Origin of the sequence: Bordetella genomosp. 2 (assembly GCF_002261345.1) — a bacterium.
Taxonomy (GTDB): domain Bacteria; phylum Pseudomonadota; class Gammaproteobacteria; order Burkholderiales; family Burkholderiaceae_B; genus Bordetella_A.
Map to the genome: position 1 here is coordinate 389487 of NZ_NEVT01000007.1, position 54993 is coordinate 444479.

Annotated in this window: 52 protein-coding genes and 2 pseudogenes (2 of these 54 running past the window's edge); 19 read left to right on the top strand and 35 right to left on the bottom strand. The window is 70.3% G+C overall.

The window, feature by feature from the left end; all coding sequences use genetic code 11:
• The 5 genes from pdeM to CAL24_RS18625 all read right to left on the bottom strand — a co-directional run.
• Window positions 1-234: the start of a ligase-associated DNA damage response endonuclease PdeM gene (gene pdeM, locus CAL24_RS18605; RefSeq protein WP_094807535.1), read on the bottom strand. 429 nt of this gene lie to the left of the window's left edge; 234 of the gene's 663 nt are visible here — the first part of the coding sequence; its start codon is at window positions 232-234; its stop codon lies beyond the left edge, outside the window.
• Window positions 218-2674, bottom strand: coding sequence for a ligase-associated DNA damage response DEXH box helicase (locus CAL24_RS18610; RefSeq protein WP_094807536.1), 2457 nt, complete (start codon window positions 2672-2674; stop codon window positions 218-220). The genes pdeM and CAL24_RS18610 overlap by 17 nt, the downstream gene beginning before the upstream one ends.
• Window positions 2671-4275 carry an ATP-dependent DNA ligase gene (locus CAL24_RS18615; RefSeq protein ID WP_094807582.1) on the bottom strand — a complete coding sequence of 535 codons (1605 nt, stop codon included), beginning with the start codon at window positions 4273-4275 and terminating at the stop codon, window positions 2671-2673. Before CAL24_RS18615 ends, CAL24_RS18610 begins: the two co-directional genes overlap by 4 nt.
• 114 nt (window positions 4276-4389) lie before the next feature.
• On the bottom strand, window positions 4390-5394 hold the full coding sequence (locus CAL24_RS18620) for a ligase-associated DNA damage response exonuclease (RefSeq protein ID WP_094807537.1): 1005 nt from the start codon (window positions 5392-5394) through the stop codon (window positions 4390-4392).
• 50 nt (window positions 5395-5444) lie between these two features.
• Window positions 5445-6368, bottom strand: coding sequence for a LysR family transcriptional regulator (locus tag CAL24_RS18625; protein ID WP_028352527.1), 924 nt, complete (start codon window positions 6366-6368; stop codon window positions 5445-5447).
• A gap of 139 nt (window positions 6369-6507) precedes the next feature.
• Here CAL24_RS18625 and CAL24_RS24360 point away from each other — a divergent pair.
• The 5 genes and pseudogenes from CAL24_RS24360 to CAL24_RS18645 form a co-directional block, all read left to right on the top strand.
• A pseudogene (locus CAL24_RS24360) lies at window positions 6508-7389 on the top strand (hydroxymethylglutaryl-CoA lyase); the annotation flags it as partial.
• A 162-nt stretch (window positions 7390-7551) separates the two neighbouring features.
• Window positions 7552-8730, top strand: a complete 1179-nt coding sequence (locus tag CAL24_RS24365; protein WP_432759299.1) for a CaiB/BaiF CoA transferase family protein — start codon at window positions 7552-7554, stop codon at window positions 8728-8730.
• 49 nt (window positions 8731-8779) lie between these two features.
• Complete coding sequence (locus tag CAL24_RS18635) at window positions 8780-9769, top strand: tripartite tricarboxylate transporter substrate binding protein (protein WP_094807539.1); 990 nt, start codon at window positions 8780-8782, stop codon at window positions 9767-9769.
• Window positions 9770-9953: 184 nt separating this feature from the next.
• Window positions 9954-10775 carry a DMT family transporter gene (locus tag CAL24_RS18640; protein WP_094807540.1) on the top strand — a complete coding sequence of 274 codons (822 nt, stop codon included), beginning with the start codon at window positions 9954-9956 and terminating at the stop codon, window positions 10773-10775.
• Between the two features lie 115 nt (window positions 10776-10890).
• Window positions 10891-12042, top strand: coding sequence for a metallophosphoesterase (locus CAL24_RS18645; protein WP_170947122.1), 1152 nt, complete (start codon window positions 10891-10893; stop codon window positions 12040-12042).
• On the opposite strand, the gene CAL24_RS18650 is transcribed toward CAL24_RS18645, so the two are convergent.
• The 4 genes from CAL24_RS18650 to CAL24_RS18665 form a co-directional block, all read right to left on the bottom strand.
• The gene (locus tag CAL24_RS18650) at window positions 12014-12943 is read right to left on the bottom strand and encodes a DMT family transporter (protein ID WP_051439217.1); all 930 of its coding nucleotides are present in this window, start codon (window positions 12941-12943) and stop codon (window positions 12014-12016) included. The genes CAL24_RS18645 and CAL24_RS18650 overlap by 29 nt on opposite strands.
• Before the next feature lie 164 nt (window positions 12944-13107).
• Complete coding sequence (locus tag CAL24_RS18655) at window positions 13108-13827, bottom strand: class II aldolase/adducin family protein (RefSeq protein WP_051439218.1); 720 nt, start codon at window positions 13825-13827, stop codon at window positions 13108-13110.
• A 39-nt stretch (window positions 13828-13866) separates the two neighbouring features.
• A complete protein-coding gene (locus CAL24_RS18660) occupies window positions 13867-14856 on the bottom strand; it encodes a tripartite tricarboxylate transporter substrate binding protein (RefSeq protein ID WP_094807541.1) in 990 nt (329 codons plus the stop codon).
• Window positions 14857-14977: 121 nt separating this feature from the next.
• Window positions 14978-15883, bottom strand: a complete 906-nt coding sequence (locus CAL24_RS18665; RefSeq protein ID WP_094807542.1) for an AraC family transcriptional regulator — start codon at window positions 15881-15883, stop codon at window positions 14978-14980.
• A gap of 138 nt (window positions 15884-16021) precedes the next feature.
• Here CAL24_RS18665 and CAL24_RS18670 point away from each other — a divergent pair, with 138 nt between their 5' ends.
• Complete coding sequence (locus CAL24_RS18670) at window positions 16022-16777, top strand: SDR family NAD(P)-dependent oxidoreductase (RefSeq protein WP_028352535.1); 756 nt, start codon at window positions 16022-16024, stop codon at window positions 16775-16777.
• Window positions 16778-16824: 47 nt separating this feature from the next.
• Here CAL24_RS18670 and CAL24_RS18675 read toward each other — a convergent pair whose 3' ends face one another.
• Both CAL24_RS18675 and CAL24_RS18680 read right to left on the bottom strand, forming a co-directional pair.
• Window positions 16825-18051 carry an MFS transporter gene (locus tag CAL24_RS18675; RefSeq protein WP_028352536.1) on the bottom strand — a complete coding sequence of 409 codons (1227 nt, stop codon included), beginning with the start codon at window positions 18049-18051 and terminating at the stop codon, window positions 16825-16827.
• A 178-nt stretch (window positions 18052-18229) separates the two neighbouring features.
• Window positions 18230-19750, bottom strand: coding sequence for a PLP-dependent aminotransferase family protein (locus tag CAL24_RS18680; protein WP_331280859.1), 1521 nt, complete (start codon window positions 19748-19750; stop codon window positions 18230-18232).
• A gap of 86 nt (window positions 19751-19836) precedes the next feature.
• Here CAL24_RS18680 and CAL24_RS18685 point away from each other — a divergent pair, with 86 nt between their 5' ends.
• From CAL24_RS18685 to CAL24_RS18705, 5 genes are all read left to right on the top strand, one after another.
• Window positions 19837-20481 (top strand): FMN-binding negative transcriptional regulator, encoded by a 645-nt coding sequence (locus CAL24_RS18685; protein WP_094807543.1) that lies wholly within the window; start codon window positions 19837-19839, stop codon window positions 20479-20481.
• A gap of 69 nt (window positions 20482-20550) precedes the next feature.
• Window positions 20551-21096 carry an AAA family ATPase gene (locus CAL24_RS18690; protein WP_249278579.1) on the top strand — a complete coding sequence of 182 codons (546 nt, stop codon included), beginning with the start codon at window positions 20551-20553 and terminating at the stop codon, window positions 21094-21096.
• 188 nt (window positions 21097-21284) lie between these two features.
• Complete coding sequence (groES, locus tag CAL24_RS18695) at window positions 21285-21572, top strand: co-chaperone GroES (protein ID WP_012250823.1); 288 nt, start codon at window positions 21285-21287, stop codon at window positions 21570-21572.
• A 31-nt stretch (window positions 21573-21603) separates the two neighbouring features.
• The gene (gene groL, locus CAL24_RS18700; RefSeq protein ID WP_028352540.1) at window positions 21604-23244 is read left to right on the top strand and encodes a chaperonin GroEL; all 1641 of its coding nucleotides are present in this window, start codon (window positions 21604-21606) and stop codon (window positions 23242-23244) included.
• A gap of 323 nt (window positions 23245-23567) precedes the next feature.
• Window positions 23568-24476, top strand: coding sequence for a YihY/virulence factor BrkB family protein (locus CAL24_RS18705; protein ID WP_028352541.1), 909 nt, complete (start codon window positions 23568-23570; stop codon window positions 24474-24476).
• Here the strand turns inward: CAL24_RS18705 and CAL24_RS18710 are convergent.
• From CAL24_RS18710 to CAL24_RS18750, 10 genes and pseudogenes are all read right to left on the bottom strand, one after another.
• Complete coding sequence (locus tag CAL24_RS18710) at window positions 24449-25219, bottom strand: SDR family NAD(P)-dependent oxidoreductase (RefSeq protein ID WP_028352542.1); 771 nt, start codon at window positions 25217-25219, stop codon at window positions 24449-24451. The genes CAL24_RS18705 and CAL24_RS18710 overlap by 28 nt on opposite strands.
• A gap of 1 nt (window position 25220) precedes the next feature.
• A complete protein-coding gene (locus tag CAL24_RS18715; RefSeq protein WP_028352543.1) occupies window positions 25221-25919 on the bottom strand; it encodes an ABC transporter ATP-binding protein in 699 nt (232 codons plus the stop codon).
• 15 nt (window positions 25920-25934) lie between these two features.
• Window positions 25935-26165, bottom strand: coding sequence for a hypothetical protein (locus CAL24_RS24530; protein WP_432759300.1), 231 nt, complete (start codon window positions 26163-26165; stop codon window positions 25935-25937).
• Window positions 26166-26171: 6 nt separating this feature from the next.
• Window positions 26172-26618: pseudogene (locus tag CAL24_RS24535) on the bottom strand (ATP-binding cassette domain-containing protein); the annotation flags it as partial.
• A 92-nt stretch (window positions 26619-26710) separates the two neighbouring features.
• Complete coding sequence (locus tag CAL24_RS18725; RefSeq protein ID WP_051439222.1) at window positions 26711-27706, bottom strand: branched-chain amino acid ABC transporter permease; 996 nt, start codon at window positions 27704-27706, stop codon at window positions 26711-26713.
• A 19-nt stretch (window positions 27707-27725) separates the two neighbouring features.
• On the bottom strand, window positions 27726-28646 hold the full coding sequence (locus tag CAL24_RS18730) for a branched-chain amino acid ABC transporter permease (RefSeq protein ID WP_094807545.1): 921 nt from the start codon (window positions 28644-28646) through the stop codon (window positions 27726-27728).
• Window positions 28647-28672: 26 nt separating this feature from the next.
• Window positions 28673-29848: an ABC transporter substrate-binding protein gene (locus CAL24_RS18735; protein WP_094807546.1), complete on the bottom strand. Its 1176-nt coding sequence runs from the start codon at window positions 29846-29848 to the stop codon at window positions 28673-28675.
• A 62-nt stretch (window positions 29849-29910) separates the two neighbouring features.
• The gene (locus CAL24_RS18740; RefSeq protein ID WP_094807547.1) at window positions 29911-31365 is read right to left on the bottom strand and encodes a 2-hydroxymuconic semialdehyde dehydrogenase; all 1455 of its coding nucleotides are present in this window, start codon (window positions 31363-31365) and stop codon (window positions 29911-29913) included.
• Between the two features lie 7 nt (window positions 31366-31372).
• Entirely contained in the window at window positions 31373-32086 is a 714-nt protein-coding gene (locus CAL24_RS18745; protein WP_094807548.1) for a class II aldolase/adducin family protein, read from the bottom strand.
• Window positions 32083-32946: a VOC family protein gene (locus CAL24_RS18750; protein ID WP_094807549.1), complete on the bottom strand. Its 864-nt coding sequence runs from the start codon at window positions 32944-32946 to the stop codon at window positions 32083-32085. The genes CAL24_RS18745 and CAL24_RS18750 overlap by 4 nt, the downstream gene beginning before the upstream one ends.
• Before the next feature lie 133 nt (window positions 32947-33079).
• Between CAL24_RS18750 and CAL24_RS18755 the strand changes: the two genes are divergently transcribed.
• The 5 genes from CAL24_RS18755 to CAL24_RS18775 all read left to right on the top strand — a co-directional run bounded on the left by CAL24_RS18755 (window position 33080) and on the right by CAL24_RS18775 (window position 37089).
• Window positions 33080-33814 (top strand): GntR family transcriptional regulator, encoded by a 735-nt coding sequence (locus CAL24_RS18755; RefSeq protein WP_028352550.1) that lies wholly within the window; start codon window positions 33080-33082, stop codon window positions 33812-33814.
• Window positions 33815-33864: 50 nt separating this feature from the next.
• Window positions 33865-34293 carry a RidA family protein gene (locus tag CAL24_RS18760; RefSeq protein WP_094807550.1) on the top strand — a complete coding sequence of 143 codons (429 nt, stop codon included), beginning with the start codon at window positions 33865-33867 and terminating at the stop codon, window positions 34291-34293.
• A 48-nt stretch (window positions 34294-34341) separates the two neighbouring features.
• A complete protein-coding gene (locus CAL24_RS18765) occupies window positions 34342-34875 on the top strand; it encodes a 3-hydroxyanthranilate 3,4-dioxygenase (protein ID WP_028352552.1) in 534 nt (177 codons plus the stop codon).
• A complete protein-coding gene (locus CAL24_RS18770; RefSeq protein ID WP_094807551.1) occupies window positions 34872-35867 on the top strand; it encodes an amidohydrolase family protein in 996 nt (331 codons plus the stop codon). Before CAL24_RS18765 ends, CAL24_RS18770 begins: the two co-directional genes overlap by 4 nt.
• A gap of 169 nt (window positions 35868-36036) precedes the next feature.
• Window positions 36037-37089, top strand: a complete 1053-nt coding sequence (locus CAL24_RS18775; RefSeq protein WP_094807552.1) for a DUF481 domain-containing protein — start codon at window positions 36037-36039, stop codon at window positions 37087-37089.
• A gap of 1 nt (window position 37090) precedes the next feature.
• On the opposite strand, the gene CAL24_RS18780 is transcribed toward CAL24_RS18775, so the two are convergent.
• From CAL24_RS18780 to CAL24_RS18845, 14 genes are all read right to left on the bottom strand, one after another.
• On the bottom strand, window positions 37091-39298 hold the full coding sequence (locus CAL24_RS18780; RefSeq protein ID WP_094807553.1) for a xanthine dehydrogenase family protein molybdopterin-binding subunit: 2208 nt from the start codon (window positions 39296-39298) through the stop codon (window positions 37091-37093).
• Between the two features lie 13 nt (window positions 39299-39311).
• Window positions 39312-40310, bottom strand: coding sequence for an FAD binding domain-containing protein (locus CAL24_RS18785; RefSeq protein ID WP_094807554.1), 999 nt, complete (start codon window positions 40308-40310; stop codon window positions 39312-39314).
• Window positions 40311-40314: 4 nt separating this feature from the next.
• Window positions 40315-40827, bottom strand: a complete 513-nt coding sequence (locus CAL24_RS18790) for a (2Fe-2S)-binding protein (protein ID WP_094807555.1) — start codon at window positions 40825-40827, stop codon at window positions 40315-40317.
• A 71-nt stretch (window positions 40828-40898) separates the two neighbouring features.
• Complete coding sequence (locus tag CAL24_RS18795) at window positions 40899-41966, bottom strand: Ldh family oxidoreductase (RefSeq protein WP_249278580.1); 1068 nt, start codon at window positions 41964-41966, stop codon at window positions 40899-40901.
• Window positions 41963-43465, bottom strand: coding sequence for a mannitol dehydrogenase family protein (locus tag CAL24_RS18800; RefSeq protein ID WP_094807556.1), 1503 nt, complete (start codon window positions 43463-43465; stop codon window positions 41963-41965). The genes CAL24_RS18795 and CAL24_RS18800 overlap by 4 nt, the downstream gene beginning before the upstream one ends.
• Window positions 43466-43469: 4 nt before the next feature.
• Window positions 43470-44681, bottom strand: a complete 1212-nt coding sequence (manD, locus tag CAL24_RS18805; protein WP_028352559.1) for a D-mannonate dehydratase ManD — start codon at window positions 44679-44681, stop codon at window positions 43470-43472.
• Window positions 44682-44738: 57 nt separating this feature from the next.
• Window positions 44739-46277, bottom strand: a complete 1539-nt coding sequence (locus CAL24_RS18810; RefSeq protein ID WP_094807557.1) for a UxaA family hydrolase — start codon at window positions 46275-46277, stop codon at window positions 44739-44741.
• A gap of 29 nt (window positions 46278-46306) precedes the next feature.
• On the bottom strand, window positions 46307-47173 hold the full coding sequence (locus tag CAL24_RS18815; RefSeq protein WP_028352561.1) for a fumarylacetoacetate hydrolase family protein: 867 nt from the start codon (window positions 47171-47173) through the stop codon (window positions 46307-46309).
• A gap of 46 nt (window positions 47174-47219) precedes the next feature.
• Window positions 47220-47966 carry an SDR family oxidoreductase gene (locus tag CAL24_RS18820; RefSeq protein WP_028352562.1) on the bottom strand — a complete coding sequence of 249 codons (747 nt, stop codon included), beginning with the start codon at window positions 47964-47966 and terminating at the stop codon, window positions 47220-47222.
• A 60-nt stretch (window positions 47967-48026) separates the two neighbouring features.
• On the bottom strand, window positions 48027-49430 hold the full coding sequence (locus tag CAL24_RS18825) for a TRAP transporter large permease (protein ID WP_028352563.1): 1404 nt from the start codon (window positions 49428-49430) through the stop codon (window positions 48027-48029).
• A 26-nt stretch (window positions 49431-49456) separates the two neighbouring features.
• The gene (locus CAL24_RS18830; RefSeq protein WP_094807558.1) at window positions 49457-50095 is read right to left on the bottom strand and encodes a TRAP transporter small permease; all 639 of its coding nucleotides are present in this window, start codon (window positions 50093-50095) and stop codon (window positions 49457-49459) included.
• 66 nt (window positions 50096-50161) lie between these two features.
• Window positions 50162-51136, bottom strand: coding sequence for a sialic acid TRAP transporter substrate-binding protein SiaP (locus CAL24_RS18835; protein WP_028352565.1), 975 nt, complete (start codon window positions 51134-51136; stop codon window positions 50162-50164).
• A gap of 71 nt (window positions 51137-51207) precedes the next feature.
• On the bottom strand, window positions 51208-52239 hold the full coding sequence (locus tag CAL24_RS18840; protein ID WP_094807559.1) for an L-idonate 5-dehydrogenase: 1032 nt from the start codon (window positions 52237-52239) through the stop codon (window positions 51208-51210).
• The gene (locus CAL24_RS18845; protein ID WP_028352567.1) at window positions 52236-52940 is read right to left on the bottom strand and encodes a FadR/GntR family transcriptional regulator; all 705 of its coding nucleotides are present in this window, start codon (window positions 52938-52940) and stop codon (window positions 52236-52238) included. The genes CAL24_RS18840 and CAL24_RS18845 overlap by 4 nt, the downstream gene beginning before the upstream one ends.
• A 177-nt stretch (window positions 52941-53117) precedes the next feature.
• On the opposite strand from CAL24_RS18845, the gene CAL24_RS18850 reads away from it, so the two are divergent.
• The 3 genes in view from CAL24_RS18850 to pyrF are tightly spaced (at most 33 nt apart) and all read left to right on the top strand, a layout consistent with a single transcriptional unit that may run on beyond the window.
• Window positions 53118-53513: a diacylglycerol kinase gene (locus CAL24_RS18850; protein WP_028352568.1), complete on the top strand. Its 396-nt coding sequence runs from the start codon at window positions 53118-53120 to the stop codon at window positions 53511-53513.
• A 33-nt stretch (window positions 53514-53546) separates the two neighbouring features.
• Window positions 53547-54875 carry an NAD(P)/FAD-dependent oxidoreductase gene (locus tag CAL24_RS18855; RefSeq protein WP_028352569.1) on the top strand — a complete coding sequence of 443 codons (1329 nt, stop codon included), beginning with the start codon at window positions 53547-53549 and terminating at the stop codon, window positions 54873-54875.
• A gap of 4 nt (window positions 54876-54879) precedes the next feature.
• On the top strand, window positions 54880-54993 hold the start of the coding sequence (gene pyrF / locus CAL24_RS18860) for an orotidine-5'-phosphate decarboxylase (protein WP_028352570.1). 705 nt of this gene lie beyond the right edge of the window; the window shows 114 of its 819 coding nt (coding positions 1-114); the start codon lies at window positions 54880-54882; its stop codon lies beyond the right edge, outside the window.

Here is a 54993-nt window from a genome sequence, read left to right on the forward strand (position 1 = left end):
GAGCTCGCGCGCGGCGGTCGCGGCCACCAGGCGCGCCAGGCGCCGCAGGTCGTCCTGCGTGGCGCCGCCCGGCACGGCAATGCCGGCCCGGCGGAATACATGGCCCTTGCCCAGGTGCAGGTCGGCGATCACCAGGCGGCCGCGCGCGGGCCAGTACAGGGCGCGTTCGCCCATCAGCGCCACCGGTTCGCCGGCCAGCCGCATGGCCAGCGCCTGGTCAGGCGATGTCGGCATAGCGCTGCTCCAGTTGCGCGGCGGCGCGTCGCACGCGCGCCTGCCAGGTCTCGGTGCTGAGCTGGCCGCGCAGGCTTTCGGTCCAGAGCGGAAACGACAGCGGCGTGAGCGTGCGCGGCTCGCACAGCGCCAGGACGCGGCGCTCGCAGTCGCGCAGGGCCGCCAGCAGCCGCGGCGCCTCCAGCTGCAACTCGAAGACCTCGCGTTCGGCCTGCGCCAGCAACAGATGACCGGGATCGTAGCGGCGCAACACGTCATAGAGCAGGCCGCTGGAGGCCTGCACCTGGCGCAGCGACCGGGCCGCGCGGCCCGGCAGCGACGGCGTCAGCAGGCCTGCCACGCGGGCGATCTCGCGGAACTGCCGGCGCGCCAGCTCGCCCAGGTTGACGCCGTCGCGCAGGTCCTCGGCCATGCCGGCCGGGCTGAGCAATTGCCGCAGCAGCGCCTCATCCAGCACGGCCGGCGCGGCCAGCGTCAGCATCAGGCCATAGTCGTTGACGGCATAGGAAAACGTGTTGGCCTCGCGGCGGCCCCAGCGCAGCGCCAGCATGGCCGCCAGGCCTTCGTGCACCGCGCGGCCCGCGAACGGGAACAGGAACAGGTGCATGCCGCGCCGCGTGGCGATGCGCTCGGCCACCAGGCGGTCGCGGCGCGGCAGCGCGCTGGCCCGCTGCTGGATGCGCAGCAGCGGCGCCACGACGCGCATTTCGCGGTGCGCGCCGGGCTGCGCATAAAGGCTTTCCACTTCGCGCGCCAATTGGGTCGACAAAGGCATGCGGCCGCCTTGCCAGGTGGCGACCGCGCCGTCGCCGCCCTTGGCGCGCCGCACATAGGCGGTCATGCCTTCCAGGCGCACCAGTTGCAGCGCCCGGCCGGCGAACTGGAAGACCGCGCCGGGGCGCAGGCGCGCCAGGAAGCCCTCTTCCACCGAGCCCAGCGTGCCGCCTCGCAAATAGCGCACCGACACCGCGCCATCGGCGGCAATGGTGCCGATCGACAACCGGTGGCGCAGGGCGACGCGGCGGTCGTGCACGCGGTACCGGCCATCCTCGTCGCGCTCGACGCGCCGGAATTCCGGATAGTTCTCCAGCGCGCGGCCGCCCTGCACGATGAAGTCCAGCACGGCCTGCCAGGTGGCGACGTCCAGGCCGGCGTAGGCGTGCGTGCCGGTCACTTCGCGGTACAGCGCGTGAGCCTCGAACCCGCCGCCCAGGGCCAGCGTCACGGCATGCTGGGCCAGCACATCCAGGCTGCCGCGCGGCGCCGGCCGGGATTCGATGGCGCCGCGCGCGATGGCCTGGCGCGCGGCGGCATATTCGATCAGCTCCAGCGCCTGCGCGGGCACGCAGACGACCCGGCCCGATGCGCCGGGGCGGTGCCGGGCGCGGCCGGCCCGCTGCAGCAGGCGGGCCACGCCCTTGGGGCTGCCGACCTGCAGCACCTGGTCCACCGCGGGGAAATCCACCCCCAGGTCCAGGCTGGAAGTCGCCACCACGCAGCGCACCGTGCCGTCGCGCAGGCCCTGCTCGGCGGCGGCGCGCAGCGCGGGATCCAGCGAACCGTGGTGCAGCGCCAGCGTGGCCCGGTCTTCCGGCCAGATCGATTCCAGCGCGCGGTGCCACAATTCCGCCTGGGCGCGCGTGTTGGTGAACAACAGGCTGGACCGCACCGCGAACAGGCGCTCGAACACGCGCGGCAATTGCGCCAGGCCCAGGTGCCCGGCCCATGGCAAGGCGCGGCCGGGCGTCGGCAGCAAGGTCGAAATGACCATCTTGCGGGGCCGCGCGCCCGCCACCAGCGCGCCTTCCGGCACATGCGGCAGCAGCACCGCGCGCGCCTCTTCCAGGTTGCCCAGCGTGGCGGACAGGCCCCAGGTGCGCAGCGGCGGCGACAGGCATCGCAGGCGCGCCAGGCACAACTGCAGCAACACGCCGCGCTTGTTGCCGAGCAGTTCGTGCCACTCGTCCACCACCACGCAGCGCAGGGCGCGCAAGCGCGGCGCCGTGTCCGGGTAGGACAGCAGCAGCGCCAGCGATTCGGGCGTGATCACCAGCACGTCCGCCTTGCCCTGGCGCGCCAGGCGCTTGTCGCGCGCGCTGGCGTCGCCGGTGCGCATCGCGACGGTCCAGGGCAGGGACAAGTCGCCGACGATCTGCGCCAGCGCGCGCGTGGTGTCGGCCGCCAGCGCGCGCAGCGGCGTCACCCACAGCACGCGCGGCCCCTGGCCCGCCGCGCGCGCGTGGTCCGGCTCGCCCAGCGCCTCCAGCAGCGGCCCGCCGAATGCCGCCAGCGTCTTGCCGCTGCCGGTCGGCGTATGCAGCAGGCCCGACTGGCCCGCCAGATAGCGGCGCCAGGTCTCGCGCTGGAAAGCCGCCGCCCGCCAGCCGCGCGCCTGGAACCAGGCCGCCAGCGGCGCATCCCAGGCGCGCGGGCTCCTCATCGCGCCAGCGCCTTGAGCGTCTCGAGCCGGTCGGCCTCGGCGGCCGGCTTGTCGCGCCGCCAGCGCAGGATGCGCGGGAAGCGCACCGCCACGCCCGATTTGTGGCGCTTCGACAGGCTGACGCCCTCGAAGCCCAGCTCGAACACTTGCACCGGGTCGACCGCGCGCACCGGGCCGAAACGCTCGCGCGTATGGGCGCGCAGCCAACGGTCCAGCTCCAGGATCTCCTTGTCGTCCAGGCCGGAATACGCCTTGGCCACCGGCACCAGCGTGTCGCCCTGCCACAGGCCGAAGGTGTAGTCGGTATAGAGCGTGCTGCGGCGGCCGTGGCCCGCTTGCGCGTACAGCAGCACGGCATCGACGGTCAGCGGGTCGATCTTCCACTTCCACCAGTCGCCGCGCCGGCGCCCGCTCTGGTAGGGCGCGCTGGCGCGCTTGAGCATGAAACCTTCCACGCCGCGCTCGCGCGACTCCGCGCGCAGCGCGGCGGCCTGCTCCCAACTGGCCGGCGCCACCAGCGGCGACAGCGCCAGGCGCGGGTCGGGATGGCGCCGCAGCAATGCGGCCAGGCGGCGCCGGCGTTCGGCCTGCGGCAGCTCGCGCAGGTCGGTCCCTTGCAGTTCCAGCAAGTCGTACGCCAGCATGCGCACCGGCGCCTCGGCCAGCCAGCGCGGCCCGGGCTTGAGCCGCTGGATGCGCGTCTGCAGGGCGGCGAACGGCATCGGCGCGGCGGCGTCGTCCTGCCAGGCCAGCAATTCGCCGTCCAGCACGCAATCGACGTCCAGCGCGGCGGCCGCGGCCTCGACTTCGGGAAAGCGTCCGTCCAGGCGCTCTTCGCCGCGCGACCACAACGCCACCTCGCCGTGGCGACGGATCAACTGCGCGCGGATGCCGTCCCACTTCCACTCGACCAGCCACTCGTCGATCGGCCCCAGGACGGCCGGATCGCCCTCCAGCGGCGCGGCCAGGAAGAACGGATACGGCTGCTGGCGGTCGCCGGGCAGCTCTTCCGCGCTGAGCAGGTCGCGCAGGAAGGCCGGGCTGGGCGTCCACGCGCCCAGCATGCGCTGGGCGATGCGCGCGATCGGTACGCCCGACATTTCCGCCAGGGCCTGCTGCACCGTGCGTTGCGAGACGCCGACGCGCAGCGCGCCCGTCAGCATCTTGTTGAAGACCAGCCGCTCGTCGAACGGCAGGCCCAGCCAGGCCGGCACGATCGCCGCGCGGCGTTCGGCTTCGTCGCGGTTGGCGACCGGCAGCAGCACTTCCTCGATCCAGTCGGCCAGGCCGCGCTCCGGCGCGGGCCGCTCCGGGTCGGGCACCAGCAGCGCCAGGGTCTCGGCCAGGTCGCCGACCTGGTCGTAGCTGGCATCGACCAGCCAGGGCGGCGTGCCGGAGGCCGCCGCGGCCCAGGCGCGCAGTTCGCCCACGGCGGCGATCTTGCGGCGCGCGCTGGTGATCTTGCCGCCCGCCAGCAGGTACAGCGCCCAGGCCGCGTCGCGCGGCGGCGCATCGCGGAAATAGGCGACCAGCGCCGCGCGCCTGTCCAGGATGGCGGTGGAACGGTCCAGTTCCTGGTACAGCGCCGCGAATCGCTTCATGCCGCGGTCCGTGTTCCCGCGCCAGGCCTGCCGGCGCTGCAAGCCGCCGCGCGCGGGCCGGGGATCGGACGGCATCTGCTCATGCGCGGCTCCTCTTTTTGGCGTGTCCGGGCCTCAGTCATCGTCGCCGTACTGCGTCGCCAGCGTCTCGGCGGCCACGCCGGCCTCGTTCAGGGTGCGCACCAGCGCATGGGTGTCGCCATGCGTGGCGATCACGCGCCGCGCGCCGGTCTCGCGGATCGTGCACAGCAGGGCCGGCCAGTCGGCATGATCGGACACGACAAAGCCTCGATCCATATTGCGGCGGCGCCGGTTGCCGCGCAGCCGCATCCAGCCCGACGCGAAGCCCTGCTGCGCCCTGCGGAAGCGCCGCAACCAGGCGCTGCCGGCCGCCGAAGGCGGCGCCATGATCAGCTCTCCAGCAAAACCCGTACCCGGCGCGGGCGCGGCGCCGTCCGCGTCGATGACCGGGCGCGTGTCGGCCATGTCGATGCCGGCGCGCCGGTACACCTCCACGCCCGCGGCGATCGCGCCATGCAGGTAGACCGGCCGGTCGATGCAGGGCTTGAGCTCGGCCAGCAGGCGCTGCGCCTTGCCCAGCGCATAGCAGTAGAGAATGGCGGCCTCGCCGCGCGCCGCGCAGTGGTCGCGCCAGCGCACGATATCGCGCGCGACGTCGGCGGCGCTGGGCCAGCGGTAGATCGGCAGGCCGAACGTCGCCTCGGTGATGAAGGTGTCGCAGGCGACCACTTCGAACGGGCTGCAGGTGGGATCGGGCTGGCGCTTGTAGTCGCCCGAGACCACCCACACCTGGCCGCCGGCCTCGATGCGGACCTGGGCCGAGCCCAGCACGTGGCCGGCCGGATGCAGCGACACGCGCGCATCGCCCAGCATGAACGGCTCGCCGTAGGCATGGACGCGATAGTCCTGCGCCCCCAGGCGCCATTGCAGGATCGGCAGGCCTTCCGCGCTGGTGTGATAGCAGCCCATGCCGGGGCGCGCATGGTCGCCGTGGCCGTGCGTCAGCACCGCGACGACGACCGGCCGCCAGGGGTCGATGTAGAACTGCCCGGCCGGACAATACAGGCCTTCCGGACGGAGTTGCACCAGATCAGCCATGGGCGCTCCCGACATGGCGCGGCGCCGTCGGCGCCGGCCGCCTGCCTCCTTTATAAACCGGCTGGCGCGGGCGCGGCGTCGGCCGCCCCCGCCAGATGATCCAGCAGCAGGCGCGCCGCCGGCGTCAGGCTGTCCGCATCGCGGAAGCACAGCATGAAGCGGCGCCGGGCCCAGGCGTCTTCCAGCGGCACGATGCGCAGGCCGGCGCCGCGCGCGTAGGGGCTGGCCACCTCGACCGGCACGATGGTAATGGCCAGCCCGGCCTGGACCACGCGCAGGGCCGAATCGAAATTGGCCACGATGACGCGATGGATCAGCGGCTTGCCGGCCTGGGCGGCGGCGCGATGCAGCAACACCTGCACCGCGCTCGCGGTCGGCATGCCGGCGTGCTCGTAATCCAGCGTCTGCGCGAAGCTCACGCGCTTGCGCGCCGCCAGCGGATGCCCGGCCGGCACCGCGATGGCCAGGCGGTCCTCGCGGTACGGACGCGCCCGCAGGCCCTTGAAATCCGCCGCGTCCCAGCAGATGCCGATGGACGCCATGCCCTCGCGCACGCCGCGGATGACCTGGTGGCTCAGGCCCTCTTCGAGGTCGACGCGGATGTCGGCATGCGCCGGCTCTTTCAGGAAGCGCGCCACGTCGTCCGGCAGCGATTCCGCCATGGCCGACGAAGATGCCAGGATGCGCACCAGCCCCGTCACGCCCTTGGTGTAGGACAGCATGTCGCGCTCGATGCGCGCGGCGCTGGCCATGATGGAGCGCGCGTGTTCGAGCAGGGTCTCGCCGGCCGCCGAGGGCTCGACGCCGTGCCGCCGGCGCACCAGCAGCCTGGCGCCCACCGTGTGTTCCAGCTGCGCCAGCCGCTTGCTGATGGCCGAACCGGCGATGTTGGCGCGCTCGCTCGCGCGGGCGATGTTGCGGGTTTCGCAAACGAGCGCAAAGAGCCGCAGGGAAGTGAAGTCCAGGTCGCGCATGGGTCTGCCGGGGCGGTGCCCGCCGTGCTGGTGGAGATATTCCAGTATGGAATTTCTGAGCTTCCAATATTGATATTCTTGATCGTATTGTCAACCCTAAACTGAGGGCCCCGACGACGCACCTGCACGAACCGCCCTCATGCCCGACCTGCCTGTACCTGCCTGCCCTCCCGCCCTCCCCGCCGCATGGCCGCGCCGCGCGATCCTGCGCGAAGTGGGGCTGCGCGACGGCCTGCAGAGCATCGCGCGCATCGTGCCGACCGGACTGAAGCGCCAGTGGATCGACGCGGCGCATGCCGCCGGCCAGCGCGAGATCGAAGTCGGCTCGTTCGTGCCGGCCCGCCTGCTGCCCCAGCTGGCCGATACGGCGGAACTGGTGGCGCATGCGAAGACCCTGCCCGGCCTGTTCGTGTCGGTGCTGGTGCCCAACCTGAAGGGCGCCGAGCTGGCGCTCGCCAGCGGCGCCGACCTGATGGTGGTGCCGCTGTCCGCCAGCCATGCGCACAGCCTGGCCAACCTGCGCAAGACGCCCGATGAAGTAGTGCGCGAGGTCGCGCGCATGCGCGCCGCGCGCGATGCGGCCGGGTCGCGCGCCCTGATCGAAGGCGGCGTGGGCACGGCGTTCGGCTGCACCATCCAGGGCCGGGTCGACCCGGCCGAGGTGCTGCGCCTGGCGCAGGCCCTGCTCGACGCCGGCGCCGACCGCATCAGCCTGGCCGATACCGTGGGCTACGCCGACCCGCTCATGGTGCGCCGGCTGTTCGAGGCGGTCCGGCGCGCGGTGGGCGAGCGCCTGAGCTGCGCGCACTTCCACGATACCCGCGGACTGGGCCTGGCCAACGTCATGGCGGCGCTCGACACCGGGGTCGAGCGCTACGATGCCTGCCTGGCCGGCATCGGCGGCTGTCCGCACGCCCCCGGGGCCAGCGGCAACGTCGCCACCGAAGACCTGGCGTATCTGCTGGGCAGCATGGGCATCGACACCGGGCTGGACATCGACCAGCTGCTGGCGCTGCGCCGGCGCGCCGCGCAATGGCTGGACGGCGAGCCCCTGCACGGCACGCTGGCGCGCGCGGGGCTGCCGAAGACTTATCCCGGCCGGAATGCGGCCGGCCATGTGGCGGCCCCCGCCGGCGACGCCGCGCCGGCCGCCGCCGCGCCTGCGGCGTCCGCGCGGCCCGGCCTGCCCCTGGCCGGCATCCGCGTGGTCGAATTCACGCACATGGTCATGGGGCCCACCTGCGGCATGGTGCTGGCCGACCTGGGCGCCGAGGTCATCAAGATCGAGCCGGTCGAGGGCGACCGCACGCGCCACCTGCTGGGCGCCGGCGCCGGCTTCTTCCCGATGTTCAACCGCAACAAGAAGAGCATCGGGCTCGACCTGCGCAGCGCGGCGGGCGCGCAGGCGGCGCGGCGCCTGGCCGACAGCGCCGACATCGTGCTGGAGAATTTCCGGCCCGGCACCATGGCCAAGTACGGCCTGGACTACGCCTCGATCAGCGCGCGCAATCCGCGCGTGATCTACGTCAGCCACAAGGGCTTCCTGCCGGGCCCCTACGAGCACCGCACGGCGCTCGACGAAGTGGTGCAGATGATGGGCGGCCTGGCCTACATGACCGGCCGGCGCGGCGATCCAGTGCGGGCCGGCTCCAGCGTCAACGACATCATGGGCGGCATGTTCGGCGCCATCGGCGCGCTGGCCGCCCTGATCGAGCGCCGCGTCACCGGGCGCGGGCAGGAAGTGCAGTCCGCCCTGTTCGAGAACAACGTGTTCCTGGTGGGCCAGCACATGCTGCAATACGCCATCACCGGCGAGGCGGCCGCGCCCATGCCGGACCGCATCTCGGCCTGGGCGCTGTACGACGTCTTCACCGTCAAGGACGGCGAGCAGATCTTCCTGGCCGCGGTCAGCGACGCCCAATGGACCACCTTCTGCGACGCGCTCGGCTTCGACGACCTGAAGCGCGCGCCCCACCTGGCCACCAACAACGACCGCGTGCGCGCGCGCCCGACGCTGCTGGCCGACGTGCGCGAACGGCTGCGCGGCTATTGCGCCGCCGAACTCGCCAGCATCTTCGAGCGGCACGGCCTGCCCTTCGCGCCCATCGTCAAGCCCGAGGAATTGTTCGACGACCCGCACCTGCGCGCCACCGGCGGGCTGGCCGACATCGTCCTGCCCGACGGCGAGCGGGCCGGCCAGGTGGCGCAGACCACCCTCTTCCCCCTCACCCTGGGCGGCCGGCGCCTGGGCGTGCGCCTGCAGCCGCCGCCGCTCGGACGGGACACCGGGCCGCTGCTGGAATCGGTCGGCTACCGGCCGCCGGAGATCGACGCGCTGCGCCAGCAGCGGGCCATTGCCTGAACCGCATCTTCGCCTTGCCCATCACAACAATACCGAGGAGACAGACAACATGAACGAATCCCGACCTTCCGGCGCACGCCGCGCCCTGCTGGGCGCCCTGGGGCTGGCGGCGCTGGGCGCGCCCTGGCTGCTGCGGGCGGAGTCCGCGGCGCGGCCGGTGCGCCTGATCCTGCCCGTGGGCGTGGGATCCGGCGTCGACACCATCGTGCGCAGCGCCGGACCGGCGCTGAACGCCGCCTTCGGCGCCTCCGTGGTGATCGAGAACCAGCCGGGGGCCGGCGGCATCGTCGGCACCACGGCCCTGGTGCGCAGCACCGCGGACGGCACGAACCTGGGCGTGGTGTCGAACAACCACGTGATCTTTCCGAGCGTGTACAAATCGGTGCCGTTCGACCCCATCGCCGACATCACGCCGATTTCGGTCATCGGCACCACCCCCTTGCTGGTGGTCGTCAACCCGGCCAAGCTGCCGCAGGGCAATGTCCAGGACCTGGTGGCCGCGCTACGCGCCAAGCCGGACGCCTACAACTATGCGTCGTCGGGCAACGGCACCATCCTGCACCTGGCGGCCGAGATGTTCCTGCAGCAGGCCGGCCTGCGCATCCGGCACATTCCCTACAAGGGCGTGGGCCCCATGGTGACCGACCTGATCAGCGGCCAGGTGGACCTGGGCGTGCTGTCGCTGCCCTCCATCCTGCCGCACCTGCAAAGCGGCGCGCTGAAAGCCATCGGCGTGGGCGGCGCCAGCCGCAGCGCCGCGATCCCGGATATTCCCACCATTGCCGAACAGGGGTTGCCCGACTATCACGTGGAAGGCTGGTTCGCTCTGGTGGGGCCGAAGGGCCTGCCGCCAACGGCGATCTCGCGCGCCTACCAGGCATTCGGCAAGGCGTATGCGGATCCGGAAGTCCGCAAAGCCATGGCCGTGCAGGGCAACGCCATCGTCATGAAGAACCCGGCCGACACCGCGGCGTACTTCCGCAGCGAGATGGCGAAGTATGCCGCGATCGTCAAGGCGGCGCGGCTGGAGCCGCAGTAAGCGGCCTGCCGGTCCGGGCCCGCGCGCCGACATCGCCGGCGCCCCAAAGGCGCCGCGGGCGGATATGATCCGTTGACAGCGCCTTGACGGCGCTTTGACGGGAGCGGGTTTGGCCGACGCTTGCACCACGCGGACATCGGTTCCGGGACGGACACAGGGCATCGCCTATGCGTGCTGCGCCGCGATGCTGTTCGCCAGTTTCGTGGTCGTCTCGCGGGCGGGCTTCGCGACCGCCCTCGCCTTGCCCGACATCGCCGCATTGCGCTTCGGCATCAGCGGGCTGCTGCTGGCGCCGGTTCTGGTCCGGCATGGCCTGGGCGGCCTGCGCATCGGCCAGGCCATCGGCCTGGCGGTCCTGGGCGGGCTGGGCTTCGCGCTGTCCGCCTACGCCGGCTTCTCGCTGGCGCCCGCCGCGCACGGCGCGGTGTTGATCCACGGCACCCTGGCGTTGACCACCGCGTTCCTGATATGGGCGGGCGGCGGCGGCCTGCCGGGCAAGGCGCGCCGGGCCGGCCTGGCCATCATCGTCATCGGCATCGGCGCCATGGCATGGGACGGCTTGTCGGGCGCCTCGGCGTCCTTGCTGGCGGGCGATGCCTGCCTGCTGCTCGCCTCGCTGTGCTGGTCCGGCTACAGGCTGTATGTGCGGCGCCTCGGCCTGCCAGCCGTGCACGCCGCCGCGCTGGTCGCCGCCATCTCGGCGTTGCTGTTCCTGCCGGCTTACGCGCTGCTGCCCGGCAAGATGCTGTGGGCGGCGCAATGGCAGGACATCCTGCTGCAGGGCGCGTTCCAGGGCGTGCTGATCGGCGCGCTTTCCATTTTCGTCTATACCCGCGCGGTCGCTCTGCTGGGCGCCAGCGAGGTATCGGTCTTCACCGCGACCGTGCCTGTCATCACGGTCGTCGCCGCGTTCTTCCTGCTGGCCGAAGTGCCGACCGCCGCCACGTTGGCGGGCGTGGCGCTGGTGACCGGTGGGATGCTGATCGCATTGCGCAGCCCGCGCTGAACCGCCTCGCGCCCGGCATGGCCGCGCCGTCCGGCAAGCGCGTAATATTGCACCCTGGTTCCACCCAGCCGCAGGACGCGCGCCGCCGCCGGGCGCCATGGCGGCACGCCTGCCGATGTCCAGATTCTCGTTCCTCCTGCGCCTGTTCGCCATCGTCGCCGCGGCCCACGTCTACGTCGGCCTGCGGCTGATTCCCGACCTTGCCCTGACGCCCGGCCAGCACTGGGCCGGCGTGGCGGCCTTGGCGGTTTCCTGCATCCTGATGCCCCTGTCGCTGGTGATCCGTCCATTCGCCGCGCGCCCCTGGGCCGACTGGGTGGCGGGCGCCGGGCTGGTGCTCATGGGGCTGTTCTCGTCGGTGTTCGTGTTCACCATGCTGCGCGACGCGGCCCTGGCCGTGACGCTCACCGGCGCCGCGCTGGCCGGCGCGGCCCTGCCGGCGGCCGCGCTCAAGGCCGACAGCGCCCTGGCGGTGCTGGTCCTGGCGCTGGGCGCCACGCTATGGGGCGCGTTCAACGCGAGGCGGCTGGCGCGCGTGCGGCGGGTCGATGTGCCCATCGCCGGCCTGCCCGCCGGGCTGCACGGATTCACCATCGCCCAGATCAGCGACATCCACGTGGGCCCGACCATCAAGCGCGGCTACGTCGAGCACATCGTCCAGGCGGTCAACGGCCTGCGGCCCGACCTGGTCGCCATTACCGGCGACGTGGTCGACGGCCCGGTGGCGCAACTGGCGCCGCACACGCGGCCGCTGGGCCGGCTGGCCGCGCGCCATGGCGTTTACCTGGTGACCGGCAACCACGAGTACTACTCCGGCGCCGCCCAATGGGTGGCGGAGTTCCGGCGCCTGGGGTTGCGGGTATTGATGAACGAGCACGTGCTGCTGGATCACCAGGGCGCCGCGCTAGTGGTGGCCGGCGTCACCGACTACAGCGCCGGCGCATTCGATCCGGCGCAGGCCAGCAACCCGGCCGCCGCGCTGGCCGGCGCGCCGGCCGGCGCCACCCGCCTGCTGCTCGCGCACCAGCCGCGCAGCGCCGCCGCGGCTGCGCCGCTCGGCTACGCGCTGCAGCTCTCCGGCCATACCCACGGCGGCCAGTTCCTGCCGTGGAATTTCTTCGTGCGGTTCCAGCAGCCGTTCACGGCCGGCCTGCACCGCTTCCAGGATATGTGGGTCTATACCAGCCGCGGCACGGGATACTGGGGTCCGCCCAAGCGGCTGGGCGCGCCGTCGGAAATCACCGTGCTGAAGCTGGTGGCCGGCTGAGGCGGCCGGCGCGGCGCGCCGCCGACGAGCGCGCTTCGCGCCAGGCAATGTACAAGCCGCTGCCGACAATGAACAGCGCGCCCAGACAGTCGTTCAAGCCGGGCGCGTCGCGCCACACCAGCCAGCCCAGCAGCGACGCCCACAGCAGGCCGGCATAATCGAACGGGGCCACCACCGACGCCGGCCCGATGCGGAAGCCCTGGGTGATCAGCGTCAGCCCCACGGTGCTGAACAGCGCGATCCCCGCGAAGTGCGGCCAGTGCTCGAACCGCGGCGGCGTCCAGAACATGGGCACGGCCACCGCGCTGCAGACCAGTTGCCCGACCACGATGTAGAACATGGTGGTGAACACGCTCTCGGCCTGCCCGATGGCGCGCGCGGTCAGCATCATCAAGGCATACAGCACGGCAGTGGCGAGCGGGTACAGGGCGGCCGGCTGGAAGCTCGCCGCGCCCGGCTGCACGATGACCAGCACGCCGACGAAGCCGGCCGCCACGGCCAGCCAGCGGGCGCCGTCCACGCGCTCCTTGAGCACCAGCACCGACAGCGCGGTGACGAACAGCGGCGCGGCGAAGCCGATGGCGGTGGTCTCGGCCAGCGGCAGCGCCTGCAGGCCCAGATAGAAACAGGTCGCCGCGACGACATTGATGGCGCCGCGCAGCAGGTGCAGCCCCAGGTGCCGCGTGCGCAGGGCGCGGCGGCCGCCCAGCGCGGCGACCAGCGCCAGCACGAACGGCAAGGCGATGGCGGCGCGCAGGAACAGCAACTGCACCGGGCTGTAGAACTGGCCCACCCACTTGGCCAGGGCGTCGCTCAGCGTGAGCAGCAGGATGCCGCCCGACACGCAGGCGATGCCGGCCAGCGGCGTGGAGCGGGAAGAGGTACTGCCGGGAGCGGTCAAGTTCGGGACGATTCAGGATGCGGGGCACGGATCCGCGCGCGCGGATCCATCAACCAGCGAACTATATCAACTTGGCCGACGGTTCCATAACGGCCCGCCCCGGCCGGTGAACCAGCGGCCCCGGCCCGCCCCCGCGCACTGCGCCGCCGCCCGCGGCGACCGCCTCAGGCGGCCTGCGCGGCCTTGCTCTTCCACAGCTCCCAGGGCCGGTTCATCACGCCGGCCATCATCTCGTCGGCCAGCGCCGCCTCCTGCTCGGACAGATAGGTAATGTCGCCGTTCAGCCCGATGGCCTTGTGCTGCAGCGCCGCGTTCATCTCGGTGTACATGGCGCGATACACCGCCACCGGGATGGACGGCCCCACCGCGACGAAGCCGTGACCGCGCATCAGCGCGACCGACCGCTCGCCCAGCGTGCCGGCCAGCTCGCGGCCATGGTCGCGATTGCGCACCAGCATGTCGGTGTCGCCGAAGCAGCAGCGGATATCGAACACCGGCGCGCCGCCGCCCAGGAAGCCGGCCATATGGTAGATGGGCCGCAGCCGCACCGAGGAGCCGGCGAACGGGATCACCGAGGGCGAATGGCTGTGCACCACGGCCTGCACGTCGGGCCGCGCGCGGTAGATCTCGCCGTGGATATAGCGCTCCAGGTAGGGCTTGCGCGCGTCGCCGGCGACCGGCTCGGAATCCATGCCGAACTCCATGATGTCATCGGCCGTGACCAGCTCCGGCGCCAGCGAGCGCGACAGCAAGAAGCGCTGCGGGTCGCGCGGATGGCGGACGCTGACGTGGCCGAAGCCGTCCAGCACGCCGAAGCGGGCCAGTACGCGGTTGGCGACCACCAGGTCGTCGATGCAGGCCGTCAGGTCGGGGGCAGTGCTCATGAACTCTTCCTCGCAATGAAGTCAGAAAACGCGGCCGCGTCATTCCAGCGTGATGCCGGACTGGCGGGCCAGCTCGCGATACATGTCCAGGTCGCGGTCGATCTGCGCCGACATGGCGGCGGCGCCGGTCTGCCCGATCTCGTAGTAGCGGTCCCGGAACTCCTTCTGCACCGCCGGGTCGGCCATGGCGGCGGTGACGGCGCCCTCGAACTTCTCGCGCACGCCGGCGGGCAGCCCCTGCGGCGCGAACACGCCGAACCAGACGGAAACGTCCAGCCCGCCGAACGGCGCGGTCTCGGCGATGGCCGGCACATCGGGCATGAACGACACGCGCCGGGCGGACGCCACGGCCAGCATGCGCAGCTTGCCGGCCTGGGCGTGCGGCGCCAGGTTGGGGATCGTGCTGAACAGGATCGGCACCTGGTTGCCCAGGCCATCGTTGACGGCGGGCGCGCAACCCTTGTACGGCACGTGCACCATGTCGAGCTGGGCGGCCTGCTTGAACGACTCGCCGGTAAAGTGCTGCGGCGTGCCGTTGCCGCAGGACGAATAGCTCAGCTTGCCGTTGTTCTGCCGGATGTATCCCGCCAGCTCGGCCACCGTGCGCGCCGGCAGCGCCGAATTGACGCCCAGCGCCACCGGGGCCGTCACCAGCAGCGACACCGGCGCCAGCGCCTGCCGCACGTCGGGCGTGCCGCGCATGTCGAGGCTGGCATTGATGGTGAGCGTGCTGTTGGTCAACAGGAAGGTATAGCCGTCAGCCGGGGCGCGGGCGACTTGCATGGCGCCGATGTTGCCCGAAGCGCCCGGCTTGTTGTCGACGATCACCGACTGCCCGCCCAGCTGCGCGGGCAGTTTCGAGGCGAGCAGCCGGGCGACCACATCGGCGCCGCCGCCGGCGGCAAACGGCACGACGAGCGTGATGGGGCGGTCGGGATACGTCTCGGCGGCATGCGCGGCGGCCGTTCCCAGCGCCAGCCCCAGCAACAGGGCGAACGGCATCCGCCACAATAGCGAGCTTGCGGTCATGGCGATTGTCTCCAGTATTGATTATTGGTGTGGAGCCATTATGTGGATGCCGCCATACCCGCTCAAATGAAATTATCTTATCAACCATACCGCCCGTCGTATGGCGGTATGGCGGCCCCCGCTATGCCTTCCTCGACGCCTTCGCGTCCTCGGCTGGCGGGCGACCGAACATGCGGCGGAATTCCCGGGTGAACTGCTGCACGCTCTCGTAGCCCACCGCGAACGCGGCGCTGCTTGCCTGCATGCCCTCGGCCGTCATCAGGCGACGCGCCTCGATCAGGCGCAACTGCTTCTGGAACTGCAGCGGCGAGAGCGACGTCGCGGCGCGGAAATGCCGATGAAACGCCGACGGACTCATGCCGGCCGCCGCCGCCAGGCGCTCCACCGGCAGCCGCTGCGCGAACGTCGTGCGCAGCAGCGCCACCGCGCGCGCGATCCGCGGGATATGGCTGCCGGCGCCGCCAAGCTGGCGAATCGCGGCGCCGTGCCGCCCCGCCAGCAGCCAATAGTGCATCTCGCGCACCAACTGGGCCCGCAGCACTTGCAGCGCTTCCGGACGTTCAAGCAGGCGCATCAGGCGCAGCGCCGCTTCCGCCACTTCCGTGTCGGTCGGCTCGACCCGCACGGGCGGCTCCGGCGCGGCCGGTCCCGGCTGCATTTGCAGGGACAGCTCCGCGATGACGGCCAGATCCAGGTCGAGCACCAGCGAGTAATACGGTTGCGCCGGGCTGGCGCGCGTGATCTGGCTGACGGTGGGCACGTCCGCCGTGATCAGCAGCGAATCGCCCGCGGCGAAGGCAAAACGCCGCGCGCCCATCATGACCTGCTTGCCGCCCTGCAGGACCAGGCAGGCCAGCGGCCGGGAAATCGCGTACTCCAGCCCGCTGGGGGCGGTGGCGCGCACCACCGACAGCCCGGCAATCGGGGTCTGGGCCAATCCGGCCGGGCTCGCGTGCGCCTCGGCGTAGCGTCGGACCGCGTCCAGCAGCGCCTCGCTGGCGCGGTTCTCACCGTGATCTTGGGTCATGCGCCGATGTCGGGCGGACCGGGCCGGTCCGCGCACTCCAGGAGGAAAAGGCAAATGTCATGGAGACTCTGGCAAACGCGAAGCGCGCGCCGGGACGCAGAATAAACCCCGGTTTCCACTACTGCCAAGGAGCATTCCATGCGCAAGATTTCCCTCGTCACCGGCGCCAGCCGCGGCCTCGGCCGCAACTCGGCGTTGCACATCGCCCGCAACGGCGGCGACGTCATCCTCACCTACCAGAGCCGCGAAGCCGACGCCATGGCCGTGGTGCGTGACATCGAGGCGCTGGGCGGCAAGGCCGTCGCCCTGCAATTGGATGCGGGCCGCGTGTCCGGTTTCCCGGATTTTGCCCGCCGCGTGGGCGCGGCCCTGGCCCATACGTGGCAGCGCGATACCTTCGACCATCTGGTCAACAATGCCGGCCATGGCGACGTGGCCCCGCTCGCGGAAATGAGCGAGGCGGCCTTCGACAAGCTGGTCGACGTCCACTTCAAGGGCGTCTTCTTCCTGACCCAGCAATTGCTTCCCCTGCTCTCGGACGGCGGCCGCATCGTCAACTTGTCCAGCGGGCTGACGCGCGTCTCGGCCCCCGGCTGGTCCGCCTATGCCGCCGTGAAAGGCGCGGTCGAAGTGCTGACCGTCTACATGGCCAAGGAACTGGGCAGCCGCGGGATCGCGGTCAACGTGGTGGCGCCGGGCGCGATCGAGACGGATTTCTTCGGCGGCGCGGTGCGCGACACTCCCGAGTTCAACCAGTTCTTCGCCGGCATGACGGCATTGGGCCGGGTGGGCGTCGCCGACGATATCGGTCCCATGATCGCCAGCCTGCTGACCGAGGACAACCGCTGGGTCAATGCGCAGCGCATCGAAGTGTCCGGCGGCCAGGGCATCTGAGCCGGGCGGATGGCCTGGCGAACCGCGCCGGGCATCCGCCGCGCACATCATGCCGCGCGCTTCAGGGCCAGGGAGGCAAAGCCCAGCGCCCCGACCGCCAGGGCGAGCGGCGCGAACGACACCCACAGCACGGTGTCCCAGTCGTAGGCGGCCAGCAAGCCGCCGGAGGCGAACGAGCCGACCGCCATGGTGCCGAACACGATGAAATCGTTGAGCGACTGCACGCGCGTTTTCTCTTCGGGACGATGGCATTCCAGCACCAGCGCGGACGCGCCCACGAACCCGAAATTCCAGCCGACCCCCAGCAGCACCAGCGTCAGCCAGAAATGCGCGACGTCGATGCCGGTCAGCCCCACCGCGGCGGACAGCCCGGTAAGCAGCAAGCCGGCGCTGACGATGCGCCCGGCGCCGAAGCGGGTGATCAGCCGCCCCGTGAAAAAGCTCGGCGCATACATGGCGATGACGTGCCACTGCAGGCCCAGGTTGGCGTTCTCCTGGGAATGGCCGCAGAGGTGCATGGCCAGCGGGGCCGCCGTCATGAGGAAGTTCATCAGCATGTACGACACGGCGCCGCAGATCACCGCGGTGATGAAGCGCGGCTGCCGCACGATGACCCCGAGCGGCCGTCCGCTCGCCACCTCGGCCGGCGTCGGCATGGGCAGCCGCACGCCGAGCAGCACCATGGCCGATACCGCGGCGACCGCGGCTTGCACCAGGAAGGTCGCGGCGAACATGTGCGGCGGCCAGAGGTACATGGTGTGCGTCACCAGTTGCGGCCCGATCACGCCGGCCGCGACCCCGCCGCCCATCACGAACGACAGCGCGCGGGCCCGCAGCGCCGGCGCCACGCCGTCGGCGGCGGCGAAGCGGAACGACAGCACCACCGCGGCGTAGGCGCCGCCGAAAAAGGTGGCCAGGCAGAACAGCCAGAACGAGCCCAGCACCACGGCGGCCGCGGCCAGCAGGCCGACCAGCACGCCGCAGCCGGTGCCGGCCAGGAAGGCGGCGCGCCGGCCGTGGCGCCGGGCGATCGCGCCGGCGGGCAGGATGCAGGCCGCCATGCCGACCACGAAGATGGACAGGGGCAGCGTGGCGAGCGTCTTGCTGGGCGCCAGCATGTCGCCGACGATCGCCCCGGTGGCGTAGACGACCACCGAATTCGCGCCTGCCAGCGCCTGTGCGACCGTCAGGCGCGCGATGTTGCCGCGCTGTTCGCGCCGCGTCAGTTCAGCAACGGGACCGCCCGGCAAGGGCGCGGATGCGACGTTGGACAAGACTACCTCGACAAAAAAAGGCGCCCCAGGCGGGGCGGCGGGTCAGTGCGTATTGTCCACCCGATCGCGGCGCCTGTCTCGGGGCGGGCGCGTGCCGGACCCTTGGAATGTCGCGCGACGCGCGATCGACAGGCCTGCGCCGGGCCGCCACGGTCTTCCTCCGGCGGCGCTGTCCCGGCTAGCCGCCGAGCTCAGCGCCGGGCAAGCAGTCCGCCAGCCGCCGCACCCCTTCGCGGATGGCGGCGGCCTCCAGCAAGGCATATCCCATGACCAGGCCCGCCGGACCTTGCCGATGCCGGGCCCGGGCGGCGGGATGGAACAACGGGCCGATGGGGTGGACGCGCACGCCATGCTCGCGCGCCGCGCTGACCAGCGCCGCCTCCGACCCGGCCGGCACGCCGTGAAACCACGCGACCAGGTGCAGCCCGCTGCCCGCGCCCTGGATCTCCACCCGCCGCCCGAAACAGGACGTCAAGGCGTCGACAAGCGCGCGTTGACGGGCCTGCTGCTGGCGGCGCATGCGGCGTACGTGGCGGCCGTAGCTGCCGTCCTCCAGCAGCCGGGCCAGGGCGCGCTGGACCCCTGTCGCGGCATGCCGGTCCGCCACCCGCTTCGCGGCCGAGAAGGTATCCACCAGGGACGGCGGCAGCACCATGTAGCCCAGGCGCAATTGAGGCGACAAAGTCTTCGAGAATGTCCCCACGTGGATCACGCAATCGCGGCGGTCCAGCGACAGCAGCGTCGCCTCGGGCCGGACCGTATAGCGGTATTCACCGTCGTAGTCGTCCTCGATGATCCAGGCCCCGTGTTCAGCGGCCCAGTCGAGCAGCGCCCGGCGCCGGGCAATCGGCAGGAACGACCCCAGGGGGAACTGGTGCGTGGGGGTCACGTAGGCCAGTTGCGCGGCGCCGAGGGCCGCGAGCTGGCCGGTCTGCAGGCCATGTTCGTCCACGTCGACGCACCTGAGCTGGCCGCCATAGGCTTCGAAGGCGTGGTGCGCCATGCGATAGCCCGGATTCTCCACGACCACGCCGTCGCCCGGATCCACCAGCAGCCGGGCGCAGAGATCCAGCGCCTGCTGCGAACCGTTGACGATCATCAGCTGTTCCACCGAACAGGCCAGGCCTCGCGTCTGGCTCAGGTGCGCTTGCAGCGCGCGCCGCAGTTCCGGGTTGCCGCGCGGATCTTCGTACTCCAGGCGCGGGCTGCGTTGCCGCTCGACGGCCCGCAGCGCTTTCAGCCAGGCCAGCGTGGGAAAGTCCGAGCCCGCCAATGGCCCATAGACGAAATCGATCTCGCCTGGCGCGGGCGGACCGGCATCGCCGACCCCCAGGCCGGCGATGCGGCGCGCAATACCCGACAGCCGGCCGGTGTGGCCACCCGTGGCGGCACGGTGCCCCCGGCCGCGCCGGGCACGGGCCGTCAGCGCCGGCGCGGCCCCCGCGGCCACCCGGCTTGCCGCGCCAGCCCGCGTCTGGATGAAGCCGTCCGCGGCAAGCTGCTCGTAGACCAGCGACACGGTGCCCCTCGACAGCCCGCGCTCGGCGGCCAACGCGCGCGTGGAGGGCAACGGCGCGCCCGCCGCGTAGGTGCCGTCCGCGATCCTGGCGCGCAGCTCGTCGTAGAGCGCCCGGCTCAAGTTTTTCGTCAAGTCGCGGGTGCTGGGCATGGCACGGAACTGGTCCAGTGAAATTGGCATGAACTGGCTATTTTCACAGAGCCGGCCACGGCGGACAATCGTGGCTTTGCCGGGAAATCCGGCCCTTGCACCCGAGCGAGCCTGCCATGTACCTTCCCAGCCAGTTTGCCGAGCCACGGATCGAAGAACTGCACCGCATCGTCCGCGACAACCCGCTGGGCATCATGGTGCGCGCCACGCCGGACGGCATGGAGGCGGATCACCTGCCTTTCCTGTTCGACCCCGCGCAAGGCCCACATGGCGCCCTGGTCGCCCACGTCGCGCGCGCCAATCCGGTCTGGCGCGAGGTCGCCGACGGCGCCCGGGTCCTGGTGATCTTCCGCGGCGCGCAAGGCTACATTTCGCCGAACTGGTACCCGGGCAAGCAGGAGACGCATCGCTATGTGCCGACCTGGAACTACGAGGTAGTGCACGCGCACGGCACGATCCATGTCCACGACGACGAGAAATTCGTCAGGGCAGTGGTCGCCCGCCTGACGCGGCAGCACGAGTCCCGCCAGGCCGTGCCCTGGAAAATGGGCGATGCGCCGGCCGACTATCTCGACCAGCAGCTGCGCAACATCGTCGGCATCGAAATCCGCCTTGCCCGGCTGGAAGGCAAGCGCAAACTCAACCAGCATCACCGGCCGGCCGATCGCGAGGGCGCGATCCAGGGGCTGGCGGGCCAGGGCAACCACGGGCTCGCCCAGGCCATGCGGGACACGGCCCGGCCGACGGCAGGAGACGCATGAGATATACGGCGCGACGCTCCCCTTCGCCCACGACGCATCGGCCATTGCATGCTCGAGAGGAGGTCATGGGTGAATATCGGTCGCGGCGGTGAAATCCTCATCCTCACCGGCCCGCCGGGCGCGGGCAAGACAACCACGGCAGCCGCGCTGGCGGCATCGGGCGGATCGCCGAAGGTGCATCTGCATGCAGACGATTTCTGGCATTTCATCAAGCACGGGGCCATCGAGCCTTACCTCCCCGAAGCGCATAGCCAGAATGCGGTCGTACTGGATGTGCTGGCGAATGCCGCCGCCAGCTACGCCAGGGGCGGCTACTTCGTCATCGTCGACGGCATTGTCGGGCCCTGGTTCCTCGCGGCGTTTGCCGCGATCAGCCTGCCGGTCCACTACATCGTGCTGCGCCCGCCCCTGCGGGCCGCGATCGAACGCTGCCGCACCCGAGGCGGCCAGACGCTGTCGGACCCCGGGCCGATCACGGCGCTGCATCAGCAGTTCTGCGCGCTCGGTCCTCTGGAGCGGTACGTCCTGGCGACCGCAGGCCAGGATCGGGAAGACGTGCTGGCGCGCGTGACGGCGGCGCTGGACAGCGACGAATTCCGCCTGGCCCGCCAGTGAGCCGGGGACGGCGCCGGCTCGACGGACTTCGCCGTCTCCGCACGAAAATGTAACAAGCGGCCCCTCCCCCCTTGAACCGGCAGGCATCATCCCTATAATTAGCACTCGCTGCCGGTGAGTGCTAACAGCCCGTCCCGGCCTGAAAACCGATCATTTTCACCCCTTCTATATAGAAACAGGAGTTCCTCATGGCCCTGCGTCCCCTGCACGATCGCGTGATCGTCAAACGCCTGGACAACGAGCGCAAGACTGCCTCGGGCATCGTCATTCCCGACAGCGCCGCCGAAAAGCCGGATCAAGGCGAAGTCGTGGCCGTTGGCCCGGGCAAGAAGACCGAAGACGGCAAAGTGCTGCCGGTCGACCTGAAGGCTGGCGACAAGGTGCTGTTCGGCAAGTACGCCGGCCAGTCGGTGAAAGTCGATGGCGAAGAGCTGCTCGTCATCCGCGAGGAAGAAATCCTCGCCGTGATCCAGTAATTTCTGAACGAATTTTCGAAGGAAGCTCACAATGGCTGCCAAGCAAGTCCTGTTCAGCGATGACGCCCGCGTCCGCATCGTCCGCGGCGTGAACGTCCTCGCCAATGCCGTCAAAACCACCCTCGGTCCCAAGGGCCGCAATGTCGTGCTCGAGCGTTCGTTCGGCGCCCCCACCGTCACCAAGGACGGCGTGTCGGTTGCCAAGGAAATCGAACTGAAGGACAAGTTCGAGAACATCGGCGCCCAGCTGGTCAAGGACGTCGCCTCGAAGACCTCGGACAACGCCGGCGACGGCACCACCACCGCCACCGTGCTGGCCCAGGCCATCGTCCAGGAAGGCCTGAAGTACGTTGCCGCCGGTTTCAACCCCATCGACCTCAAGCGCGGCATCGACAAGGCCGTCACCGCCGCCGTGGCTGAACTGGCCAAGCAATCCAAGCCGGTCACCACCAGCAAGGAAATCGCCCAGGTCGGCTCGATCTCCGCCAACAGCGACGAATCGATCGGCAAGATCATCGCCGACGCGATGGACAAGGTCGGCAAGGAAGGCGTCATCACCGTCGAAGACGGCAAGTCGCTGGACAACGAACTGGACGTGGTCGAAGGCATGCAGTTCGACCGCGGCTACCTGTCGCCCTACTTCATCAACAACCCCGACAAGCAAGTCGCCGCGCTGGATGATCCGTACATCCTGATCTTCGACAAGAAGATCAGCAACATCCGCGACCTGCTGCCCGTGCTGGAACAAGTCGCCAAGTCGAGCCGTCCGCTGCTGATCATCGCCGAGGACGTCGAAGGCGAAGCGCTGGCCACCCTGGTGGTGAACAACATCCGCGGCATCCTGAAGACCACCGCCGTCAAGGCGCCTGGCTTCGGCGACCGTCGCAAGGCCATGCTGGAAGACATCGCCATCCTGACGGGCGGCGTGGTCATCTCGGAAGAAACCGGCATGTCGCTGGAAAAGGCCACCCTGCAAGACCTGGGCCAGGCCAAGCGCATCGAAGTGGCCAAGGAAAACACCACCATCATCGACGGCGCTGGCGACAGCAAGTCGATCGAAGCCCGCGTCAAGCAGATCCGCGTCCAGATCGAGGAAGCCACCTCGGACTACGACCGTGAAAAACTGCAAGAGCGCGTGGCCAAGCTGGCCGGCGGTGTTGCCGTGATCCGCGTCGGTGCTGCCACCGAAGTCGAAATGAAGGAAAAGAAGGCCCGCGTCGAAGACGCCCTGCACGCGACCCGTGCGGCGGTGGAAGAAGGCGTGGTGGCCGGCGGCGGCGTGGCGCTGCTGCGCGCCAAGCAGGCCATCGCCGACCTGAAGGGCGACACGGCTGACCAGAACGCCGGCATCAAGCTGATCCTGCGCGCTGTCGAAGAGCCCCTGCGCACCATCGTGACCAACGCCGGCGAAGAAGCCAGCGTGGTGGTGAACAACGTGCTCAACGGCAAGGGCAACTACGGCTACAACGCCGCGACCGGCGAGTACACCGACCTGGTCGAGCAAGGCGTGCTGGATCCCACCAAGGTGACCCGCACCGCCCTGCAGAACGCCGCCTCGGTGGCCAGCCTGCTGCTGACGGCCGAAGCCGCGGTGGTCGAGCTGGTGGAAGACAAGCCCGCTGCTCCCCCCATGCCCGGCGGCATGGGCGGCATGGGCGGCATGGACTTCTAAGTCCAGGCCTGCGCCGCGGCAGCCCCGGTACGCCGGGGCGCGCCAGACCGACGCCTCCAAGGGTACGCCCTTGGGGGCGTTTTCTTTTGGGGCGCCCTGGCCGACGGCCGCGTGGCGGCTTCGGTATCAGCCCAAGGTGTCTGACACCCCTTGGGTGTCAGACACCTCCGACGGTCGACAAGGGTGCCCAGGTGTCTGGCACCCTTCGGTGTCAGACACCTTCCAATGGACCGGAGCCAGCGGACGGGCACGCCGCTTGCGGATTGTGGCGACCCGAGAGGCCCCCCTACAATGCGTGGGTTCCCGTCTGCACAATGAGCGCCATGACTATTCCGCCCCGCTTGCTGAAGATGCTGCGTCCTTCGGAAATCGCCGGCCTGCTGGTCGAGTCGGCCAAGCAGTGGTCGAGCCACCGGGCGTCCAGCAAGGGCGCCGCGCTGTCGCTGTACATGGTGTTCTCGCTGGCGCCGATGCTGATCCTGGTGATCGCGGTGGCCGGGGTTTTCTTCGGCGAAGAGGCGGTGCGCTCGGAACTGTTCGCGCAGGTGCGCGAACTGACCGGGGCGCGCGGCGCCGAAGTCATCCAGACCGTGCTGGCCAGCGCGCACGAATCGGGCGGCGGCTGGATCGCGGCGCTGCTGTCGATTACCGTGCTGGTCTTCAGCGCCACCACCGCGTTCGCCGAGCTGCAGGCCAGCCTGGACGAGTTGTGGGACGCCACCAGCCAGCGCAAGGCCGGCCTGCAGGGCCTGGTGCGCAGCCGCATGGTGTCGTTCGGGCTGGTGCTGGTGCTGGCGATGTTCCTGCTGGTGTCGCTGATGATGAACGCGGCATTGGGCGCGGCCAAGGCCTACTACGGCGACCTGTGGACCCACTCGGCGTTCGCGGTGCTGGCCGGCTGGCTGTCCAACCTGTTCTCGTTCGCGGTGGTCACGGCCCTGTTCGCAGTGGTGTACAAGCTGCTGCCCAGCATCGATATTCCCTGGCGCGACGTCATCCCGGGCGCGATCGTAACCGCCGCGCTGTTCCTGGTGGGCAAGTGGGGCATCGGCCTGTACCTGGGCCGCGGCGGCACGGTGTCGGCCTATGGGGCGGCGGGCTCGCTGATCGCGCTGCTGCTGTGGATTTATTATTCCGCGCAGATCTTCTTCTTCGGCGCGGTGTTCACCCGCCAGTTCGCCGAACGCTTCGGCAGCCGGCAGGCTCAGGCTTCCGGCACGGACACGGTGTAGTTCAGGGCCAGGCGGCCGCCGTCGGCGTAGATGGTCTGGCCGGTGATGTAGCTGGCGTCGTCGCTGGCCAGGAACACCGCCACCTTGGCCACTTCGTCCGGCTCGCCCAGGCGGCCCATGGGTATGCGCGACAGCACCGTCCGCAGCGCCTGCGGGTCGGTGGCGATGGTCCGCATGATGTCGGTCTCGATACTGCCCGGGCCGATGGCGTTGACGCGGATGCCGCGCGCCACCAGCGACAGCGCCATCGACTTGGTCATCTGGCGCACCGCGCCCTTGCTGGCGCCATAGGCGAGCTGGTCGGCCATGGCCAGCTCGGCGGTCATCGACGACATCAGCACGATGGCGCCGTGCCTGCCGCCGCGCACCATCGCGCGGGCGGCCGCCTGGGCCACCAGGAAGGTGCCGCACACATTGACGTCCATGACGGCCTTGAAATCGTCCAGCGTCAAATCCAGGAAGTCGGCCGCGCGTATCATGCCGGCATTGCATACGCAGATGTCCAGCCCGCCCCACAGGCGCTCGCATTCGGCCACCATGGCGGCGGCGGACGGCGCGGCGGCCACGTCGGCGCAGAAGCTGCGCGCCTGGCCGGGCAGGCCTGCCATGGCGGCCTGCAGGGCGGCCTGGTCGCGGTCGACCAGCAGGACGCGCGCGCCTTCGTCCAGGTAGCGGCGGGCGATGGCCAGGCCGATGCCGCGGGCGGCGCCGGTGACCAGGGCGACCTTGTCGTGCAGCTTCATTTCAGACTCCCACGTAGGTGGCGACGAGGTCGGGGCGCGCGGCCAGCTCGGCGGAGCTGCCGTCCCATACCGAGACCCCCTTGTCGAGGATGACATTACGATCGGACAGGCGCAGCAAGGCGGTGGTGTTCTTGTCCACCACGATCATCGACAGCCCGTCGGCTTTCAGTTGGGCCAGCACGCGCCAGATCTCGGCCCGCACGACCGGCGCCAGCCCCTCGGTGGCTTCGTCGAGCACCAGCAGGCTGGGGTTGGTCATCAGGGCGCGGCCCAGCGCCAGCATCTGCTGTTCGCCGCCCGACAGTTGGCTGCCGAGGTTGGCGCGCCGCTCGCGCAGCCGCGGGAACAGCGCGTAGACGCGTTCCAGGGTCCAGGCCCGGGCGCCGCCGCGCGCCACGGCGGTGGCGAGCAGGTTTTCTTCGACTGTCAGGGTGGGGAAGATCTGCCGGCCTTCCGGCACCAGCGACAGCCCCAGGCGGCCGATGCGGTACGGCGCCATGCCGCGCAGGGCCTGGTCGCGGTAATGGATGCTGCCGTCCTGGATGGGCAGCAGGCCGAACAGGCATTTGATGACCGTGCTGCGACCCATGCCGTTGCGGCCGATCAGGCCCAGGACCTGGCCTTCGCGCACCTCCAGGTCGACGCCGAACAGCGCCTGGCAGTGGCCGTAGCCGGCGGTCAGGCCGCGGATGTTCAACATGGCGGGTCCTCCGGATCAGGCGTCGGCGTCGTCGCCCAGGTAGGCGCGGCGCACGTCGGGGTGGTTGCGGATGGCCTCGGCGTCGCCGGTGGCGATCAGCCTGCCGTAGACCAGCACGCTGATGCGGTCGGCCAGGGCGAACACGGCGTTCATGTCGTGCTCGACCAGCACGATGGTGTAGCGGCCTTTCAAGCTGCGCAACAAGTCGATGACGGCGGCGCTCTCGGCGGCGCTCATGCCGGCCATGGGCTCGTCCAGCAGCAGGATGCCCGGCTCCCCGGCCAGGGCCATGGCGATCTCGAGCTGGCGGCGCTGGCCGTAGGCCAGGCTGCCCACTTCGCTGTCGGCCACATCCTGCAGCCGGCAGGCCGCCAAGGCCTGCCGCGCCGCGTCGACCACGTCCTGGCAGGCGGCCAGCGGCCGCCACGGCGACAGGCGCCGGCGGCGCTTGCGCAGCGCGGCCAGGCAGGCGTTCTCCAGCACGGTGTAGCCGTCGAACACCGAAGTCACCTGGTACGAGCGCAGCAAGCCGAGCGCCACCCGCTGCTGCACCGTCGCGGCCGAGATATCGACCCCGTCGAGCCGCACGGCGCCGGCGTCGGCGCGCAACTCGCCCGACAGCAGGTTGATCAGCGTGGTCTTGCCCGCGCCGTTGGGGCCGATCAGCGCATGCAGCTCGCCCGGGCGGACCTCCAGCGATACGCCGTCGGTGGCCTTGAGGCCGCCGAAGCTGCGCGCCAGGCCCTGGGTGGCGAGATGGCGCGCGCGCGGCGCCGGCAGGATGGCCGCCGTCATGCCGAGGCCTCCTTGCGCAGCGGGTCGGCGCGTGGCGGGGGATCGCCGGCCGCGGCCGGCGGCCGGCGGCGCGGCAGCGCCACATAGCCGTTGCGCGCCAGCATGGCGATCGCCACCACGACCGGCCCCATCAGCAGCATCCAGTGCTGGGTCATGCCCTTGAACAGCTCCTCCAGCAGCAGGTAGCCGATCGCCCCGACCACCGGCCCCAGCACGTTGCCCAATCCGCCGATCACCACCATGACGATCAGCTCGCCCGAGACCGGCCAGGACATGTAGCTGGGCGAGGCGAAGGCCGTGAGGTTGGCCAGCAGCAGGCCGGCCACCCCGGTCAGCACGCCGGAAGCGACGTAGGCGGTCAGGCGCACGCGGAACACGGAATAGCCCAGGGCATCGACACGGCGCGGATTGACCTGGGTGGCGCGCAGGATCATGCCGAAGGGCGAGCGCCGCAGCCGCAGCATGCCCAGGCACGCGGCCAGCAGCAACGCCCAGGCGGCCCAATAGACCGGCAGGCTGCCGCCCAGGTCGAACAGGCCGAAGTCACTGCCTTCGTAGATGTTCAGGCCGTCGTCGCCGCCATACTCGCGCAGGCTGACCGCCAGGAAGTAGAACATCTGGGCGAACGCCAGCGTGATCATGATGAAACCGATGCCGGAAGTGCGCAGGCACACGGCTCCGACCGCCAGGGCGACCAGCGCGCAGACAGCCACGCAGACCGCCAGCTGCATCCAGCCGCTGGCGATGCCGTAGTACGACAGGATGCCCACCGCATAGCAGCCCAGGCCCAGGAACATGGCATGGCCGAAGCTGACCAGCCCGGCGAATCCCAGCACCAGGTTCAGGGCCACGGCCGCCAGCGCGTAGATCAGCACGCGGGCGCCGAAGGTGACGTAGAAGGGTTCATCGAGCCACTGCGCGGCCAGCGGCACGGCCGCCAAGACCAGGAACAGCAGCGGCAGGAACCATGACGCGGTGCGGTGTGATGGCATGGTGGACTCCCCGGCGAGCTCAGCGCCGCGCGGCAAAGATCAGGCCGTGCGGGCGGAACGCCAGCACCACGGCCATCAGGATGTAGATCAGCATCGATGCCAGCGCCGGCCCCACCGCGTTGGCGACTGAACTGTCGAACGCGCTGCGCAGCAGGTCCGGCAGGAAGGCGCGGCCCAGCGTGTCGATCATGGCGATGAGCAGCGCCGCCACCAGGGTGCCGCGCACGGAGCCGATGCCGCCCACCACGATGACCACCAGGGCCAGGATCAGCACCGGCTCGCCCATGCCCGACTGCACCGACAGGATCGGCCCGGCCAGCGCGCCGGCCAGGCCCGCCAGCGCCGCGCCCAGCAGGAACAGCAGCGTCTTGAGCCGGTCCACGTTGGCGCCCAGCACGCTGGCCATCGGCGCATTGCTGGCGCCGGCCCGGGTCAGCATGCCGAAGCGGGTGCGCTGGATCAGGAACCACGCCCCGGCGGCGACCAGCGCGCCCACGCCCACGATGAGCAAGCGGTAGACCGGGTAGTCGGTGCCGAACACCGCCACCGAACCGCGCAGCGCCGGCGGAATGGCGGCATAGTACGGACGGCTGCCCCAGATCACCGAGGCCAGCTCGTTGAAGAACATCATCAGCCCGAATGTAGCCAGCACCTGGTAGAGATGGTCGTGACGGTATAGCGGTCGCGCCACGACGCGCTCGAGGGCCACGCCCACCAGTCCGCTGCCGCACACGGCGGCCAGGATGGCGAAGCCGAACGAGCCGCTGGCGTTGTACGCGCTGGCGCCCAGGAACGCGCCGATCATGTACAGCGAGCCATGGGCCAGGTTGATGAAGTTCATGATGCCGAAGATCAACGTCAAGCCCGAGGCCAGCAGGAATAGCAGCGCGCCCAGTTGCAGGCCATTGAGGAATTGCGACAGCAGCAGCGATCCGTTCATGAGGAAACTCCGAGGGCGGGCGGCGCCTATTTCATCTTGCAATCGGCGGCGTAGGCATCCTTGTGATCCGTGAAAACGGTGGCCAGCTGCTTCACGCCGATGCCGCCCGCTTCTTTCACGACCTGGTACGCGTAGAAGTTCTGCACCGGCATGTTGTTGGTGTTGAAGGCGAACTTGCCACGCACCGACGGGAAAGTCGCGCCGGCGGTCTTGACCGCGGCGGCCAGCGCCTTGCTGTCGCCCAGCTTGCCGTCCAGCTTGCGCACCGCCTCGTCCAGCAGGAACGCGGCGTCGTAGCCGGCCGCCGCGTATTCGGACGGCAGGCGGCCGTACTTGGCCTGGAAGGTCTCGACGAACTTGCGGTTCTTGGGGTTGTCCAGCGTGGTGGCCCATGGCGTGCCATAGATGGCGCCCACGGCCTGTTCCTTCAGCGCGGCCAGGGTATTGGAATCGATCAGGCTTTCCGAGAAGAACGGCAGCTTCTCCATCAGGCCGGCCTGGCGCAGCTGGCGCACGAAGTTCACGCCTACGCCGCCGGTGTAGAACACGAACAGCGCATCGGGGCTGGCGGCGCTCATGCGCGAGATCTCCGCCGAATAATCGAGCTGGCCCAATTGGGTGTAGATCTCGTCGGCCGGCTCGGCGCCGTAGAAGCGCTTGAAGCCGGCCAGCTTGTCCTTGCCGGCCTGGTAGTTCGACGACATGAGGTAGGCGCGCCGGTAGCCCTGGTCCTTGACGTACTGCCCCATCGCCTCGGACATGCTGTCGTTCTGCCACCCCAGCACGAACAGGTTCGGCAGGCACATGCGGCCGGCGATGGGCGCCGGCCCGGCATTGGTGGAGATCGCCACCACGCCGGAATCCTTGATACGCCGCAGTTCCGCCATCAGCACGTTGGAAAAGCCCAGGCCGACCACCGCGTCGACCTTGTCGCGCTCGATGAACTTCTGCACGATCTGCGCGCCCACGTCCGGCTTGAGCTGGTCGTCCTCGCGCAATACCACGGCCTTCTGGCCGCCCAGGCTGCCGCCCAGCTGCTCGATGCCCAGCATCAGGCCGTCGTACTGGTCCTGCCCCAGCGCGGCCTGCGGGCCGGACAACACGCCCGAAAAGCCGACGGTGATGTCGGCCCGCGCGGCGCCCGCGCCGGCCAGTGTCGCGGCCGCGGCCAGGACGGCCAGCCCTTTTGCGAATACTTGCATTGCCTGTCTCCTTGTAGGCGGGGCGGCCCGTTCTGCGCGGGCCGGCCCCGATGTCGGCCCTGTCAGAGCTTGACGCAGACGTTGCGCAGCTCGGTGTAGAACTCCAGCGAATGCACGCCGCCCTCGCGCCCGATGCCCGACTGCCTGGCGCCGCCGAACGCGGTGCGCAGGTCGCGCAGGAACCACGAATTGACCCAGCAGATGCCCACGTTGAGGGCCTTGCCCAGGCGGTGGGCAGTGCCGACATTGCTGGTCCAGACCGTGGCGGCCAGGCCGTAGGGCGTGGCATTGGCCAGGACAACGGCTTCTTCTTCGGTGTCGAACGGGGCAATGTGGCAGCACGGCCCGAAGATCTCTTCGCGGATCACGCGCGAGGACTCCGGCAAGCCGGTCCAGACGGTCGGCTGCACCCAGGCTCCCTCGGCCAGCGCGCCCGCCATGTCGGGCACGCCGCCGCCGGCCACCACCGTGGCGCCGTCGTCGCGGGCGTACTGGTAGTAGCGCAGCACTTTTTCGCGATGGCGCAGCGAGATCAGCGGCCCCAGGTCGACGCCCGGGTCGCGCGGCCGGCCCAGGCGGTAGGCGCGCGCCCGTTCGCCCAGCGCGGCGACGAAGCGTTCGAAGATCGGCCGCTGCACATACACGCGCTCGGTGCCCAGGCAAACCTGCCCGGTGTTGTCGAAGGCGGCGCGCGCGATGCCGGCCACTGCCTTGTCGAAGTCGGCGTCGGCGAACACGATGCCGGGGTTCTTGCCGCCCAGCTCGAACGACACCGGCCGCACGCCGCGCGCGGCGGCCTGCATGATGGCCTCGCCGGTGCGGGTCTCGCCGGTGAAGGTGATGCCGTCCACCTCCGGATGGCGCGTCAGCAGTTCGCCGGCCGAGTCCGGCCCGAAGCCATGGATGACGTTGTAGACGCCCGGCGGGACGCCGGCCTGGTTCATGACCTCGCCCAGCAGCGTGGCGGTGCCCGGCGTGTCTTCCGACGGCTTGACCACGACGGTGTTGCCGCAGGCCAGGGCCGGCCCGACTTTCCAGGTCATGAGCAACAGCGGCAGGTTCCATGGGCAGATCACGCCGATCACGCCACGCGGCACCCGCACGGCGTAGTTCAGCGCATGGCCATGGTCGGGCGTGTCCATCTCGAAACTCTCGTTGGGCACGTTGCGGATCAGGTCGGCGAATATCTTGAAATTGGCCGCGCCGCGCGGAATATCGAGATGGCTGGCCAGCCCGTAGGGCTTGCCGGTGTCGGCGATCTCGGCATCGACGAAATCGTCGAAGCGCTTGTCGATGCCGTCGGCCACCGCGTGCAGCAGTTCGGCGCGCTGCTGCGCCTTCAGGCCAGCCCAGGGGCCGGACAGGGCGGCGCGCGCCGCCGCCACCGCGGCATCCACCTCGGCCGCGCCGGCTTCATGCACCTGTCCGATCAGGCGGTTGTCGACGGGATCCCGGTTGTCGAAAGTCTTGCCGGTGGCCACCCACTGGCCATTGATGAAGTTGCGGAACTCGGTCATGTCGTCCTCAGTCGGTGCCGCCGGCGCCGGCGTATTCCGGGTCGCCGTCGGCCAGGTATTCCCACATGCGCTCATAGATGCGGCCGGTGCCCACCGCCCGCTCGCGCGCCTGCGCCTCGTCCAGCCGCGGCGCGCCGTCGGCCAGCCCGGCGGCGCGCAACTGCCATTCGATGCGCGCGGCATCCTCCAGGTACCAGGTCAGCACCACCGCCTGCGGCAGCGTCGGCGCCGCCACCACCGCGCCGTTGCCGCGCATGACCACGGCCGCGGCCTCGCCCAGCGCGCGCGCCACGCCCAGCGCCTGCGCGTCGCTGCGCACCAGCAGCGGGTCGTCCCACAGCGGCACCGCGGGCCAGAAGTACGAACCCATGCCATGGCGCGGCGCGGGAGTGACGCGGGCGGCCGACAGCGCCATCACCGTGGGCGGCATGGTGCGCGCCACGCCGCCGACCTCGGGGCGGGCACGGTAGATCTGCTGGTGGATGCGCACCTCGCCCAGCACGCCGGCCGGCAGCTCGCCATGCACCGGCACCACCACCCCGGGTTCGTCCGGCGCGATCAGGCCCATGGGACGGGCGGCGCACACCAGGAAATGACCGGCATCCAGGCGCAGGCTGCAATGGCCATAGGCATGCGCCAGCCCGGCCCGCGCCAGGGCGCGCGCCGCCACGCGCACGCGCGCCTGCTCGCCGGCGGTCGGAATCGCGGCCGCCGCGCTCATGACTTGAATTCCGGGATGTCGGGACGCGCGCCCCACATGCAGAATGACGAGGGCACCGCCGGGAACTGCCGCGGCCGGTAAGTCTTCTCGTCCTCGGCGGTGATCAGGCGCACGCCGCACGAGTACTCGTAGATCATGCCGTCGGGCCCCTCGAAGTACAGGAACATGGCGCCCGAGGTGGGGTGGCGGCCGGGGCCGAATTTGATCGGTATCTTGCGTTCCTGCAACAGGTACCAGGCGCGCATGATGTCGTCGATGCTCTCGACCTGGTGGTTGATGTGCTGCACGCCGGGATGGGCGGACGGGAACAGCGCGATCTTGTGATGGACTTCGTCGATGCGCAGCAAAGGGGCATCGCCGATGCGGTCGCTGACGCGCGCGGACAACAGGCCGGTCCAGAAGGCCTCGTCGCGGCGCGCGTCGAGCGTGCGCAGGCCGATGTGGCTGAAGCCGGTGATGCCGGCGTCGCGCGACGGGAAATAGCGGCGGCCGCTATGGTGCGGCGCATAGACCAGCTCGATGCGATTGCCGGACGGGTCGGTGAACTGCAGCAGATCCTGCACGTGGCGCTGCTCGGCCGCCTGGCGCGTGCCGCGCGCGACCTGGTAGCCGCTGCGCTCCAGCACGGCGCCGGCCCGTTCCAGTTCGTCGGGCGAATCCACTTCAAAGGCCGCCGTGTGGTCGTGCGGATCGCCTTCGAAATAGCACAGCGTGTGGTCGCGTCCGTCGGAGCGGAAATAGACCGACTTGCCTTCCTTGCGGGCGACTTCCAGGCCCAGCACCTCGGTCGCGTAGCGCGCCGCGGACGCCAGATCGCGAGTACCCAGCCGGACATACCGGATGTCATGTAGCCGTATCACTGCTTGTCTCCTGGAGCGCCTGGCCGTTGGAAGGGAAAGCAAGGGCGACGCTTTTTTTCTACGATAAGCAGCAAAAATCTCGGAGTCAATAAATTTTATCGAGATTTTTTCCAAGCGGTGCTACAGTACGCCCATGGCCGATAACGTCTCGCTTCCGTCGCTCGCGCATGCCGCCACGCCCAACACGCTGGTGGGGACGGCCTACGTCAACCTGCGGCGCGACATCATCGAAGGCAAACACCCGCCCGGCTCGCGCCTGCGCGTCGAGCACCTGAAGGACGACTACGGCGTGGGCGCCGGCACGCTGCGCGAGGCGCTGGCACTGCTGGTGTCGGACGCCCTGGTCACCTCGCACGGGCAGCGCGGCTTTCACGTCACGCCGATTTCGCTGCACGATTTCCGCGACATCACCGAAAACCGCGTGCTGCTCGAAACCGAAGCGCTGCGCCAGTCCATCGAACTGGGCGACGACGACTGGGAAAGCCGCGTCCTCGCCGCGTTTCACCGGCTCGGCAAGGCCGAACAGCGCCTGGCCGGCGACCCCACCGCCGGATTCGAGGAATGGGAGCGCCGCAATCGCGAATTCCACCGCGAACTGATCAGCGCCTGTCCGTCGCGCTGGATGCACCACTTCCTGGGCATCCTGTACCAGCAAGCCGAACGCTACCGGCGCCTGACGATCACCCGGCGTCCCATCGCGCGCGACCTGCACGACGAACACCGGAGCATCGTGGACGCCACGCTGGCGCGCGACGCGCAAGCCGCCTGCGCCCTGCTGGCCAGCCACATCCGCCTCACCTACGAAGCGGTGGCGCACCTGCCGCCGGAACTCTTTTCGCCCACCCCGCAGTCCGGCACAGACACTTGAGGCGCGCGCCGCGCCCGGCCGGTCAACGGATTGCCGACAAGGAAGACCCGATGAGCCGCGATTCCACCCACGCCACCGTTGTCGCCGGCAAGGCCACGCCACGCGGCAAGTATCCGCACCTCAAGCGCGCCGGCGACCTGCTGTTCGTCTCCGGCACCAGCGCGCGCCTGCCGGACAACCGCATCGCCGGGGCCACGGTCGACGCCATGGGCACCACCAGCCTCGATATCCGCGCCCAGACCCGCGCGGTCATCGAGAATATCCGCGACATCCTGGCCAGCGCCGGCGCGACGCTGGCGGACCTGGTGGAGATCAGCGCCTTCCTGGTCAACATGAACGATTTCGGCGGCTACAACGAGGTCTACGGCGAGTACTTCGACGCCGGCGGCCCGGCCCGCACCACAGTGGCGGTGCACCAGCTGCCCCACCCTCACCTGCTCATCGAAATCAAGGCGGTGGCCCACAAGCCCGCCGCCTGATGCCATATTTCGAGCCGTGGCGCCGGCCACGGCCGCACGGAGACGCCGATGCTCGCCTACGGTACACCGCTGAATTTTGGCCGCTGGATAGACGACCACGCCCACCTGCTCAAGCCGCCCGTGGGCAACCAGCAGATCTGGCAGGACAGCGATTTCATCGTCACCGTGGTGGGCGGGCCGAACCACCGCACCGACTACCACGACGATCCGCTGGAGGAATTTTTCTATCAGCTGCGCGGCAATGCCTGGCTGAGCCTGTGGATCGACGGCAAGGAAGAACGCGTCGACCTGAAGGAAGGCGACATCTTCCTGCTGCCCCCGCACGTGCGCCATTCCCCTCAGCGTCCGGAGGCGGGCAGCGCCTGCCTGGTCATCGAACGGCAACGCCCGCCCGGCCTGCGTGACGGCTTCGAATGGTACTGCCTGGATTGCGGCGGCCTGGTGCACCGGGTCGAGGTGCAGCTCAAGAGCATTGTGACCGACCTGCCGCCGCTGTTCGAAGCCTTCTATACCAGTGAAGCCAGGCGCACCTGCCCGCATTGCGGGCGGCTGCATCCCGGCAAGGAGCGCCCCGCGTCATGATCCGCAAAATCGATATGCACGCGCACTTCTTCCCGCCCATCACGCGGCAGGAAGCGGCCGCGCTGGACCCGCTGGATGCGCCCTGGCTACGGCTGGACGGCGACGGCAGCGGGCAGATCATGGCTGGCGAGCGGCCGTTCCGCCCGGTCGACGCCACGCTGTGGGACCCGGCCCTGCGCCTGGCGCAAATGGACCGCCACGGCGTGGACGTGCAGATCCTGTGCGCCACGCCGGTGATGTTCGGCTATCGCTACCCCGCCCAGGCGGCGGCGCAATGGGCGGCGCGCATGAACGACCTGGCCCTGGCGCATTGCGCCCACGCGCCGGACCGTCTCAAGGCGCTGGCGCAGGTGCCGCTGCAGGACCTGGAACTGGCATGCCGCGAAGCCTCGCGCGCCCGCGCGGCCGGCCATCTGGGCGTGCAAATCGGCAACCACGTGGGCGCGCGCGACCTGGACGACGACGCCCTGGTGCAGTTCCTGATCCACTGCGCCAACGAACAGATCCCGGTGCTGGTGCACCCCTGGGACATGATGACCGACGGCCGCATGAAACGCTGGATGCTGCCGTGGCTGGTCGCCATGCCGGCCGAGACGCAGCTGGGCATCCTGTCGCTGATCCTGTCCGGCGCCTTCGAGCGCATCCCGCGCAGCCTGAAGCTGTGCTTCGCCCATGGCGGCGGCAGCTTCGCGTTCCTGCTGGGACGGGTCGACAATGCCTGGCGGCACCGCGACATCATCCGCCAGGACTGCCCGCGATTGCCGTCGTCGTATACCGACCGCTTCTACGTCGACAGCGCGGTGTTCGACGCGCGCTCGCTGCGCCTGCTGGTCGACGTGATGGGCGAGGAGCGCGTGTTGCTCGGGTCCGACTACCCCTATCCGCTGGGCGAACAGGAGGTGGGCCGGCTGGTCGCGACGGCCGGCCTGGAGGACCGCACGGTGCGGAACATCCTGTGCCGCAACACCATGGCGTTCTTCGGACTGCAGTAGGGCCGTGCGCCCCGGCAAGCTGCGGAATGTTGCGATTGGCAAGACGATCTCTCGCCGCGGCCGGCTTGTATACGAGGTGTAAGCACCGGCCGCCCGCGGACGGATACGGTCACATCGCGGCGCGCGCGGACGCTAGGATGGAGGGTTGTTGCTCCATCGATTGCCTGCCATGCCGCGACTCATTCCCCCTTTTGTGTGCCCCTGGCGCCTGGCCGCGCTCGTCCTGGCCCTGGCGGGCGCGCCGGCCGGCGCCGACACTGTCTGGCTGGACAACGGCGACCGCCTGACCGGCACCATCAAGTCGCTGGACGGCGGCAAGCTGCTGATCCACACCGAATACGGCGGCGACGTGCGCATCGCCTTCGACCGCGTCAAGACGCTGCAAAGCGATACGCCGCTGGTCATACGCGATGAATCCCTGGCGCACGACTATCGCGCCAGGCTGGCGGGCGGGCAGCCCGGCACGGTGGTGCTCGACGGCGTGGAGCGCGGCCCGGACGGCGCGCAACCGGTGCGGGCCGATGTGCCGCTGGCATCGGTGGAGCGCATCGTGCGGCCGCATCCGTTCCTGAACGAAACCGCCGTGTCCGGCCGCGTGGACCTGGCCGCCACCCGCAAGAACGCCTCGACCCAGACCCAGGACTATTCCATGGCGCTGGACACGACCGTGCGCCATGCGCTGTGGCGCCACCGCTTCACCGGCTCGTACCTGCGCAGCAAGGACGACCACAGCGTCAGCAACCACAACTACGGACTGGACTACACGCTGGACCGCTTCCTGACGGACAAGGCCTTCTGGCAGGTGCGGGCCATGCATCGGCGCGACTGGGTCGAAGACCTGGACCGCCAGACCGCATACGGCACCGGCCCGGGCTACCAGTTCTGGGACGACGAGCTGGGCGCTTTCTCGCTGTCGGCGCTGGCCGGGCGGGTGCACTACGGTTACCGCGACGGCGGCAGCGACAATGCCTATGCCGGCAGCCTGCGCTGGGACTATGTGCGCTATTTCAGCGGCAAGCAGTTCGAGCTGTTCACCAAGGGCGAACTGCTGCGCCCGTTCGACAGCGAGGCCGAGATGGCCATTAGCGGCGAGGCGGGCCTGCGCTACAACCTCAACAGCTGGATGTCGCTGTACCTGAAGTATGCGCGCAACCAGGTCAGCAGTTCGCGCGACAGCCTGAACGAATCGATCTACAGCACCGGGGTCGGCGTGAAATGGTAGTTCAGCCTGCCGCGGGCAGCAGGTCCTCGATGCGCACCGGCAATTGCCGCACGCGCACGCCGGTGGCATGGTGGACGGCATTGGCGATGGCGGCGGCGATGCCGGCCAGGCCGATCTCGCCGATGCCGCGTGCGCCCGCGTCGTTCCAGGCGTAGTCGGGGTAATCGAGGAAACTCACGTCCATGCGCGGCGCGTCGGCGTGGGTGGCCATGATGTAGTCGGCCAGGTTGCTGTTGACGGGCGCGCCCGAGCGGGGGTCGTAGTGGGTCTGTTCCAGCAGGGCCATGCCCACGCCCATGACGATCGCCCCTTCGATCTGGTTGCGCGCCATACGCGGGTTGATCATGCGGCCGCCGTCGATCACCGTCACCACGCGGGCGACGCGCAGGCGCGCGGTGGCGGGGTGCCAGGTCACTTCGACGAAATGCGCGCCGTACGAGTTGATCGAATACTGCTTCTTCTGCTCCCGGCCCGAGCCGGCGTGGCCGTCGCCCGAGACCGCGGCCACGCCGGCGGCCGCCAGCACCTCGGCCAGCGGCACGCCCGCGCCGGCGCCGTCATCGGCCAGCCGCAGGCGCCCGTGCCGCAGCCTCAGCTCGCTGGCCTGGCGGCCGGCGAACGGCCCCTTCTCGCCCACCGCCAGCTTGCAGGCACCCTGCACCGCCTTGCGCGCGGCGGCCAGCACCGCCGGCACCACCGAGGCAGTGGCCGCCGAGCCGCCCGAAATCGGGCCGCGCGGCAGGCGCGTATCGCCCAGCGCCACCTGGATGCGGTCCGGCGCGATGCCGGTCTCGGCGCTGACCAGTTGCGCCAGCACCGTGTAGGTGCCGGTGCCGATGTCCTGGGTGGCGCACACCACGCGGGCTGAGCCGTCGGCATGCAGGCTGACGCTGGCGTCGGTCGGCATGCGCAACCCCAGCCAGGAGCACGACGCCACGCCCCAGCCCAGCACCAGTTCGCCGTCGCGCATCGAACCGACCGCGGGCGAGCGGTCGCGCCAGCCGAACGTCGCCGCGCCCTGCTGCAGGCATTCGCGCAGATGGCGCGATGAGAACGGCAGGCCATTGCCTTCATCGTGGTCGGGCTCGTTGCGCAGGCGCAGCTCGACCGGGTCCATGTCGAGCGCGATGGCGAGCTCGTCCATGGCCGATTCGAGCGCGTACATGCCCGGCACCGCGCCGGGCCCGCGCATCGAGGTGGGCGCGCCGACGTGGCGGCGCGCCAGGCCGGAGCACACCAGCAGGTTGGGCGTGCTGTACATGCGCGGCGTCGCTTCGCCGCAGTTCTCGCGGTAGTCGTCCAGTATCGATGCCTGGCTCAGGTAGTGGTGCTGCAGGGCCACCAGCCGGCCTTCCGGGGTGGCGCCCAGGCGCAGGCGCTGGCGGGTATACGGGCGGTGGCCGGTGCTGTGGAAGGTCATGGCGCGGCTCACCACCAGCTTGACCGGCCGGCCCAGCAGGCGCGCGGCGACTGGCGCCAGCAGCGAGTGGTTCCAGGCCCACAGCTTGCCGCCGAAGCCGGTGCCCAGGTAGTGCGAGATGACCCGCACGTTCTCCTTGCCGGTGCCGAGCATCTGCGCCGCCACGTCGCGATGGTTGACCACGCCCTGGGTCGTCTCGTACAGCGTATAGGCTTGGCCGTCGTACTCGGCGACGCAGGCGTGCAGTTCCAGCGAATTGTGGGTTTCGACCGGCGTGCAGTAGGTGGCGTCGATGCGCACGGCGGCGCCTGCATAGGCGGCCGGCGCGTCGCCGCGCCGGCTCTCGACCTCGGGCGTGTCCTCGGCGGCGGGCGGTGCGACGTCGGGCGGCTGGCTGTCGTAGCTCACGCGCACGGCGCGCGCGGCCGCCTGGGCCTGTTCCAGCGTATCGGCCACCACCAGCGCCACGTACTGGCCGTAATAGCGGATGATGTCGTCATCCAGCGGCGGCCGGGCCTCGTCGATGGAACCGCTGGCGGCGCGGTACAGCGGCGGCCGGTTGCCGTGGTGCAGGACGGTCCGCACCCCGGGCATGGCCAGCGCCGCTTCGGCCTCCAGGGCCAGGATGCGGCCGTTGGCGACGGTGCTGCATACCGGCACGGCGTAGAGCATGCCGGGCAGCATGAAATCGGCGGTGTAGCGCGCCGCGCCGCTGACTTTCAAGGGGCCGTCGATGCGCGGCAGGGGCTGGCCGATGGCCTCGGGATGAGCAATGCGGGGAGATTCCATGTCGGGTCCTTGCTCAGTGCGGCGGCAGGGCCATGGATAGCGCATGCGCCAGGCAGCGCCTGGCCAGCTCGATCTTGAAGCCGTTCTGGCTTTGCGGCACGGCGTCGCGCAGCGCGGCGTGGGCTGCCTGCGCATAGCGGCCCGCGTCCGGCGCCTGGCCGACCAGCAACTGCTCGGCGGCCGGACAGCGCCACGGGCGCGTGCCCACGCCGCCCAGCGCGATGCCGGCCGCCACAATGCGCTCCGCGTCGGACTGCAGCACCACCGCGGCCGAGGCCAGGGCGAATTCGTAGGAAGCCCGGTCGCGCAGCTTCAGGTAGGTCGAGTGGGTGCCCGGGCGCGGCGCCGGCAGCGTCACGTGGGTGATCAGTTCGCCGTCGCGCAGCGCGGTTTCCCGCTCCGGGGTGTCGCCGGGCAGCAGGAAGTAGTCCCGCAGCGCGATGTCGCGCGGGCCGCGCGCGCCATGCACATGCACGGTGGCGTCCAGCGCCATCAGGGCCACATTCATGTCCGACGGGTTGGTGGCGATGCAGTGCGGGCTGCCGCCCAGCACCGCCAGGTTGCGGTTGTGGCCCCCGATGGCGTCGCAGCCGCTGCCGGGCTCGCGCTTGTTGCAGCGCGCCGCGCGGTCGCGGAAATAGACGCAGCGGGTGCGCTGCAGCAGGTTGCCGCCGGTGGTGGCCATGTTGCGCAACTGCGCCGAGGCGCCCGCCAGCAGCGCCTGCGACAGCGCCGGGTAGTGCCGGGCGATGTGCGGATGGCGAGCCAGGTCGGCATTGCTCACCAGCGCGCCGATGCGCGCCCGGCCGTCGGCCAGGATCTCGACCTGGTCCAGGCCCAGCCCGTTGATGTCGACCACATACGCGGGCGTCTCGACATCGAGTTTCATCAGGTCGACCAGGGTGGTGCCGCCGGCCAGGAAGCGCACGCGCGTCTCGGGGCGGCCCGGCGCGGCCGCCAGGCGCACGGCCTCGTCGATATCGGCGGCGCGCAGGTATTGGAAAGCGTGCATGGCGTCACCGGTTGCCGCGCACATCCTGCACGGCGTCGATGATGTTGGCGTACGCGCCGCAACGGCACAGGTTGCCGCTCATCAGTTCGCGCACCTCGTCGTCGCTGTCGCCGCAGGGCTCATTCAAGAGCGCGGCCGCCGACATGATCTGCCCGGCGGTGCAGTAGCCGCACTGGTAGCCGTCGTGCGCCACGAAGGCGGCCTGCAGCGGGTGCGGCGTCCGGGCATCGCCCAGGCCCTCGATGGTGGTAACGGCGCGGCCGCCCGCGGCGGCCGCCAGCACCAGGCACGCGTTGACGCGCCGTCCGTCGAGATGCACCGTACAGGCGCCGCACTGGCCGTGGTCGCAGCCCTTCTTGGTGCCGGTCAGGTGCAGGGTTTCGCGCAACGTGTCCAGCAGGGTGGCGCGCGGGTCCAGCAGCAGTTCATGCTCCACCCCATTGACACACAGGGTGGTGGAAATGGCGCCGTGGCCCGGGCCATGGGCGTGCGGCGCGTCGCCGGAGGGATAAGACATGAGAAGGCTCCTGGCTGCGGGTGACGGGGATGCGGCAGGCGCTACAGCAAGCAGCATGCCCGCCCCGCCGCTCAGGCGCAAGCGGGCGGCGGCGTACCCAGCCGTTCACTCCAATGCAGAAATTCCTGCCACAAGCCCGGCTCGACCGGAATGCCGTCGCGCCGCCGCGCCGCCTCGGCCGCCTGCTCCGGGTCGCCCGGCATGCGCGGCCGGCCGGGTTGCGCCGCCAGCTCGGCGGCCAGCAGCGCCACCACGGCCGCCAGCTGCGCGCCGCCGGCGAAGCGCTGTGGATCCAGCACGATGAAAAACGCCCCCAGGCGGCGCGGCTCGGCCAGTTGCTCGTACATGGGCGTGATGTGCGGGCCATACGGGTTGCCATGCAGCGGCCCGCACAGCAGCTCGATCATCAGAGCCAGCCCGTAGCCCTTGTAGCCTTGCTGCGCGCCGCCCAGCGGCCGCAGCGCGCGCGCCGCGCGCGGGTCGGTGGCGTCGCCGCCGTGCGCGTCCAGCGCCACGCCGGGCGGCAGCGCATGGCCTTCGCGGCGCGCATTCATGACGCGGTTCCACGGAATGGCGGTGGAGGCCATGTCCAGGCACACCGGCGGCCCGTCCTGGCGCGGGAACGCGATGGAAACCGGGTTGGTGCCCAGGAACGGCGCATGGCCGCCGAATGGCGCGGCAATGGCGTCCGAATGCGTGAACGCCAGGCCGACCAGCCCGGCCTCCGCGGCCGCGCGGCTGTACAGGCCGACCGCGCCGCAATGCGAGGAATCGCTGACGCCCACGGCCGCCACCCCGGCCTCGCGCGCCATCTCGATGGCCAGGCGGTTGGCGCGGTGCGCCACCACGATACCCAGCCCCTGCCCGCCGTGCACCTGTGCCGTGGCCGGACCGCTGCGCACCGTGCGCACGGCGGGCCGCGCCAGGATCGAGCCGTGCGCCAGGCGGTTCAGATAGTGCGGCAGGCGCGCGATGCCGTGCGAATCGATGCCCCACAGGCTGGTCTGCACCAGGCTGTCGGCCAGGCAGGCGGCGTCGTCGGGCGGCACGTCCAGCGCGCGCAGGCAGCGGCGCGCCCATTCGCGCAGCGCGGGCGCGGCGCAGCGGCGCGGCGCCGCGGTAGCAGAAGTATCGTTCACAGGGCCTCCCGGGCGGCGGCGCGCGCGCCGTGCCGCCGCATGACGGATGCGTGGCGCGCCACCGCATCGATGAATGCCGCATGGCCGGCCAGGTCGCCGAATACCGGCGCGTAGCCGACCAGGGCGCGGGCGCGCGCCGCATCGGCGGCGGCGCCCTCGCCCGCCGCCGCCACGCGGGCGCACAGTTCGGCGGCGAGCGGGTCCTCGATCCGGTAGGACGCGCCGCGCTCATCGTGGCCGCGCAGGTACTGCAGCCAGGCGGCCACGGCGAGCGCCAGCCGGTCGAAGCCCGCGCCGGCGCGCAGGCGCTCGCGCAGGGTGTCCAGCAGGCGCTGCGGCAGCTTCTGCGAGCCATCCATGGCGATCTGCTGCAAGCGGTGCGGCAGCGCCGGGTTGGCGAAGCGCGCCAGCAGGCGGGCGCGCAGCGCGTCGGGCGCAAGTCCCGGCGTGGCCGGCAGCGTGGGCGCGATCTCGTCGCGCATCAGGGCGTCCAGGTAGCCGCGCAGCGCGGGGTCGGCGACGGCCTCGCTGACCGTGGCGAAGCCCGCCGACACGCCCAGGTACGCCAGCGCCGAATGCGGCCCGTTCACCATGCGCAGCTTCAACCGCTCGAAGGGCGCGGCGTCGGCCACGAAACGCGCGCCGCCCGGCTGGTCCCAGGCGGGCCGTCCGGCGGCGAAGCGGTCCTCGATGATCCATTCCAGGAACGGCTCGCCCACCACCGGCCAGGCGTCGGCCACGCCCAGGCGCGCGGCGATGCGCTGCCGGTCATCGTCGGAGGTGCGCGGCACGATGCGGTCGACCATGGAATTGGGAAAGGTGCAGTCGCGCGCGATCCAGTCGCGCAGGCGCGGCGCGACGGCGGCCGCGAACTCCAGCACCAGGCCGCGCAGCGTATCGCCGTTGGCGGGCAGGTTGTCGCACGACAGCAGCGTGACCGGGCCGCGGCCGGCGGCGTGGCGCGCCCGCAGGCCATGCACCAGCATGCCGATGGCGCTGCGCGGCGCGTCGGGGTGGACCAGGTCGTGGATGATGTCGGGGTCCTCGCCGCGCAGCCTGCCGGTGGCCGGTTCGTGGCAATAGCCCTTCTCGGTCACGGTCAGGCTGACGATGCGCGTGTCGGGATGCGCGATCTGCGCCAGCACCGCGGCGGGGTCCTCGGCCGCCACCAGCACGCGCCGCACCGCGCCGATCACCGCCAGCGCCTCGCGCGGCCGGCCCGCCGCGTCGGCGTCGCGCAGCGACAGCGTGTACAGGCCATCCTGCGGCGCCAGGGCGTCGCGCGTCGCCGGACTGCGCAGCGACACGCCGACGATGCCCCAGCGCCGGTCGCCGCCGGCGGCCAGGGCCAGGTCGGTCACGGGCGCCTGATGGGCGCGGTGAAAGGCGCCCATGCCCAGGTGCACGATGCCGGCGCGCAACCGCCGGCGGTCATAGGCGGGCCGCGCCACGTCGGCCGGCAGGCCGGCCAGGCTGGCGGCGTTCAGGCGGCCGGCCATGGCGCTACCAGTGCCACAGCGTGCCGTCGTGGGCCTGCCGGTTGACCGGCAGGTAGGCGCGCTGGTACGGATACCTGGCGGCCAGTTTCTCGTCGATCTCCACGCCGTGGCCGGGCGCCTCGCCCGGGTGCAGCATGCCATCGGCGAAGGTATAAGCGTGCGGAAATACCGCGTCGGTTTCGTCGGTATGGCGCATGTACTCCTGGATGCCGAAATTGGGCACCCACAAGTCGAAATGCAGCGCCGCTCCCATGCACACCGGCGACAGGTCGGTGGCGCCGTGGCAGCCGGTGCGCACCTGGTACAGCGCCGCCAGGTCGGCGATGCGGCGCAGGTGCGTGATGCCGCCGGCGTGCACCACGGTGGCGCGGATGTAGTCGATCAGCTGGTTCTGGATCAGGTCCTTGCAGTCCCACAGGGTGTTGAAGATCTCGCCGACCGCCAGCGGGGTGACGGTGTGCTGGCGGATCAGCCGGAACGCCTCCTGGTTCTCGGCCGGGGTGGCGTCCTCCAGCCAGAACAGCCGGTAGGGTTCGAGCGACTTGCCCAGGCGGCCGGCCTCGATCGGCGTGAGGCGGTGGTGCACGTCGTGCAGCAGGTGGGTGTCCCACCCCACCGCGTCGCGCACGCGCTCGAACAGCCGCGGCACGTGGTCCAGGTATTTCTCGGTGCTCCAGTCGTGCTCCGAGGGCAGGTCGGCGTCGGCCGGCTCGTAGAACATGCGGCCGCGGCCCACGCCGTACACGGCGTTCAGCCCGGGCACGCCGCTCTGCGCGCGGATGGCGCGATAGCCCATGTCGCGGTAGCGCAGCACCTCGTCGACGGTCTCGTCGATGTCGCGGCCGTTGGCGTGGCCGTAGACCATCACGCCGGTGCGGCTGCGACCGCCCAGCAACTGGTACAGCGGCATGCCGGCCGCCTTGGCCTTGATGTCCCACAGCGCCGTGTCGACCGCGGCGATGGCGGACATGGTGACCGGCCCGCGCCGCCAGTAGGCGCCGCGATAAAGAAACTGCCAGATATCTTCGATCTGGTGCGCGTCGCGCCCGATCAGGCAGGGCGCCACGTGGTCGGCCAGGTAGCTGGCCACGGCCAGCTCGCGGCCGTTCAGCGTGGCATCGCCGATGCCGGTCAGGCCCTCGTCGGTCTCGATCTTGAGCGTGACGAAGTTGCGGCCCGGACTGCAGACGATGACGCGTGCATTGCTGATCTTCATGAAGAACCCGTTTGCGTGAACTGGGCGCGCGGCCCCGCGCCGCGCGCCGGAATGGCGCTACATCACCGCCCCCAGCTGCCAGGGCACGAATTCGTTCTGCCCGTAGCCGTGGATCTCGCTCTTGCTGCGACGCCCGGACGCGGTATCCAGCATCAGGCGGAAAATGCGCTCGCCCATGGCCTGCACATCGCTGCTGCCGTCGACCACTTCGCCGCAATTGATGTCGATGTCGTCCTCCTGGCGCCGCCACAGCTCGGTATTGGTGGCCAGCTTCAGCGAGGGCGCCGGCGCGCACCCGTAGGCCGAGCCGCGCCCGGTGGTGAAACAGATCAGGTTGGCGCCGCCCGCCACCTGGCCGGTGGCCGAGACCGGGTCGTAGCCCGGCGTGTCCATGAACACCAGGCCGCGCGCGGTGACCGGCTGCGCATACTCGTACACGTCGACCAGGTTGGTGGTGCCGCTCTTGGCGATGGCGCCCAGCGATTTCTCCAGGATGGTGGTCAGGCCGCCCGCCTTGTTGCCGGCCGACGGGTTGTTGTCCATCTCGGCATCGTTGCGGGCGCAGTAGTCTTCCCACCAGCGCAGCCGCGCCAGCAGCTTGTCGGCGACCGCCGGCGACACTGCCCGGCGCGTCAGCAGGTGTTCGCCGCCGTAGATCTCCGGCGTTTCCGACAGGATGGCGGCGCCGCCGTGGCGCACCAGCAAGTCCACCGCCGCGCCGAGCGCGGGGTTGGCGCTGATGCCCGAATAGCCGTCCGAGCCGCCGCATTGCAGGCCGACCGTCAGGTGACTGGCCGGCACCGCCTGGCGTTGCGCGCGGTTGGCGTCGTCCAGCATGCGCTCGACCAGTTCGATGCCGCGCGCCACGGCGCGGCGCGTGCCGCCCGTGCCCTGGATGCTGAAGGTCTGCAGGCGGCCGCTTTCCCGCAGGCCTTCCTGTTCCATCAGGCCGCCGATCTGGTTGGTTTCGCAGCCCAGCCCCACCACCATCAGCGCGGCGAAATTGGGATGGCGCGCGTAGCCCCCCAGGGTGCGGCGCAACACGCGCAGCGGCTCGCCGTCGCTGCCGGTGGCGCAGCCGGCGCCGTGCGTGAGCGCCACCACGCCATCGACATGCGGATAAGCCGCCAGCGCCTCGGGGCGGATATCGCGCCGGAAATGATCGGCGATGGCGCGCGCCACCGTGGCCGAGCAGTTCACCGAAGTCAGCACGCCGATATAGTTGCGCGTGGCGATGCGGCCGTCGGCGCGCACGATGCCCTGGAAGCTGGCCGGCTCGGCGACGTAGCGGGTGGGGTGCGCGTCCTGCCCGACCGCATAGTCGCGCTCGAAATCGGAGAACGCCAGGTTGTGCGTGTGCACGTGCTGGCCGGGCGCGATGTCCTGGCGCGCCACGCCGATGATCTGGTTGTAGCGCCGCACCGGCTCGCCGGCAGCGATGGCGCTCACGGCCACCTTGTGGCCCGGCGGCACCAGGCCGGCCACGCTGACGCCTTCGGCGGGCAGCGGCGTGCCGCCCACCAATTGGCGCCGCGCGATGACGACGTTGTCGGCGGGGTGGATGCGGATGACGGGGTTGTCGCCGGGCGCGTCCATGGCGTGGGCTCCTGTTGGGGTGGACCGGCCTAGCCGTCGATCAGTTGCGGGTCCCAGGCGTGCACGCGCTGCTGCTGCTCGCCCAGGCCGGCGATGCCCAGGCGCATCACGTCGCCCGGCTGCAGGTACACGGCGGCGGGCTTCTGGCCCATGCCCACGCCCGGCGGCGTGCCGGTGCTGATCAAATCGCCCGGATACAGCGTCATGAAGCGGCTGACGTAGCTGACCAGCTGGGCCACGCCGAACACCATGGTGCGCGTGTTGCCGTCCTGCATGCGCTTGCCGTTGACTTCCAGCCACAGGTCCAGCGCCTGCGGGTCGGCCACTTCGTCGGCCGTGACCAGCCAGGGCCCCACCGGGCCGAAAGTGTCGCAGCCCTTGCCCTTGTCCCAGGTGCCGCCGCGCTCGATCTGGTATTCGCGCTCGGACAGATCGTTGACGACGCAGTAGCCGGCCACGTGGGCCAGCGCATCGGCTTCTTCCACATAGCGCGCCTTGCGCCCGATGACCACGCCCAGCTCGACCTCCCAGTCGCTCTTGCGCGAGTCGCGCGGCAGCACGACGGCATCGTTGCAGCCGATCACCGCGCTGGTGGTCTTCATGAAAACGACCGGTTCCTGCGGCACCGGCAGGCCGGACTCGGCCGCGTGGTCGGCGTAGTTCAGCCCGATGCAGACGAACTTGCCCATGCCGCGCCAGGGCGGCGCGATGCGGCCGGGCCGCTCGACCACCGGCAACGCCTCCGCCTCGAGGGCGCGCAGCGGCGCCAGACCCGCCTCGGTGAGCGTTTCGGCCGTGATGTCGGCGATCTTGCCGGACAGGTCCCGCACGCGGCCTTGCGCGTCGACCAGGCCGGGTTTCTCGGCGCCCTTGGCGCCATAACGCAGCAGTTTCATCAGTGGTTTCCTCGTAGTGATGCAGGTGATCCGGTATGCACGAGCCTCAATTGGACCAGCCGCCGTCGATGACCTGGGCGGTGCCGGTGGTGAAAGCCGATTCGTCGCTGGCCAGGTAGACCGCCAGGGCGGCGATCTCCTCGGCGCGGCCGATGCGCCCCATGGGCTGGCGGGCCACGAAGGCGGCCTCCACGGCGGCGTCGCTCTGGCCGCTGGCGCGCGCCTGCGCGGCAATGCGCTGGCGCAGCGAAGGCGACTCGACGGTGCCGGGGCAGATGGCATTGCAGCGCACGCCCTGCCCCACGAAGTCGGCCGCCACGGATTTGGTCAGGCCGATGACGGCCGCCTTGGTGGTGCCGTACACGAACCGGTTGGGCGCGCCCTTCACGCTGGAGGCGACCGAGGCCATGTTGACGATCGAGCCGCCGCCGCGCGCGATCATGCCGGGCAGGAAGGCGCGGATCAGCCGGTACATGGCGCGCACGTTCAGGTCGAAGGAAAAGTCCCAGGCCGCTTCGTCGCAATCGAGGATGGTGCCGGCATGCACGAAGCCCGCGCCGTTGAACAGCACGTCCACCGGGCCGGCCTCGGCCGCCGCGCGGGCCACCGCCTGCGCATCGGTCACGTCGAGCACCCGCGTCGCGCAACCGGCCACGTCGTGCAGCGACTGCGGGTTCAGGTCGGTCGCGACGACCCGCGCGCCCTCGCGGGCGAACGCCAGGGCGGTGGCGCGGCCGATGCCTTGTCCGGCCGCGGTGACGAATGCGGTTTTCCCTTCCAATCTGCCAGGCATGCCAGCAACTCCTCGATGCAAGTCAAGAACCGGCGGCCGCGCCGGCGACGAAGCCCGCCGTCAGCGCCCACCCACCATGTCGGGCAGCCACATGCTGACGCCGGGCACATAGGTAATGACGATCAGCGCGAGAAACAGCGGTACCAGCCACGGCAGGATCGCCATGGTGGTGCGCTCCACCGACAGCTTCGAGACCCGCGCCAGCACGAACAGCACCATGCCCAGCGGCGGATGCAGCAGGCCGATCATCAGGTTCAGCGTCATGACCAGGCCGAAATGGATCGGGTCGATGCCCAGCTTCAGCACCAGGGGCAGCAGGATCGGCACCAGGATGGTGATGGCCGCGATGGTGTCGATGAAGCAGCCCACCACCAGGATCAGCACGTTGGCCAGCAGCAGGAACACCCATTTGTTGTCGGTCACGGCCAGGATGGCGTCGGTCAGCGCCTGGGCGGCCTGGGTGGTGGTGAGCAGCCAGGCGAACACCGACGCGGCGGTCACGATGAACAGCACCGACGCGGTGGTCTCGATGGTGTCGAAAGTGGCCTTGGCCAGGGTGCGCAGGGTCATGGAGCGGTAGCGCACCAGGCCCAGGAACAGCGCCCAGATCACCGCCGCCACGGCGGCCTCGGTGGGGGTGAACCAGCCCATTGTCATGCCGCCGATCAGGATCACCGGCGCCATCAGCGCCATGACGGCCGAAAAATCGAAGTACCAGTCGGCCGCCAGCAGCGCCGCGAAGGCGACCAGGGTGGCGACATTGGCCGACACGCCATAGCGCGTCATCAGCCAGATGGTGAACGGGAAGGCCAGCACCACCAGCACTTCCACCGAGGCGCCGCCCAGGCGCTTCCAGTTAAACGGCACGTCGCCGCCCCAGTTGTTCTTGCGCGCGAAATACGCCACGGTGAACATCATCAGCAGCGTCAGCACGGCGCCGGGCACCACGCCGGCCAGGAACAGCGAGCCGATCGACACGTTGGCCATCATGCCGTAGATGACGAACGGCAGCGACGGCGGCAGGATGGGCCCCAGCGTGGCCGAGGCCGCGGTGACGCCCACCGCGAACTCGGTCTGGTAGCCGTGGTCCTTCATGGCCTTGATCTCGATGGTGCCCAGCCCGGCCGCATCGGCGATGGCGGTGCCCGACATGCCGGCGAACACCACCGAGCCGACGATGTTCACCTGGCCCAGCCCGCCGCGCATCCAGCCCACCAGGGCGACCGCGAAGTTGTAGATGCGGCCGGTGATGCCGGCGATGTTCATCAGGTTGCCGGCCAGGATGAAGAACGGCACCGCCAGCAGCGGGAACGACTCCACGCCGGCGATCATGCGCTGCGCCACCACCACGTCGGGCACGCTGCCCGACCACAGCACGAACAACAGCGAGGCGCCGGCCATCGAAACGGCCACCGGCACGCCGAAGATCATCAACAACAGGAAAGTTCCGATCAAGATTCCCATACTGGCTCCTCGTCGCGCGCGGCGCGTCAGTCCTGGCTCTGGTAGGCGGCGGGGTTCTCCAGCGCGGAATATCCCTGGCGCCAGTTCTGCACGCTGACCTGCACCGAGCGCACGAACATCATCACGAAGCCGGCCAGGGCCAGCCAGTACACATACGCCTTGTCCCAGAAAATGGTAGTCATGGGCTCCACGCCCACCAGGTCGATATAGCGGTACACCAGCCAGACGGCATAGCCGAAGAACAGCGTGCGCAGCAGGTCGATCAGGGTGGCCAGCACGCGCGCCAGGCCCTTGGGCAGGTAGCGGTACAGGAAATCGACCTGGATGTGGCGGCACATCCGCACGCACATGGCCGAGCCCATGAACACCACGCCGATCAGCGCGTAGACGGCCAGTTCCTCGGTCCAGGCGAACGAGTCGTTGAGCACGTAGCGCGTGAAGAACTGCAGGAAGACCAGCGCCCCCATGACCCAGAACAGAGCCAGGCAGAACCAGTCCTCGAACGCATAGCCCGACAGGCTGACATGCTGCTGCTGTTCGTCGGCCTCCTCGAAGCTGTGGACGATGGATTCGACCGCGGTCTGGTGCGACTCGGCCGCGGCGCGGCCGTCCTCGCCCCGGTACTGGGCCATGGCCGGCGGCGCGGCCCCGCTGTCGATGTGCATGGCATTCCCCCTGTCGGTTGCCGGCTGGCCGGGCGGCGCGCCGCGCCGGCCAGGCCGCGCGTACGCTTACTTGACGGCCTGGATCCGGTCCCAGTCGGCCTTCTCGTAGCCGTACTGCTCGAACGGCACCTTCTTCAGCACGGTGTCGCGAAAGCCCGCCGTGTCGACTTCCGCGACGTTCAGGCCCTTCTGGCGAAACACCTCCACCAGTTCCTTCTCGCGCTTGGCCACTTCCACCGACGCGGTGGCGGCGGCTTGCTGGGCCACCTCGGCGAAGATCTTGCGGTCTTCCTCGGACAGGCTCTTCCAGAGCTTGCCGGAGATGACCGTGTTGAGATGGTCGACGATGTGGCCCGTCAGCACGATGTTCTTCTGCACCTCGAAGAACTTCTTGGCTTCGATGGTGGTGAGCGGGTTCTCCTGCGCCTCGACCGTGCCGTTCTGCAGCGCCAGGTAGACTTCGGCGAAGGCGATCGGCGAGGTATTGGCGCCGCAGGCGCGCGGCATCGCCAGGTAGGCCGGCACGTCGGGCACGCGCATCTTCAGGCCCTGCATTTCCGGGCAGGTGGTGAAGGCGCGGTTGGAGGTGGTGTGGCGCGTGCCGTAATAGGTGGTGGCGACGATGTGGTTGCCGCTTTTCTCCTCGTAGCCCTGGGTCAGCGTCTTGTAGATATCGCTCTTGGTGTAGGCCAGCAGGTGCTCGGGATCGCGGAATGTGTAGGGGTAGTAGGTGACGCCGATGCGCGGGAAGCTCTTGGCGGCGAAGCTGGAGCCGGAAATGATCATGTCCACCGTGCCCAGCGTCAGGCCCTGGTTGATGTCGTTTTCCTTGCCGAGCTGCGAGGCCGGGTAAACATCGATGTGGTAGCGGCCATTGGTGCGCTTCTCGATTTCCTGGGCCGCCCACACCGAACTGGTATGGAAGGGCTCGGAAGTCTCGTACACGTGCGCCCACTTCAGCTTGGTCTGGGCCAGCGCGCTACCCGATGCGGCCAGCGCGACGGCGGCCAGTAGCGCCTTGACGGCATTGCCTTGCTTCATCGTTGTCTCCTCTCGTGAGGTTGAGCAGGTGGCGGCGTGTTGTTATGGGTTGCCGCTGCCTTTGGTGGTGGTCAGGATTCACATACGAGCTGCACCTTGGTACTGCGCGCGCGGTCGGCGGCCAGTTCGAAGGCCTCGACCGCGCGCTCGAGCGGCAACTGCGCGCTCATCAACGGCCGCACGTCGACCCTGCGCGTGCGCAGGAACGTGACGGCCCAGTCGAATTCGATGCCGGCGCGGAACGCCCCGACGTAGTCCAGTTCGCGCGCCATGATGTCGTTGGCGGGAAACGGCATGCCCTCGGCCGGCAAGGTGCCGACCTGGACGATGCGCCCGCCGCGGCGCACGGCCGCCAGGCAGGTGCCCAGCGCTGCGGGGCTGCCGGCCGCCTCGATCGCCACGTCGGCCAGGTCGGCCAGGTCGCCCACTGCCGCGGCGTCGGCGCGTACGGCATCGTCGGCGCCCACCTGGCGCGCCATCTGCAGCGGCCGCTCGGCGATGTCGGCCACCACGATGCGCGCGGCGCCCGCCAGGCGCGCGGCCATGACGGTCATGCAGCCGATGGTGCCGCCGCCGGTGACCAGCACGGTCTTGCCCAGCAGCGACCCGGCACGATTGACGCCGTGCAGGCCGATGGACAGCGGCTCGGCGCAGGCCAGTTCGCCCAGCGAGATGTCTTCGTCGACCGGAGTGAGCTGGCGCTCGCCCATGATGAAGCGCTCGCGGAACATGCCCTGCACGTGCGGATAGACGCTGGCGCTGCCCAGGAAGCGCATGTCGCGGCACAGGTTGTCGCGCCCGGCGCGGCAGTAGTCGCACCGGCCGCACGGATGCGAGGGATTGATGGCGACCTTCATGCCGGCGCGCACGCGCGTGACCGCGCCGCCGGTGCGCAGCACCACCGCCGAAGCCTCGTGGCCGGGAATGAGCGGCTCGCGGATGACGAACGCGCCGACGCGCCCGTGCAGGTAATAGTGCAGGTCCGAACCGCAGATGCCGGCCGCGCCCAGCCGCAGCTCGACCTCGTGCGGCGCCAGCGGCGGCGGCTCCTCGGGTTCCAGGCGCAGGTCGCGCGCGCCGTGGATCTTGCAGGCCAGCGTCATGGTTTCACCTTGTCGGCGGCGGGCGCCCAGTTGGCGGTGAGGCGGTCGTGCGAACGCGACAGGTGGTGGTGCATGGCCTCGCGCGCGCCCGCCGCATCGCCGGCGGCGATCGCTTCGACGACGCGCCGGTGCTCGCCAATGGCGGCCTGCCAGCTGGCCGGGTTCTCGAAGTAATCGCCCAGCTTGACCGACAGCGGGTTGTGGCGCTCGTCGAACAGCTCGCCCACCACCCGCAGCAGCACGGAATTGCCGGATATCTCGGCGATGCGCAGGTGGAACAGGCGGTCCCCCTGGATCGGCACCTGGCCGGCGGCGGCCTCTTCCTGCATGGCCTGCAGCGCCTCCCGCAGCCCGGCCACCTGGGCCGGCCGCGCCAGTTCGGCCGCCTGGGCCGCCAGCTCGCTCTCGATGAGCCGGCGCGCCCGGATGGTCTCGAGCGGGCTTTCCGCCACCACGCTGTCGGCCGCCACCCGGCTGCGCACGTAGATGCCCGATCCCATGCGCACCTCGACCAGCCCCTCGACCTCGAGCGCGATCAGCGCCTCGCGCACCGACGGGCGCGAGACGCCCAGCTTGAGCGCCAGGTCGCGCTCCGGCGGCAGGCGCGCCCCGACCGGGAATTCGCCGCCCTGGATCAGCAGCCGCAACTGATCGGCGATCTGGCGGTACAGGCGGCGCGGTTCGATGGGCTGAAAGGGCATATAAGCGGCAAGAAGGTAAAGTGGCCTTACCAATTTGCCGCATCTTGCGCCCAAGCCTGCTTCCGTCACAATTAGGGTTTGCGCGTAGGCCCCCCCCCGGCGCGCCCGCGCCGCCACGTCGGCAATGCGAATCTGTTAAAAACGACGCGCCGAACGAACCGCCCACCTGACGCCTTCATGTCCCACCATCCGCACCCCTCCCCCTACAAGAGCTCCGGCGGCCTGCGCCGCATCCTCAACGCGCTGCGCTATTCGCTGCAGGGGCTGCGCGCCGCCATCAAATACGAGGCGGCGTTCCGCCAGGAACTGGCGCTGGCGATCCTGCTGATCCCCGCCGCGTTCTTCCTGGGGCGCACCACCGACGAGGTCTTCATCCTGATCGCCTCGGTGATCCTGGTGCTGGTGGTGGAACTGCTCAATTCGGCGATCGAGGCCGTGGCCGACGCCCTCTCGGTGGAAACCCACACCCTGCTGGGCCGGGCCAAGGACCTCGGCAGCGCGGCCGTCATGCTGATGCTGCTGTTCACCGTGGCCGTGTGGGCCGGCGTGGCGATCAGCCGCTTCTTTTTATAAGCCGGCGAACGGCTATCCCTCTATACTCGACGCATGGCTAACGACTCATCCCGGCCGGCGTCCGGCCCCGCGCATCGCGTAGTCATCGTCGGCGGCGGCGCCGGCGGCCTGGAGCTGGCCGCCAAGCTGGGGCGCGCATACGGCCCGCAGTGCGTCACCCTGGTCGACAGCCGCCCCATCCACATCTGGAAGCCCTCCCTGCACGAAGCGGCGGCCGGCACCCTGGATATCTACCAGGAAGGCCTGTCGTACCTGATGCTGGCCAACCTGTGCGGCTTCACGTTCGCCCTGGGCGAACTGCAGGCGGTGGACCGCGAGCGCCGCGCGGTCCGCATCGGGCAGGTGCTCGACGCGCAGGGCGACATGGTGCTGCCGCAGCGCGAACTGCCCTACGACACCCTGGTGCTGGCGCTGGGCAGCGTGTCGAACTTCTTCAATACGCCGGGCGCCGCGCAGCACGCGGTGACGCTCGACACCACCGAGAACGCCGAGGCGTTCCGCCTGACCATGCTCAAGGCCATGGTGCAGGTGGACCAGGCCAAGGTGCGCGACCCGTCGGCCCGGCTCGACATCGTGATCGTCGGCGGCGGCGCCACCGGCGTCGAGCTGGCGGTCGAGCTGCACGAGGCCGGTGGCATCGTGGCCGCCTACGGCCTGCCCAATTTCCGGGCCGACCGCGACCTGGCCATCACCCTGGTCGAAGGCGCGCCGCGCATCCTGGCCGCCCTGCCCGAGAAGATCTCGCGCGCCGCGCACGCGCGCCTGGCCGAGCTGGGCATCCGGGTCGAGACCGACTGCCGGGTCGCCGAAGTCACCGCGCACAGCGTCAAGACCGCCGACGGCCGCGAGTTCGACGCCGCGCTGTGCATGTGGGCGGCCGGCATCCAGGGCCTGCCGCTGATGGCCGCGCTGGACATGCCGCTGAATCGCCTGGGCCAGCTGGTGGTGAACGAACGGCTGGAATCCCCCGACCCGCACATCCTGGCGCTGGGCGACTGCTGCGCCGCGCCGATGGGCGAAGGCCGCAGCGTGCCGGCCCGGGCCCAGGCCGCGCACCAGCAGGCCAGCTACCTGCGCCGCAAGATCGGCGCGCGCATCCGCGGCCAGGCCGAACCGCAGGCCCCGTATGTGTACCGCGACCACGGCTCGCTGGTTTCGCTGGGGCAGGACGCCGGGGTCGGCAGCCTGATGGGCAAGCTGGCGGGCCGCGGCCTGTTCGTCAGCGGTACACTGGCGCGCTTGATGTACATGAGCCTGCACCTGATGCACCATCACGCCGTGCTGGGCACCTGGCGCACCGCCACGCTGGCGCTGGCGCGCCTGCTCATGCGGCGCACGCACCCGCGGGTCAAACTGCACTGAATCCATGACTTTCATTCAAAAACTCGAACAAGCCTGGGCGGCCGGCAACACCTTGCTGCAGGTCGGCCTCGACCCGGACCCGCAGCGCTTTCCGCGCGAACTGGACGGCAAGCCCGAC

What these genes read in the sequence shown, in the direction of transcription:
- CAL24_RS18610 (WP_094807536.1), bottom strand. Translation starts at nt 2,674, where the DNA reads ATGAGGAGCCCGCGCGCCTGGGATGCGCCGCTGGCGGCCTGGTTCCAG.
- CAL24_RS18615 (WP_094807582.1), bottom strand. Translation starts at nt 4,275, where the DNA reads ATGAAGCGATTCGCGGCGCTGTACCAGGAACTGGACCGTTCCACCGCC.
- CAL24_RS18620 (WP_094807537.1), bottom strand. Translation starts at nt 5,394, where the DNA reads ATGGCTGATCTGGTGCAACTCCGTCCGGAAGGCCTGTATTGTCCGGCC.
- CAL24_RS18625 (WP_028352527.1), bottom strand. Translation starts at nt 6,368, where the DNA reads ATGCGCGACCTGGACTTCACTTCCCTGCGGCTCTTTGCGCTCGTTTGC.
- CAL24_RS18635 (WP_094807539.1), top strand. Translation starts at nt 8,780, where the DNA reads ATGAACGAATCCCGACCTTCCGGCGCACGCCGCGCCCTGCTGGGCGCC.
- CAL24_RS18640 (WP_094807540.1), top strand. Translation starts at nt 9,954, where the DNA reads ATGCTGTTCGCCAGTTTCGTGGTCGTCTCGCGGGCGGGCTTCGCGACC.
- CAL24_RS18645 (WP_170947122.1), top strand. Translation starts at nt 10,891, where the DNA reads ATGTCCAGATTCTCGTTCCTCCTGCGCCTGTTCGCCATCGTCGCCGCG.
- CAL24_RS18655 (WP_051439218.1), bottom strand. Translation starts at nt 13,827, where the DNA reads ATGAGCACTGCCCCCGACCTGACGGCCTGCATCGACGACCTGGTGGTC.
- CAL24_RS18660 (WP_094807541.1), bottom strand. Translation starts at nt 14,856, where the DNA reads ATGACCGCAAGCTCGCTATTGTGGCGGATGCCGTTCGCCCTGTTGCTG.
- CAL24_RS18665 (WP_094807542.1), bottom strand. Translation starts at nt 15,883, where the DNA reads ATGACCCAAGATCACGGTGAGAACCGCGCCAGCGAGGCGCTGCTGGAC.
- CAL24_RS18670 (WP_028352535.1), top strand. Translation starts at nt 16,022, where the DNA reads ATGCGCAAGATTTCCCTCGTCACCGGCGCCAGCCGCGGCCTCGGCCGC.
- CAL24_RS18680 (WP_331280859.1), bottom strand. Translation starts at nt 19,750, where the DNA reads ATGCCAATTTCACTGGACCAGTTCCGTGCCATGCCCAGCACCCGCGAC.
- CAL24_RS18685 (WP_094807543.1), top strand. Translation starts at nt 19,837, where the DNA reads ATGTACCTTCCCAGCCAGTTTGCCGAGCCACGGATCGAAGAACTGCAC.
- groES (WP_012250823.1), top strand. Translation starts at nt 21,285, where the DNA reads ATGGCCCTGCGTCCCCTGCACGATCGCGTGATCGTCAAACGCCTGGAC.
- groL (WP_028352540.1), top strand. Translation starts at nt 21,604, where the DNA reads ATGGCTGCCAAGCAAGTCCTGTTCAGCGATGACGCCCGCGTCCGCATC.
- CAL24_RS18705 (WP_028352541.1), top strand. Translation starts at nt 23,568, where the DNA reads ATGACTATTCCGCCCCGCTTGCTGAAGATGCTGCGTCCTTCGGAAATC.
- CAL24_RS18710 (WP_028352542.1), bottom strand. Translation starts at nt 25,219, where the DNA reads ATGAAGCTGCACGACAAGGTCGCCCTGGTCACCGGCGCCGCCCGCGGC.
- CAL24_RS18715 (WP_028352543.1), bottom strand. Translation starts at nt 25,919, where the DNA reads ATGTTGAACATCCGCGGCCTGACCGCCGGCTACGGCCACTGCCAGGCG.
- CAL24_RS24530 (WP_432759300.1), bottom strand. Translation starts at nt 26,165, where the DNA reads ATGGCCGGCATGAGCGCCGCCGAGAGCGCCGCCGTCATCGACTTGTTG.
- CAL24_RS18725 (WP_051439222.1), bottom strand. Translation starts at nt 27,706, where the DNA reads ATGCCATCACACCGCACCGCGTCATGGTTCCTGCCGCTGCTGTTCCTG.
- CAL24_RS18730 (WP_094807545.1), bottom strand. Translation starts at nt 28,646, where the DNA reads ATGAACGGATCGCTGCTGCTGTCGCAATTCCTCAATGGCCTGCAACTG.
- CAL24_RS18735 (WP_094807546.1), bottom strand. Translation starts at nt 29,848, where the DNA reads ATGCAAGTATTCGCAAAAGGGCTGGCCGTCCTGGCCGCGGCCGCGACA.
- CAL24_RS18740 (WP_094807547.1), bottom strand. Translation starts at nt 31,365, where the DNA reads ATGACCGAGTTCCGCAACTTCATCAATGGCCAGTGGGTGGCCACCGGC.
- CAL24_RS18745 (WP_094807548.1), bottom strand. Translation starts at nt 32,086, where the DNA reads ATGAGCGCGGCGGCCGCGATTCCGACCGCCGGCGAGCAGGCGCGCGTG.
- CAL24_RS18755 (WP_028352550.1), top strand. Translation starts at nt 33,080, where the DNA reads ATGGCCGATAACGTCTCGCTTCCGTCGCTCGCGCATGCCGCCACGCCC.
- CAL24_RS18760 (WP_094807550.1), top strand. Translation starts at nt 33,865, where the DNA reads ATGAGCCGCGATTCCACCCACGCCACCGTTGTCGCCGGCAAGGCCACG.
- CAL24_RS18765 (WP_028352552.1), top strand. Translation starts at nt 34,342, where the DNA reads ATGCTCGCCTACGGTACACCGCTGAATTTTGGCCGCTGGATAGACGAC.
- CAL24_RS18770 (WP_094807551.1), top strand. Translation starts at nt 34,872, where the DNA reads ATGATCCGCAAAATCGATATGCACGCGCACTTCTTCCCGCCCATCACG.
- CAL24_RS18775 (WP_094807552.1), top strand. Translation starts at nt 36,037, where the DNA reads ATGCCGCGACTCATTCCCCCTTTTGTGTGCCCCTGGCGCCTGGCCGCG.
- CAL24_RS18780 (WP_094807553.1), bottom strand. Translation starts at nt 39,298, where the DNA reads ATGGAATCTCCCCGCATTGCTCATCCCGAGGCCATCGGCCAGCCCCTG.
- CAL24_RS18785 (WP_094807554.1), bottom strand. Translation starts at nt 40,310, where the DNA reads ATGCACGCTTTCCAATACCTGCGCGCCGCCGATATCGACGAGGCCGTG.
- CAL24_RS18790 (WP_094807555.1), bottom strand. Translation starts at nt 40,827, where the DNA reads ATGTCTTATCCCTCCGGCGACGCGCCGCACGCCCATGGCCCGGGCCAC.
- CAL24_RS18800 (WP_094807556.1), bottom strand. Translation starts at nt 43,465, where the DNA reads ATGGCCGGCCGCCTGAACGCCGCCAGCCTGGCCGGCCTGCCGGCCGAC.
- manD (WP_028352559.1), bottom strand. Translation starts at nt 44,681, where the DNA reads ATGAAGATCAGCAATGCACGCGTCATCGTCTGCAGTCCGGGCCGCAAC.
- CAL24_RS18810 (WP_094807557.1), bottom strand. Translation starts at nt 46,277, where the DNA reads ATGGACGCGCCCGGCGACAACCCCGTCATCCGCATCCACCCCGCCGAC.
- CAL24_RS18815 (WP_028352561.1), bottom strand. Translation starts at nt 47,173, where the DNA reads ATGAAACTGCTGCGTTATGGCGCCAAGGGCGCCGAGAAACCCGGCCTG.
- CAL24_RS18820 (WP_028352562.1), bottom strand. Translation starts at nt 47,966, where the DNA reads ATGCCTGGCAGATTGGAAGGGAAAACCGCATTCGTCACCGCGGCCGGA.
- CAL24_RS18825 (WP_028352563.1), bottom strand. Translation starts at nt 49,430, where the DNA reads ATGGGAATCTTGATCGGAACTTTCCTGTTGTTGATGATCTTCGGCGTG.
- CAL24_RS18830 (WP_094807558.1), bottom strand. Translation starts at nt 50,095, where the DNA reads ATGCACATCGACAGCGGGGCCGCGCCGCCGGCCATGGCCCAGTACCGG.
- CAL24_RS18835 (WP_028352565.1), bottom strand. Translation starts at nt 51,136, where the DNA reads ATGAAGCAAGGCAATGCCGTCAAGGCGCTACTGGCCGCCGTCGCGCTG.
- CAL24_RS18840 (WP_094807559.1), bottom strand. Translation starts at nt 52,239, where the DNA reads ATGACGCTGGCCTGCAAGATCCACGGCGCGCGCGACCTGCGCCTGGAA.
- CAL24_RS18845 (WP_028352567.1), bottom strand. Translation starts at nt 52,940, where the DNA reads ATGCCCTTTCAGCCCATCGAACCGCGCCGCCTGTACCGCCAGATCGCC.
- CAL24_RS18850 (WP_028352568.1), top strand. Translation starts at nt 53,118, where the DNA reads ATGTCCCACCATCCGCACCCCTCCCCCTACAAGAGCTCCGGCGGCCTG.
- CAL24_RS18855 (WP_028352569.1), top strand. Translation starts at nt 53,547, where the DNA reads ATGGCTAACGACTCATCCCGGCCGGCGTCCGGCCCCGCGCATCGCGTA.